The following is a 54699-nucleotide window of genomic DNA, read 5'->3' on the forward strand; positions in this document are numbered from 1 at the left end:
AGTCCAAGGCCGTGGGCGAGCCGCCCTTCATGCTGGGGATCTCGGCCTTCCTGGCGCTGTCGGATGCCGTGGCGGCCTGCGGCAGCGGCGCCTGGCCCGATCTGCAGGCCCCGGCCACGGCGGAACGGGTGCTGGCGGCGGTCAAGCGGGTGCGCGGCGATGTTTGACCGTGACGCGCTGGCAAGGGCGGTGGGGACCCATGGACGCGTGGCGCGGGTGGTGATCGCCTCGCATGCCGGCAGCGCCCCGCGCGAGACGGGCACGGCGATGCTGGTCTGGGAAGGCGGGCAATCGGGCACGATCGGCGGCGGCGCGCTGGAGCATCAGGCGGCGGCGCTGGCCCGGGAGGCGCTGGAAACGGGCGACCGGCTGGACAAGATGCCTTTGGGCCCGGCGCTGGGCCAATGCTGCGGCGGGGCCGTGGTGCTGTTGACCGAGGTCTGGACGGCGGCGCGGCTGGCAGGGGTGACGAGCGCGGCTTTGGTGCGGGCGATGCCGGGCACCACGGGCGAGATGCCGCTGAAAGTGGCGAACCGGCTGCGCCGCGCGCGCCATGGCGAGGTGCCGCTGCGCCCGGAAGCGGTTCAGGGCTGGATGATCGAGCCCCTGGCCCAGGCGGAGCGGCAGATCTGGATCTGGGGCGCGGGCCATGTGGGCCGGGCGCTGGTGGCGGTTCTGGCGCCCTTGCCGGGTCTGGCGATCACCTGGGTGGATATGGCGCGCGAGCGGTTTCCCGAAGAAGTGCCGGAAGGGCTGCGCGTGCTTTGCGCCGAGCGGCCCGAAACGCTGGTGGCGGGGGCGCCGCAGGGGGCCGAGCATCTGATTGTCACCTATTCTCATTCCCTTGACCTTGACCTGTGCCACAGGCTTCTGAACCATGGCTTTGCCCGCTGCGGGCTGATCGGCAGCGCGACCAAATGGGCGCGGTTCCGGGCGCGGCTGGGGGCTTTGGGCCATGCGCCAGGGGCGGTGGCACGGATCGATTGTCCGATCGGCGATCCCGCTTTGGGCAAACACCCGCAAGCGATTGCGGTGGGGGTGGCAGCGGCGCTGCTGCGGCAAAAGAAGAACAACGCGTCACGACAGGAGAACGCGGGATGACGGGGACGGAAAGGAAGGAACTGCTGCGCATCGAAGGCGTGACCAAGGCCTATCCGGGCGTCGTCGCCAATGCCGATGTGGGTTTCTCGATCGGCGAGGGCGAGGTTCATGCGCTTCTGGGTGAGAATGGTGCGGGCAAGTCGACACTGGTGAAGATGATCTACGGGCTGGTGAAGCCCGATTCAGGTGCCATGCATCTGCGGGGCGCGCCCTATGCGCCGGGCAAGCCCGCCGAGGCGCGGCGGCTGGGTGTCGCGATGGTGTTCCAGCATTTCAGCCTGTTCGAAGCGCTGACCGTGGCCGAGAATGTGGCACTGGGCATGGAAACGCCGCCGCCGATGCGGGAATTGGCGACGCGGATCCGAGCGGTGAGCGAGGAATATGGCCTGCCGCTGGACCCGGCGCGGCTGGTGGGCGATCTGTCGGCAGGGGAACGCCAGCGGGTCGAGATCATCCGCTGCCTGCTGCAAGACCCGAAGCTCTTGATCATGGACGAGCCGACCTCGGTCCTGACGCCGCAGGAGGTGGAGATCCTGTTCCGCACCCTGCGGCAATTGTCGGCCGAGGGGACCGCGATCCTGTATATCTCGCACAAGCTGGAAGAGATCCGGGCGCTGTGCGATGCCGCGACGATCCTGCGCCGGGGCCGCGTGGTGGCGACCTGCACCCCGCGCGAGAAGACGGCGCGCGAGATGGCGGAGCTGATGGTCGGCGCGAGCCTGACCCCGCCGGAACGGAAGCCCGGCCAGAAGGGTGAGGTGGGCCTGGGCGTCAGCGATCTGTCGCTGCCCTCGCCCATTCCCTTCGGCACGTCGCTGAAAGAGGTGAGCTTCACCGTCGCCAAGGGCGAGGTTCTGGGCATCGCGGGCGTTGCGGGCAATGGACAGGACGAATTGCTGCTGGCGCTGTCGGGCGAATTGCCCAGCGCAGCCGACAAGGTGCGGGTGAACAGCCGCCCGGTGGGCGATCTGGGGCCGGTCGGGCGGCGTCGCGCCGGCCTGGTGGCCGCCCCCGAGGACCGCTATGGCCATGCGGCTGCGCCGGATATGAGCCTTGTCGAAAATGCCTTCCTGACCGCCGGGTTGCGGCGGGAGCTGATGTCCGGTGGCTTCATCGACTGGAGGAAGACCAGAGCATTCGCCGAAGAGATCATCGCCGATTACGACGTGCGCACACCGGGGCCAGATGTGGCCGCCCGCGCGCTGTCGGGCGGCAATCTGCAGAAATTCCTCATGGGGCGCGAGCTGATGCAGGGCGCGGGCGTCATCGTCATCAACCAGCCGACCTGGGGGGTGGATGCGGCGGCGGCGGCGGCGATCCGGCAGAAGATCCTGGATCAGGCGGCGCAGGGCGCGGCTGTGGTGGTGATCAGCCAGGATCTCGACGAGCTTCTGGAAGTGGCAGACAGCTTTGCCGTGCTGAACGAAGGGCGATTGACCAAGCCCCGGCCGACGGCCGGGCTGACCATGGACGAGATCGGGCTGATGATGGGCGGGGCGCATGGCATGGAGGTGGCGCATCATGTGGAATGAGGCGCAATTTTCTTCGAAGAGAATGGCGGATTCCCTCCTGGGAATCTGCGTCGCCCTGCCGATGGGACATGGCGCATGATCCGGCTTGAGAAACGGCCGACACCGTCGAAATTCTGGCTTTATGCCACGCCCATAGCAGCGGTTCTGCTGACGATGGTCGCGGGCGGGCTTTTGTTTGCTGCCATGGGCAAGAACCCCTTTGCGGTGATTAAGACCATTTTCTGGGACCCGGTCTTCGGCGAGTTTGCCTGGTATCTGCGCGGGCAGTTGCTGATCAAGGCGGGACCGCTGATCCTGATCGCCATCGGCCTTGCCCTGGGCTTTCGCGCCGGCATCTGGAACATCGGCGCCGAGGGGCAGTATATCATCGGTGCGATTGTCGGGGCCGGGGTGGGACTGGCCTTCTATCCAACGGAAAACCGGCTGATCTTTCCGGCGATGATCCTGGCCGGGGCCTTTGGCGGCTGGCTCTGGGGCATGATCCCGGCGATCCTGAAAACCTATTTCAATACAAGCGAGATCCTGGTCTCCTTGATGCTGGTCTATGTGGCCGAGACGATCCTCGCCAAAGCGGCGACCGGGTTTCTGCGCAACCCCGATGGCGCGGGCTTCCCCGGCAGCCGCAACTTCCGCAATTTCGAGGCGGCGAGCAATCCCGAGCTGATCGCCGGTTCGGGCCTGCATTGGGGCGGCGTCGCGGCCTTGGGCGTGGCGGTTCTGGCCTATATCCTGCTGACGCGCCATCTGCTGGGCTTCCAGATCAAGCTGGCGGGCCAGGCGCCGCGGGCGGCGCGGTTCCATGGCGTCAGCCCGGTGCGGCTGGTGCTGCTGTGCATGGGCATTTCCGGTGCCCTTGCCGGCATGGCGGGGCTGTTCGAGGTGACGGGCCCCGCAGGCCAGATCACCATCGATTTCAACACCGGCTATGGATTCACCGCGATCATCGTGGCCTTCCTGGGCCGGCTGAACCCTCTGGGCATCGTGCTGGCGGGGCTTTTGATGGCGCTGACCTATGTGGGCGGCGAAATGGCGAGCACCAATCTGGGCCTGCCGGCCGCGGCGATCCAGGTCTTCCAGGGGATGCTGCTGTTCTTCCTTCTGGCCGTCGATGTGCTGACAAATTACCGCCTCCGCCTTGGTGCGGGCGCGCCTGCGAAACTGGGGGCGAAATGATGGAGATCGGTGGCATCAATCTGGTCATTCTGGTTGCAAGCCTGATGGTCGCGGCCGTGCCGATCCTTCTGGCCGCCATCGGAGAACTGGTGGTCGAGCGGGCGGGGGTTCTGAACCTTGGCGTCGAGGGCATGATGATCATCGGCGCGATCGGTGGCTTCATCACCGCCGTCGGCACGGGCAGCCCGTTTCTGGGCTTTGTCGGCGGGGCGCTGGCGGGGGCGGGGCTTTCCGCGATCTTCGCGCTCTTGACCCAGGTCTTCCTGGCCAATCAGGTGGCGACGGGGCTGGCGCTGACCCTGTTCGGCCTGGGTGTCTCCTCGCTGGCCGGCCAGGGGTACAATGGCATCAAGCCGCCGCATACGCCGGATGTACCCTTCGGTCCGCTGGCGGATATTCCGGTTCTGGGGCCCATCCTTTTCTCGCATGACTGGGTGGTCTATTTCTCGATCGCGATGGTCGCGGCGGTGTGGTGGGTGCTGCGGTCGACCCGGATGGGGCTGATCTTGCGCGCGGTGGGCGAAAGCCATGATGCGGCCCATGCCCTGGGCTACAAGGTCAACCGCATTCGCCTGATGGCGATCCTGTTCGGCGGCGCGATGGCGGGGATGGGCGGAGCCTATGTCAGCTTGGTGCGTGTGCCGCAATGGGTGGACGGGATCACCGCGGGCGCGGGCTGGATCGCGCTGGCCATCGTGGTCTTTGCCAGCTGGAAACCCTGGCGCGCGCTGATCGGGGCCTATCTTTTCGGCGGCATCACCCAGCTTCAGCTGAGCCTTCAGGCTGCGGGAACGGCAATTCCTGTCGAGTACTTGTCGATGGCCCCCTATCTGATAACCATCCTCGTGCTGGTCATCATGTCCTCGGGTCGGGGACGGGCGGCGACGGGTGCACCTGCCGCTCTGGGACAGAATTTTCACGCTGCGCGCTAGGCGGGCATAACATGCAGGGTCGGCAAGACCCTGCCTCAACCGGGAGAACCTGAATGAAACGCAGAAACCTGCTGGCAAGTGCGGCCATGGGCCTGACCTTTGCGATGGCCGGCGGTGCCTTCGCGGCGGGCATGGACCATGTGAAAGCCTGCTTCATCTATGTCGGCCCGATCGGCGATGGCGGCTGGACCTTCCAGCACCATCAGGGCGCGCTGGCGGTGCAAGAGGCCTATGGCGACAAGGTCGAGATCCAGTATCAGGAAAGCGTGCCGGAAGGCGCCGACGCCGAACGGGTGCTGACCCAGATGGCGCTTGGCGGCTGCAACATCATCTTCTCCACCTCCTTCGGCTATATGGACCCGACCAATGCGGTCGCCGCCAAGTTCCCCGATGTGAAGTTCGAGCACGCCACCGGCTTCAAGCGCGAAAGCCCCAATGTCTCGACCTACAATGCCCGCTTCTATGAGGGCCGCGCTGTCGAGGGCGTGATCGCGGGCCGGATGACCAAGACCAACAAGATCGGCTATATCGGCTCTTTCCCGATCCCCGAAGTGATCATGGGCATCAACGCCTATTACCTGGCGGCGAAGAAGGTGAACCCGGATGTCGAATTGTCCGTGGTCTGGGCCTTCACTTGGTTCGACCCGGCGAAAGAGGCCGATGCCGCCAAGGCGCTGATCGATGCGGGCGTCGACGTGATCGCCAGCCATACCGATTCCACCGCGCCTCTGGCCGAAGCCGCCAAGACCAATGGCAAGGTGATCGGTTTTGGCCAGGCCTCGGACATGGAAGCCTACAAGCCCGCGCCGCGCGTGACCTCGATCATCGACAATTGGGGCCCCTATTACGTCAAGCGCGTGGGTGCGTTGCTGGACGGCACCTATGAGCAGGCCGATGCCTGGGAAGGCATAAAGGGCGGCGAAGTGCTGATCGGCGAGATCACCGATGCGGTGCCGGCCGACGTGAAGGCCGAGGCCGAGAAGCTGCGCGACGATATCGCGGCGGGCACGGTTCACCCCTTCACCGGGCCGATCAAGAAGCAGGATGGCAGCGACTGGCTGGCCGATGGCGCGACCGCGCCGGATGGCGACCTGCTGGGGATGAACTTCTATGTCGAAGGCATCTCGGGCGACATTCCGCAGTAAACCTGACGGAAAAGAACTGGGAAAGGCCCGCTCTGGCGGGCCTTTTTCCTTATGCCCCTGCGCCCGGCACGCGGCGCCTTGCCAAGCTGCGGCGGCTTTGATTGGTTGGCCCGCGCAGAGCGGAGGGGAAGATGCACGATTTCATCATCATCGGCGGGGGCATCGCCGGGATCTCGGCGGCAGCGCGACTGGCGCCCTTGGGATCGGTGCTGGTGCTTGAGGCCGAGGATGCCCTGGCCCACCATGCCTCGGGCCGGTCGGCCGCGCTTTATGAGCCGCATTACGGCAAGGCGCCGGTGGTGGCGCTGTCGCTGGCTTCGGGCGATTTCTTCCGTGGAATCGAGAATCTGCTGACGCCGCGCGGATTGATGCTTGTGGCGCGCGACGATCAGAAAGCCGCCTTCGACGCGGATGTGGCTGGCATGAAGTTCACGCCGATCCCGGTCGCGCAGGCCCGCGAAATCATTCCGATCCTGAACCCCGAGGTGGTGAGCATGGCGGCCCATGCCGCCCATGCCGAGGATATCGACACCGATCTTCTCATCCAGCATTTCGCGCGGATCGCCCGCAGCCATGGCGCCGAGATTGTGCTGAAGGCGCGGGTCTCGGGCATTGCCCGCACGGCGACGGGCTGGAGCGTCACCTGGCCGGGCGGCAGTGCCGAAGCCAAGCTGCTGGTCAATGCCGCCGGGGCCTGGGTGGATCAGGTGGCGCAGATGGCCGGGATCGCGCCCCTGGGCTTCACGCCGCTGCGCCGGTCGATGGCGCGCATCCCGGCACCGGTGGGCCTTGACGTATCCCGCTGGCCGATGCTGTTCGGGCCGGGCGAGGATTGGTATGCCAAGCCGGATGCAGGCGCGCTGATCGTCTCACCCGCCGAGGAAGACCCGCAGGAACCGCATGACGCCTGGGCCGATGACATGGTGCTGGCCGAGGGGCTGGCGCGCTATGAGGGCTTTGTAACCGAGCCGGTGACCCGGCTGATCGCCTCTTGGGCGGGCCTGCGCACCTTCGCGCCCGACCGGGTGCCGGTGATCGGCTTTGCGCCGCAGGACAAGGCGTTCTTCTGGTGCGCGGGCCAGGGCGGGTATGGCTTTCAATCCAGCGCCGGGGCCTCGCAGCTGGTCGCGGATCTGGTGGGCGGCACGACGCCGCAGATCGACGCGGCCACGGTGGCGGCGCTGTCGCCTGCGCGGTTTGCGTGATCCCGGGCGGGGCCTTCCGCCGAGCGGGAATTTGCAGGGGGTGACAGGGGCTTGGCCTTCGGCCAGCATGCGCGCATGACTCGCGCACTCCTCCTCCTTCTTCTTGCCCTGACGCTCTCTGCCTGCGGCGGCGCGCGTTCTCCTGCCACCCATGCCCCGGCGGCCCGGCCCGCCGTGCAGGTGCCGCCCGACATGGTGGTACCGCCGAACTTTGCCGATGCTGATCCGGTTGACAGCTGGGGCGGCGCGCCGCCGCAGGCCTATGCGGTGCACGGGATCGACGTGGCCAAGTATCAGCGCAATATCGACTGGGCCACGGCCCGGGCCAATGGCGTGAACTTCGCCTTCATCAAGGCGACCGAAGGCGGTGACCGCGTCGACGAGATGTTCAGGGAACATTGGCGCGAGGCGGGTCGCGCGGGCGTGCGGCGCGGGGCCTATCACTTCTACTACCATTGCCGCCCCGCCATCGAGCAGGCACGCTGGTTCATCCAGCATGTGCCGCGCACGGCGGGCGCCCTGCCCCCGGTTCTGGACATGGAATGGACGCCCTTCTCGCCCACCTGCACAATCCGCCGCGACGGGGCGACGATCCGGGCCGATGCCAAGATCTTCATCGCGGCCTTGACCCGGCATTACGGGCAGCGGCCGATCCTCTACACCTCGATCGACTTCTTCGAGGACAATGAGATGTGGAAGATCGAAGGGGCCGATTTCTGGCTGCGTGCCGTGGCGAAGCATCCGAAGGACCTTTACGCCGGTCACCCCTGGAGCTTCTGGCAATATACCTCGACCGGGCTGATCCCCGGCATCGCCGGCAAGGTCGACATCAACGTCTTTGCCGGAACTGCAGCGCAATGGGGGGCGTGGCTGGCCGCGCGGGGCCTGTGACCTGACGGAAGGCTTGCCGCGCCACCCGGCCCGGCCCTAGCCTTGGGCAGAGCGCCAAGGCGAGGGAGGGAGCCATGATTTCAGGGCGAAGCTGGGACGACTGGATCGCGCAATATGCGCAGAACCACCGCAACCGATGGAATCAGCTGACCCATGCAATCGGAATTCCATTGATCGTTCTGTCGATCGGGCTGGCCATTCTGTCGGTCTTTGTGACCGGTCTCTGGCCCTGGGCCCTGGCGCTGTTCGTGCTGGGCTGGATGCTGCAATTCATCGGCCATGCCATCGAAGGCAAGCCGCCTGAATTCTTCAAGGACTGGCGGTTTCTTCTGGTCGGCACGCGCTGGTGGTGGGCCAAGGTTTCCGGGCGGCTGAAATAGGAAGGGCCGCGCTTCAGGCGCGGCCCAAGTGACTGGCAGGATTCTGTTAACCGTCGATGCGGATGCGGGCGTTGGACGGGTCGAAAGGGCTGTCCTCGGTCACCACGGCATCCCATTCCTTCAGCAGCATCTTGACCTTCAGCTTGGTCCCCACCTCGGCCAGATCGCTGCGGACATAGCCCATGCCGATCTGCTTGCCGAAGGCCACCGAATAGCCGCCCGAGGTCAGGCGCCCCACCTTCTCGCCGCCGGACAGAAGCGCCTCTTTGCCCCAGGGATCGGTGTCGTCCGGCCCGTCGATCAGCACGGTCACGCATTTCGACCGGATGCCGATGGCGAGCATCGCCTCCTTGCCCTGGAAGTCCTTATTCAGGTCGACGAAACGGTCGAGCCCGGCTTCCAGCGGGGTCGCGTCGCGGCCCAGCTCGTTGCCGAAGGCGCGATAGCTTTTCTCCTGCCGCAGCCAGTTCTGGGCACGGGCGCCGACCAGCTTCATGCCATGCTTTTCGCCCGCCTTCAGCAGCTGCTCCCAAAGGTAGCGCTGCATCTCGATCGGGTGATGCAGTTCCCAGCCCAATTCGCCGGTATAGGCGACGCGGATCGCGTTGACCGGGCACATGCCCAGCTCGATCTTGCGGGCTGAAAGCCAGGGGAAGCGCTTGTTCGACAGCGCGGTGGCCGGGTCGGCATCCTTGATCAGTTCGGCCAGGATCTTGCGGCTGTTCGGACCGGCAAGGGCGAAGACGCCCCATTGGCTTGTGACATCATGGATCTCGATGGCGCCGAATTTGGGCGCCATGTCCTCGGCGCATTTCTTCAGGTAATCGGCGTCATAGGCCGTCCAGGCGCCCGCCGAGACGAGGTAATAGTCGTTCTCGCCGTTGCGCACGATGGTGTATTCGGTCCGCGTCGTGCCCTGGGGGGTCAGCGCATAGGTCAGGTTGATCCGCCCGACCTTGGGCAGCGCATTGCAGGTGAACCAGTCAAGGAAAGCCGTCGCCCCCGCGCCGCGCACGATATGCTTGGTGAAGGCGGTTGCGTCGATCAGACCGGCGGTCTCGCGGATCGCCTTGGCTTCCTCGACCGCATATTGCCACCAGCCGCCACGGCGGAAGCTGCGGGAATTGTGGTCGAAATCCTCGGGCGCGTTCAGCGGGCCGTAATAGATCGGGCGCTCCCAGCCATTGACCTGGCCGAATTGCGCGCCCAGCGCCTTCTGCCGGTCATAAACCGGGGCGGTGCGCAGCGGGCGGCAGGCTTCGCGTTCCTCATCCGGGTGGTGCAGGACGAAGACGTGATCGTAGCATTCCTCGTTCTTGCGCGCGGCATATTCGGTGGTCATCCAATTGCCGTAGCGCTTGGGGTCCAGCGAGGCCATGTCGATCTCGGCCTCGCCATTGACCATCATCTGCGCGAGATAATAGCCGGTGCCGCCCGCAGCGGTGATGCCGAAGGAGAAGCCTTCCGCCAGCCACATGTTGCGCAGGCCCGGCGCCGGTCCGACCAGCGGGTTGCCATCGGGCGTGTAGCAGATCGGGCCGTTGAAATCGTCCTTGAGTCCCACGGTCTCCGAGGAGGGAATCCGGTGGATCATCGACATGTATTCCGCTTCGATCCGTTCCAGATCCAGCGGGAACAGGTCGGCGCGGAAGGATTCCGGCACATCATACAGGAACCGGGCCGGAGCGCCCTTCTCGTAGGGTCCAAGGATCCAGCCGCCGCGCTCCTCGCGCACATACCATTTCGCGTCAGCATCGCGCAGGACGGGGTGCTGCGGATTGGTTTTGCGATACTCGACCAGCATCGGGTCGGGTTCGGTGACGATATACTGATGCTCGACCGGGATCGCCGGGATCTTGATGCCCAGCAGCTTGGCCGTCCGCTGTGCGTGGTTGCCGGTCGCGGTGACGACATGCTCGGCCACGATCTCGAACTTATCGTCCGAGGGCACCAGCCGCCCGCCCTGTTCCACCATCCGCGTGCAGGACACGACCCATTCACTGCCCGTCCAGCGATAGGCATCAACCTGGATGCGGCGTTCAATCGTCGCGCCCAACTGCCGCGCGCCCTTGGCCATGGCCTGGGTCACGTCGGCCGGATTGATATAGCCGTCCTGCGGGTGATAGAGCGCGCCGATCAGGTCATCGGTCCGCACCAGCGGCCAGCGCTCCTTGATCTCTTTGGGCGAGAGGAATTCGTGATAGACCCCGGCGGTTTCGGCCACCGAGGAATAAAGCATGTATTCGTCCATGCGTTCCTGGCGCTGCGCCATGCGCAGGTTGCCGACGACATAGAAGCCGGGATTGAGGCCGGTTTCCGCCTCGAGCCCCTTGTAGAAATCCACCGAGTATTTGTGGATATGGGTCGTGGCATAGGACATGTTGAACAAGGGCAGAAGGCCCGCCGCGTGCCAGGTCGAGCCCGAGGTCAACTCGTCCCGTTCCACCAGCATCGTGTCCCAGCCGGCCTTGGCAAGATGATAGGCGATGCCCGTCCCCACTGCCCCGCCGCCGACGACCAGCGCTTTCACATGCGTCTTCATGGACCCCGAGTCTCCTGCAAGATGGCTTGCTGCATATGTGCCAGAGTGCCGCCAAACCGGACAAGCCGGCCCGACAATCCGCGTCCGAAAACGACATGCGAAAACGACATGCGCGGATCGGCAGGCCCAGACCTATCGCCGAATTCCTGCCGCAAAGGGCGGGCAGTCTGCGGGAATGGCGAGCAGGCAAGGTCGGCCGCATCAGAGGTGCAGCGTGGTGACGAGTGAAGATCTGAAATCCTTGGGCAAAGTGCGACCGACGCTTCTTGCGATGGCCGCAATCGCGGCCTTCTGGGGCGGAGATGCATTGAGCCAATGGGTCTATTACGGGCCAGAGGCCGAATTCTCGGTCTGGGGTTTGCAGAGTCTCTTGGCGCGAACGCTGGTCCTGATGGCCGGGGTTCTGGCGGGTTGCCTGCTTCTGCGCCGGGTCTGGCTGTTGCCGATGGCGATCAGCGCGATTTTCGGCATGGCCGCCATCGTGAGCCCGTTGATCTGGGCCTGGTACGGCAGCCTGGACCATAGCCTCAGCCAGCGCGCCTTGCTGATGGTCTTCCTTGCGCAGTTCTTGCCGGGGGCCTTGTTGCTGCCCTGGTTGCTGCGGCGTCGCGGCCTGTCTCCCGCGCTGAGCATCCTGCCGATGTTCGGGCTTATCATCGCCCATGCCACGGTGGAACGGCGCCTTCCCTCAGAAGCGCTCTTCTATGTCGATAACGGGGACAGCGATTATGTCGAGATCGATCTAGAGGCGCTTTATGCCGCGCAGGACGGGCTGATGCAGGGCCAGATCGATGCGCTTGCCCCCCAAGAAGCGGGCGTGCCCGAGACCTATGCGCTGCTGCTGGGTGGAACCGCCTATCAATCGGTCTTTCGCTCGGAGGTCGAGAAGGTGGGCCCGATCCTGGATGCGGCATTGGGCACGGGCGGGCGGCAGATTGCGCTGGTGAACAGCGAGACTGCCGCCTTCGACTATCCGATGGCGAACCGCGCCAATCTGCGGCGCGGGCTCAAGGCGCTTGCCGAAAGGATGGGTCCCGAGGATATGGCTTTCCTGTTCTTGACGTCGCATGGCGGGAAAGATCTGTTTTCCTTGAGCTTCTGGCAGGCGCAGACCGGAAATCTGAGCGCACCCGAATTTGCCGAGATGCTGGACGACAGCGGGATCGGCCCGGCGGTGATCGTGCTTTCCGCGTGCTATTCGGGGTCGTTCATCGATGAAATCGCGCGGCCCGACCGGCTGATCATCACCGCAGCCGCAGCGGACCGCACCTCCTTCGGCTGCGCCGACGGGCGCGACTGGACCGAATTCGGGCAATCCTTCTTTGATCTTGCCTTGCGGCAAGAAGCCGACCCCCGACATGCCTTTCAAATCGCGGCGAAGGACGTCGCCAGCAAGGAATTCTGGCGCTTCTCAAAACGCAGCCTGCCGCAGATGGCCGAAGGCGAAAGTATTGGTCCGGTGATCGACGCCGTGATTGCAGCGCGGCCGCCACAAGAGCAAGAGGTCTCGACCCGCATGGATTGACCTGCGCCCGCGGCCCATCCTAGGCAGGCGGGATGGGTATGGGTCATCTCGCGAAGGCTCGGAACGTGGCGGGGTGGGTGCTTCTCCTCCCCTTCCTTCTGCTGTCCCTGATTGCTCCCGGCGTGATGCCTGACCGGGCCGCGGATGGCACGATGCTCTTGGTGCTGTGCACCGGCGACGGACCGGTCGAAATGCTGGTCGATCTGGCGACGGGCCAGCCGGTCGGGAAAACCCCGGACGGTAGCGACGACAAGAGCAACCATTGCGCCTGGGCCTGTGGCCAGATGACCATGGCAGGCCTATCCGCGCCCGCCCAGCCTCTGGCAGGACAGTCTCCTCGGCGTGCCGATGCGCCCCCTCCCCTGCTTTTGCTAGCGCTGGCCCATGCCACCGGCCTGCCCCCGGCCACGGGTCCGCCCATCACCGTGTGACGTTTCCGCAAGTTTCCGAAACTTCAGTCACGGATTTTACCGATGGATCAAACATCTTCCCGGGCAAACGCCCCGGCGGCCCCTGTTGCCGCGAACAAACTCTACTTCGCTGTCTGGCGCTGGCATTTCTATGCCGGGCTTTACGTCATCCCCTTTCTGATCATGCTGGCCGTGACCGGGCTGACAATGCTCTGGATCGCCGTCCTGGCGGGCATTGGCGCTGAACGGATGACCGTCACCCCCGGCGCGGCGCCACTGGCAGTTTCGGCCCTGCAGGCGGCAGCCGAGGCGGCCGTGCCCGGCGGTACCGCCACGCAATATGTGGCGCCGCTGGGCCCCGACCATGTCGCCGCCTTCGCCGTGGCAGCAGGCGACGCCACGACCGGCGTGGCGCTGAACCCCTATACCGGCGAGGTCTTGAAGGCCTTTCCCTGGCGGGCCGGTTGGTACGATCTGGCCAATGATATCCATGGCACGCTGCTGATCGGCACGACCGGAGACCGGCTGATCGAGGCGGCGGCAAGCCTTGGACTGCTGCTGGTCGTCTCGGGCCTCTATCTGCATTGGCCGCGCAGTGGCTCGGGATGGCGCCGGGCGCTTCTGCCCGGCGCGGCGCGCGGCCGGGCGCTGTGGAAAGGGCTGCATGGTGCCGTGGGAATGTGGATGTCGCTGGTCATGGTGCTGTTCCTGATCTCGGGCCTGAGCTGGTCAGGCGTCTGGGGTGAGAAGATCGTGCAGGCCTGGTCGACCTTTCCGGCCGAGAAATGGGATGCCCTGCCGCTGTCGGACGACAGCCATGCGGCGATGAACCATGGCAATGCCAAGGAAGTGCCCTGGGGTCTGGAGCAGACGCCGCTGCCCGCCTCGGGCTCGCTCGCCGGAACGCAGGCGATCTTCGGAACTGTCGATATCGACAGCGTCGCGGCCTATGCCGACGGGCTGGGTTTTGACCGTCGCTACCAGATCAATTTGCCGCGCAGCGACACCGGCATCTGGACGATCAGCCATGACAGCATGTCAAATGACGGGCCGGACCCGGCGGCGGATCGCACGATCCACATCGACCGCCATACCGGCAATGTGCTGGCCGATCTGCGCTATGCGGATTACTCGGCCTATGCCAAGGCGATGGCCTGGGGTGTTGCCTTTCATGAGGGCGATCTGGGGCTGTGGAACCTGATGCTCAACACCGCCTTCTGCCTGGCGATGATCTTCCTGCCGGTTTCGGGTCTGATCCTGTGGTGGAAACGCCGCCCGGCCGGCGTGGCGCGTCTGGCGGCCCCGCCACAGCCGGGCGACGTGCCCTTGGCAAAGGGGGCGATCCTGGCGGTGCTTGGCCTGTCCCTCGCCTTCCCGATGCTGGGCGTCGCGCTGCTGGTGGTGCTGGGGTTGGACCTTCTGGTCATTGCCCCCCTGCCCGTCTTGCGGCGACTTGTTTCCTGACAAGCGACAATCGGGCAGCAGCGTGTCACAGGACATTTTCTGTTGCACCCAACGCGAAGGCGGCGGGCCGGTTCCCCGGCCCGCCACAGAACCCGTTGAAAATATTGTTATCTCAACCCAAGAAACCCATTGCCTCCGCGAAGGTTGTCTCTCCGTAACAGGTGCCGCCCTGAAAAGGGCAGGCGCCGCTGTCAACGGAGAGATCCCATGAAGAAGCTGATCGTTTCCACCGCGCTGTCGTCGGTCCTTGCTCTTTCGGCCCTGCCGGTGCTGGCCCAGACCGCAGCCGACCCCGCCGCCTCGGCGCCCGAAGCGACCGCGCCGGCCGATACCGCCACCACCGCTGCCTCGCCATATCTGCCGGGTGTTCAGGATGGCGTCCGCGCTTCGGATTTCATTGGCAAGCGCGTCTATGTGACCGAGGCCGATACCTCGGGCCTGTCGGACACCGCGATCGCCCAGGCGAATGCCGATTGGGAAGATGCCGGCGAGATCAGTGATCTGATCATCTCGATGTCGGGCGATACCGAAGCCGTTCTGGTCGACTTCGGTGGCTTCCTGGGCATTGGCGAAAAGACCGTCGCCCTGTCGCTGAACGATCTGACCATGGTGCCGGATTCGAACAGCCCCGACGATTACTTCATCGTCTTCCACGGCTCGAAGGCAGAACTTGAAGCCGCGCCCACCTTTGACCCGGAAATGGTGTTCAGCGCTGCCGAACCGGCCGCTCCGGCCGAGGGCACCGTGACGGCGGATACCGATCCGGCCAGCCCCGAAACGGCCGTCGTGCCCGACATGACGGCCGATCCGGCCGCGACGGCGGCGACCGAAACCGAAGCGGCGCCGGCCGGTGAAATGGCGGCGGGCGAGGCGGTGGACCTTGCCGCCTGGGCCGAAGCTGACCTGATCGGCAAGCGCGTCTATGGCCCGGGCGACGAGGATGTCGGCGAAATTTCTTCGGTGTCGCTGGACGCGAACGGCAAGGTTGCCGCCGCCGTGGTCGATGTCGGTGGCTTCCTGGGGATGGGCGAAAAGCCCGTCGCTCTGGACAGCTCGATGCTGACGCTGGTCAAGGAAGCCGATGGCGACGTCTTCTTCCGCGTTGCGGCGACCCAGGAGCAGCTTGAGCAGATGCAGCCCTATGCGGGTTAAATCTGGCAGGTCCCAAGGGATCGCAAGGGGGCGCTTCGGCGCCCCCTTTTGCCGTCAATTGCCGATGCCGCCGCAGACCTTGCGGCCTCCCTCGGTCCGGCAATTCCCGTCAAAGCCGAAGCCGCTTCCCGTGCCGGGCAGTGAGGACTTGCCCGACTTGCCGGTCTCGAGACCCTTGCGCACCGCGATGACGGGCTCTTCCGGCGCAGCCCCGCCGGCGACCGCCTCGGCATCCGCCGCCTTGGCATCAAGCGCGGGCAGCCCTTCGGGTTCCGCTGCCTCTTGCATCGCCTTGCGTTCCGCCTCGCGCGCCTTGCGCGTCTCGCTGTCGATCACCGAAGCCAGCACGATCACCGGCACCTCGCCAAGCCCCGCGACCTTCTCCACCACATCGGCATTCATCGCGGGCACGTTCAGCGTTTCGAACAAAGTCAGCAGCTCTTGGTCGCTCATCGTGGCGGGGGCCAGGACGCGCAGGTGGATCTGCCCGCCTACATCGGCCAGAAAGACCCGTGCCGCCGCATCGGGCCCAAGCCGCGCCTCGCGCACTTCAAGCCCGCGCACCGCCATGAAATCCTTGCCCGCCACATCCAGGCTGGCCATCTGAAGCTGCATTTTCTGCGCCATCGCGGCCAGCGAAGTGAAGATGATGTCGGGATAGCGGACAAGCTCGACCACCACCTGGCGCGCGCCGTTCTGATAGGTCTGCGCCGCGCGTTCCACGCCCTTGCCCGCTTCCGGCAAGGCCGCCGACAGCACCAGTTCGCGCTCCTTCTCGCCCAGGCCCGGGGTCAGGAAGGGCTGGACATCGGCCTCTTCGGTCGGACGCAGGGTCCAGTCTTTCGGGGCTTTGGGCAGCATGGCAACCAGCGTCTCGGGCGGCGGGGCGACATCGCCTTCGGCCACATCGCCATCGCCCTGCACAAGAATCGCGACCATGCCGGTCCAGCCCTTCAAATAGCTGCCAAAGCCGATCGGCTCTGCCCCGGTCGCCACGATGCTGCGGTTCACCATCGTGTAATCAAAGGCCAGATAGCCCAGAAGCCCGATGGTCGAGAAGAAAAGCCCGAAGGCCAATCGCAGGGCTGCCATGCCGATGATCCGTTGCTCTGTTCCTTGTCTCTGCCCTGGGTTGTGGGCGAGAATTCGGGCAGGCTTCGGGCAAGGACGGGGCGCTTTGGTGCTTTCGCTGCGTCAGACCGCGCCGCGCAACCGCCCCAGCGTAGAAGAGGCGGCAAAGAAGGCGGCGGCGGCAACGATGATCGAGGGGCCGGCGGGCGTATCCTGCCAGAGCGAAAGCTGCAACCCGGCCAGCGATGACGCCGCGCCAATGCCGATCGCGCCCAGCGCCATCGCCTCGGGGCTGCGCGCAAGGCCGCGCGCCGCCGCCGCCGGGATGATCAGCATGGCCGCGATCAAAAGCGCGCCAACGATCTTCAGCGCCACCGCCACGGCCAGGGCCAGCGCCAGCACAAGGACCAGCCTTTCCCGTGCCGGGTTCAACCCGCTGGCATGCGCGAGGTCCTCGTTCAGCGTTGCGGTCAGCAGCGCCTGCCAGCGCCAGGCGATCAGCAGCAGCACCAGCGCCGCGCCACCCCAGATCAGGCCAAGATCGCTGCGCGAGACGGCCAGGATGTCCCCGAAGAGGTACGATGACAGGTCGTTCCGCACCGCCGGAAAGAAGCTGATGGCGACAAGGCCGAAGGCCAGCGCGGAATGGGCCAGCACGCCCAGCGTCGTGTCCATCGCCCAACCCCGCGCCGCCAGACCGGCCACGGTCAGCGCCATGGCCAGCGCCACGACCAGCGTGCCCAGCGTGATCGGCAGGTCCGCCGCCAGGGCCAGCGCGACACCCAGAATGGCGGCATGGGCGGTGGCATCGCCGAAATAGGCCATGCGCCGCCAGACCACGAAGGCCCCCAGGGGGCCCGTCGCCAGCGCCAGCCCCACCCCCGCCAATGCCGCGCGGACCAGGAAGTCGTCAAGCATGATGATGATGTCCGTGGTGGTGGGGATGGTCATGGCCGTGATGGTCATGGGCATGCGGATCTTCGGCGGGCCCGGCATGGTCATGGTCATGCTCGTGCCGATAGAGGGCCAGCGCGCCCTGCGTGCCCAACCCGAACAGCGCACGATATTCCGGCGCATCGGACACGACCTGCGGCGTGCCCTCGCAGCAGACATGGCCGTTCAGGCAGATCACCCGGTCGCTGGCCGCCATGACGACATGCAGATCATGGCTGACCATCAGGATGGCGCAGCCGGTTTCGGCCCGCACCTCCTCGATCAGCCGGTAGAAGGCGGCCTCGCCCGGCTGGTCCAGCCCTTGGGTCGGCTCGTCCAGCATCAGGACCTGCGGCTCGGCCAGAAGCGCGCGGGCCAGAAGCGCCCGCTGCATCTGCCCGCCCGACAGCGCCGCCATCTGCAAGCCGCTTTGCCCTTCCAGCCCGACCCGCTTCAGCACCGCCTGCGCCGCGGCGTCTGACACCCGCACCGGCAGCGACAGGAAGCGGCGCAGGGTGATCGGCAGGATGCGGTCGATCATCAGCCGCTGCGGCACATAACCGATGCGCAGACCCGGCGCGCGGGCGATGCGCCCCCCGGCCGCGGGAAGAATGCCCAGAAGCGCGCGCAGCAGCGTGGATTTGCCCGAACCGTTCGGCCCGACCACGGTGACGATCTCTCCCGGTTCCAGCGCCAGCGAGATGTCATGCAGCACCTCGGTCGCGCCATGGCGGACGCAAAGATGACTGGCGGCGATCAGGCTCATGCCTGCGCCTCCTTGCAACCGGGGCACAGGCCCAGCGCCTCGACCGTCGCACGTTCCACCACGAAGCCAAGCGTGGCGGCGGCGCTGTCCAGCGCGGCGCGGACCGGGGCGGCCGGCGCCTCGGCCACAGCATTGCAGGCGCGGCAGATCAGAAAGGCCGGGGCATGGGCTTCGCCCGGATGCATGCAGGCGGCAAAGGCGTTGAGACGCTGGATGCGATGAGCCAGGCCCTGCTCGACCAGAAAATCCAGCGCGCGATAGGCGACGGGCGGCTGGTTGCCAAAACCCTCGGCGGCCAGACGGTTCAAGACGTCATAGGCGCCCAGCGCCCGATGTTCTTCGAGCAGGATCTCGAGCACCCGCCGCCGCACCGGCGTCATCCGCACGCCCTGCGACGCAGCCAGCGCATCGGCGCGGTCCAGCACGTCCTGGGCGCAATGGGCGTGGTCGTGCGCCAGGAAGGCCGCGGCCGGATCGGCGCAGCCGGGGCAGTCATGGTCATGCGCGGGATCGGAGGACAGCGTCATGTCGCACCTCTTGACTTGTTATGGTATAACATAAATAGATGCTGTCCTGAGATTTGGAAAGACCCGGGACAGGACTCTCATGATGCGTTATATCATTGCACTTCTTCTGACCAGCACCACCTTTGGCGGAGCGGCACAGGCCGATGTGCCCCAGGTCGTGACCGATATTCTTCCGGTGCACTCTCTGGCGGCGGCGGTGATGGAGGGGCTGGGCGAGCCGCAGGTCCTGCTGGACAAGGGCGCCTCGCCGCACAGTTTCCAGATGCGACCCAGCCAGGCGGCGGCGGTGGCCGGGGCGGATCTGGTGATCTGGGTCGGGCCCGAGTTGACGCCCTGGCTCGACAAGGCGGTCGAGGCGCGCGGCGATCGCGCGGCGGTCCTTGGCCTTCTGGACGCACCGGGCACGGCGCTGCGCCAGTTCCAGGATGGCGAAGATCACGCCGATGAGGGGCATGAGGACCATGCCAGCGACGACCACGACCATGACCATGGCCACGATCATGGCGCCAATGCGAGCGGCGAAGACCACCCGCATGCCGGCACCGATCCCCATGCCTGGCTGGACCCTGCCAATGCCCGTGTCTGGGTTGCGGCGATCGCGGCAGAGCTGTCCCGCCTCGACCCCGACAATGCCGCCCGCTATGCCGAAAACGCAGCAAAGACCGTGCAAGCCATCAACGATGCGGATGCCGCGGCTAGGGCCGCGCTGGAGCCGGTGAAGGACCGGCCCTTCGTCGCCTTCCACGATGCCTATGGCTATTTCGCCGGAGCCTATGGCCTCACCATCGCAGGCACGATCGCCGCGGGCGATGCCGCCTCGCCCGGCGCGCGCCATCTGTCGGACCTTCGGGCCCAGATGCAGGCGGCAGGGCCGCTCTGCATCTTCCCGGAAGTGCAGCATGATCCGAAACTCGTGGCCCAGATGGCCGAGGCTGCAGGCACGAAACTCGGCGGCGCGCTCGATCCCGAGGGCGCGGGCATTGATCCCGGCCCCAAAGCCTGGGGCGCGATCCTGACCGGCATGGCCGACACAATCGCCACCTGCCTCAAGGACAACTGAGCGGCCTGCCTGCCTTCTTCTGTTCAAAAATATCCTGCGGGGAGGTCTGGAGGGGTGCAAAACCCCTCCAGGGCATCAACCCGCGCGCCGTCCTGCGGTCAGACCAGCCCTTCCTTCCGGAACAGCGCCAAAACATCCGCCTCTGGCCGCGCGCCGAAATGGCCGATCACCTCGGCCGCCGCCACACAGCCCATGCGGCCCGCAACGGCCAAGGGCGCGCCGGTCGCAAGGCCATAGATGAACCCGGCCGCGAACTGGTCGCCCGCGCCGGTAGCATCGACCGGGGTGACACGCCGCACCGGGACCACCGCTTTTTCCTCGCCCTGCACCAGCACGACGTCATGGCCGGACCTTGTGCAGACCACGGTGCCCGCATCGCGCGCCGCTTCTTCCAGCGCGGTGGACAGGTCCGCCTGATAGAGCGACGCCCATTCATGCTCGTTGCCGATGACGTAATCCAGGTCCCTCACCAGCCGGCGGAAACTGTCGCGGTGGCGGTCGACGCAGAACGGATCGGAGAGCGCGATCCCGGCCTTGCCGCCCGCGGCGCGGGTCAGGCGGGCAGCCTTCTCGAAGGCCTCTTTACCCTTGTCCTTGTCGTAGAGATAACCTTCCAGGAACAGGATCTCGGCCCGTCCCGCCACCGAATCCGACACGTCATCCGGCCCCAGTTCCGAAGAGATCCCGAGATAGGTGTTCATCGACCGCTCACCATCCGGCGCGACGAAGATCATGCTGCGCGAGGTGGGCAGCTCGCCCCCCGGCACGGGCGGATTGACGAAATCGGTGCCTTCCGCCGCCATCGACTGCGCATAGAACCGGCCCAACGCATCGTCATGGACCCGCCCGATAAAGGCCGTGCTCAGGCCCAACGCGCCGACGCCCGCCACCGTATTCGCGACCGAGCCGCCCGGCGCCTGGCGACGGTCTTTCATCGCGGCATAAAGCATCTCGCCCCGCTCGCGCTCGATGAGCTGCATGATGCCCTTCTGGATGCCCATAAGGTCGAGGAAACTGTCATCGGCGGTGGACAGCACATCGACGATGGCATTGCCGATGCCGATGACCTGATACTTCTTCATGTCTTGTCCTCGTAAAGGCACCAGTCCCGGATCGGGCAATCCGCGCAGCGGGGCTTGCGGGCGGTGCAGATATAGCGGCCGTGCAGGATCAGCCAGTGATGGGCGTGGCGCTGGAATTCGGCAGGGACATTGTCCTCAATGGCGCGCTCGACCGCCATTTCATCGCGGCCCGGCGCGATGCCGCTGCGGTTGCCGACGCGAAAGATATGGGTGTCGACCGCCTGGGCGGGTTGGCCGAACCACATGTTCAACACGACATTGGCTGTCTTGCGGCCCACGCCCGGCAGGGTCATCAGCGCGGCCCGGCTGGAGGGGACCTCGCCGCCATATACCTCGATCAGGCGCTGCGACAGCTTGATCACGTTCCTGGCCTTGTTACGGAAAAGGCCGATGGTCTTGATATGCTCGATCAGGGCCTCTTCGCCCAAGGCCAGCATCTTTTCGGGCGTATCAGCGATGGCGAACAACGCCCGCGTGGCCCGGTTCACCCCCTTGTCGGTTGCCTGGGCCGACAGGGCCACCGCAACCAGCAGGGTGAAGGCATTCACATGCTCCAGCTCGCCCTTCGGCTCGGGCTCGACCGCGTGAAAGGCGGCAAAGATGGATTGCATCGCGGGATAGTCAAGCTGACGGATCATGGCGACCATCTGCCATGGCGAGACGGCGCGCGACAAGGGATGAGCGGCGGATTAGCCGCAGGAATCGGGTCGAAAGTGCCACAGGATCGGCCTAACTCTTTCACGAGGCTCATCGAGCCCTTCAGGCCGTCTTCGCCACGCCGCGAAGCGGAACCCGGGGCTCGGCAAGCGACCCGATATAAGAGACCTGCCATGACCGACCAATCCTCCAGCTACCATTACGCCCTCATCGGCCGTGCGCTGAAGATCATCGATGCCGAACCCGGCCTCTCCCTGGATGGGTTGGCCGAACGGATGAACATGTCGCCCGCGCATTTCCAGCGCACCTTCAGCCAATGGGTCGGCGTCTCACCCAAGCGCTATCAGCAATATCTTTCGATCGGCCATGCCCGCCGCCTGCTGGCCGAACGCCACACCATGCTTTCGGCCAGCAACGAGCTTGGCCTCTCGGGCGCGGGCCGCCTGCATGACCTGTTCCTGACCTGGGAGGCGATGTCACCCGGCGATTATGCCCGCGGCGGCGCGGGGCTGACGATCCTGTGGGGCTGGTTTCCCAGCCCCTTCGGCCCGGCGCTGGTCATGAGCACCGACAAGGGTATCTGCGGCATCGGCTTTGCCGAGGAGATGGGCGCCGAGGCTGCGATGGAGGATCTGACCGCGCGCTGGCCCAAGGCCGAATATGTCGAGGATCCGATGGCGCTGGCGCCCTGGGTGCAATCGGCCTTTGGCGCAGAGCCGGGCAAGGTGACACCGCTGTATCTGATCGGCGCGCCCTTCCAGATCAAGGTCTGGGAGGCGCTTCTGGCCATTCCGACCGGCTATGTCACCACCTATGCCGAGATCGCGGGCGCCATCGGCCATCCCTCGGCGCATCGTGCCGTGGGCACCGCAGTCGGGCGCAATCCGATTTCCTTCCTGATCCCCTGCCATCGCGCCATCCGGCGTGACGGTGGCCTGGGTGGCTATCACTGGGGCCTGCCACGCAAGCGCGCCATCCTGGCCTGGGAAGCCGCGCGCACGGGGATGTGACGGCGAAAGCTTCGGCAGAAGATTGCCCAAGCATCGGCAAGGCTTTTCCCATCGTCATCGGCTGGTATAGGCTTGCCCCATCCCGGCCCCGGAGAAACCCGGTGCCGGCGCATCAAAAAGGGCAGTGATACCATGATGAAACTTCCTCTCGTGCTGGCCTTCGGCAGCGTCCTGATCACCACGGCCTGTGTCGACCCCAATGCCTATCCCGATGACCCCAATGCCCGCACCAAGAATGGCGCGATCATGGGCGGGATCCTGGGCGCGGCGGCCGGTGTCGCGATGTCGGATGGCGATGACAAGCTGAAGGGCGCGCTGCTGGGCGCGGCCGTGGGTGCCGGCACCGGCGCCTTGATCGGCCAGAACCTTGACCAGCAGGCGGCAGAGCTGCGCAGCCAGATGTCGCCCGGCGTGACCGTCACCAATCAAGGCGGCTATCTGGTCGTCAACATGCCGCAGGATCTGCTGTTTGCGACCGACAGCGCCACCCTGCGCCCTGACCTGAACGCCGATATCCGCGCCGTCGCCTCGAGCCTGCTGAAATACCCGAACAGCCGCATCGAGGTGGTCGGCCATACCGACAATACCGGCGCGGCCGCCTATAACCAGGACCTGTCGCAGCGCCGCGCCTCGTCGGTTGCCTCGGTTCTGCTGAATGCCGGCGTGCCCTCGGGCCGCGTCTCGGCCTATGGCCGCGGCGAGGATCAGCCGATTGCGTCGAACCTTACGGCCGAGGGCCGGGCGCAGAACCGCCGGGTCGAGATCATCATCCGCCCGATCAAGTAAGCGCGGCTCTGAACGGCCATACAGGGGTCTGCCTTCGGGCGGACCCCTTTTTCATATTGTGATCGCCTTTGGATTGGTCATTAATTCAAACCAATCCCCACAGGTCGGGGAGGGATGTGAAGATGCCGTTCCTCAAGGTCCAGCCCGAGAAGCTTTCCTCATCTGTCGTGCGCCAGATCGAGCAGTTGATCCTGCGCGGCATCCTGCGCCCCGGCGAACGCCTGCCCCCCGAGCGTGACCTTGCCGAGCGGCTGGGCGTGTCGCGCCCCAGCCTGCGCGATGCCATCGCCGAATTGTCGGATCATGGCCTGCTGACCAGCCGGGCCGGTTCGGGTGTGTTCGTGGCCGAAGTGCTTGGGTCGGCCTTCTCGCCCGCCCTGATCCAGTTGTTCGCCAGCCATGACGAGGCGGTCTTCGACTATATCGCCTTCCGCCGCGACATGGAGGCGCTGACTGCAGAACGAGCAGCGCGCTTTGGGTCGGACACCGATCTGAAAGTGGTGGATACGATCTATCGCAAGATGGAGGCGGCGCATCAGAAGCGCGATCCGACCGACGAGGCCGAGCTTGATGCCCAGTTCCACATGGCGATCATCGAAGCCAGCCACAACGTCATCATGCTGCACATGATGCGCTCGATGTTCGACCTGCTGCGTCAAGGCGTTTTCTACAACCGGCAGATGCTGTTCAAGAACCGCCTGACGCGCGATCACCTTCTGGACCAGCACCGGACGATGAATGCCGCGGTGCAGGCGCGCGATCCGGCGGCGGCGCGCGCGGCGGTCGAGGCGCATCTGGATTATGTGATCCAGTCGCTTCAGGACCAGTTGCGCGCCGAGCGGAACGAGGCCATCGCCCGCCAGAGGTTCGAGCACGAGCAAAGCCGTTAGGCCCGCGATTTTTCATCGAGCGTTTGAAATGGAAAACCCCCACGCCTCGCGGCGCGGGGGTGGTTCTTTCCCTAAGGACGCGATCAGTGCAGCTTGGCGCCGACCTGTTCGATGGCCGCATCGATCGAGGCGCTGGCGGCTTCGGCCGTCATTTGCTTCGACAGCACTTCCCCGGCCACGGAGACGGCAACACTGACCGCCCGTTCACGCACCTGGCGCAAGGCGGCGGCTTCGGCGCTGGCGATCTGCTCTTCGGCGGCCTGCAAGCGGCGCGCAATCGAATGCTGCAACTCCACCTTGGCCTTTTCGGCGGCGATCGACGCCTCTTCCTTGGCCGTGGCGATGATGCGATCGGTCTGCTCGGCCACGTCTTTCTGCTTCCGCTCATAGGAAGCCAGGACCGACTTGGCCTCTTCGCGCAGCGCGCGGGCCTCTTCAAGATCGGCCTTGATCTGCGCCGCACGGGCATCAAGCATCCCGGTCAGCTTGCCCGGCACGCCCATATAGACAAGGATGCCCAGGAAGACGAGGAAAGCGATCAGCACAACGAAGTTGGTGTTGTGCAGGCTGAAGAACGGACCCGAAGCCGCAAGGGCGGGGCTCGCCACCAGTGCGAAGAGAACGGAAAGCTTCTTCATCGCCTTATCCTTTCAGCCGCGCCGCGACGGCCGCATTGACCGTGCGGGCATCCGCCGAGCCGCCCAGCGCCGCGACGATTTCCTTGGCGGTGTCCTTAGCGACGGTTTCCACCGCCTCCAGGGCGCCGTCCCGGATCTCGGCCAGACGTTTCTCAGACTCGGTCGCCTTGGCCGAAATTTCGGCATCAGCCTTGGCGGTCGCCGCGTCGAGATCCTTCTGGATCTCGGCCCGGGCCGCCGCGATGATCTTGCCGGCTTCCGTCCGCGCCGTCGCCAGCGCGTCGTTGAACGCCTTCTCGGCGGCCACGGCCTTCTGCTTCAGCTCATCCGCCGCGGCGAGATCGTTGGTGATCGTGCCCTTGCGCTCGGCCAGGATCGCACCGATGCGCGGCAGCGCGACGCGCGACAGGATCAGGAACATCACGACCAGCGTGACGACCAGCCAGAACACCTGGTTCGGGATCCATTCGGCGCAAAGCTGCGGCATACCGATGGCACCGCCATGCGCATTGACGCAGGCGCCTGCGGCTTCTTCAAGGATTGGTTCTGTTGCCATCTTCGTCCCCCATGGACCCTTCGGACGCGGGAAGGCGCCGGTTACCCGGCGCCTGCCCTCTCAATGCGTCTTTTGCCGGATCAGACGGCGAACATCAGCAGAAGGGCGACCAGGAACGAGAAGATGCCCAGAGCTTCGGCGAAAGCGATGCCGACGAAGAGGTTGGCCATCTGCGACGGGGCCGCCGAAGGATTGCGCAGGGCACCGGCGAGGAAGTTGCCGGCAATGTGGCCCACGCCGATGCCGGCGCCGCCCAGACCCATCGTCGCCAGACCGGCGCCGATGAACTTGCCCATTTGTGCGAGTTCGCCTTCCATGATGAGTACTCCTGTTTTCTGGATATGGCTGAGGTTGAGGTTCGGACCTTAGTGGTGGGCTTCGCCCACCGCGTCACGCAGGTAGACGCAGGTCAGAATGGTGAAGACATAGGCCTGGACCGAGGCGACAAGCAGCTCCAGCCCATAGATGCCAACGATGGCCGCGATCGGCACGACAGAGGCGATGCCCATGGCGCCGGCGAAGCCTGCGAAAACCTTGATCACGGCATGGCCGGCCATCAGGTTGCCGCCAAGACGGATGGAATGCGACAGCGGGCGCACGAAGTAGGAGATCAGCTCGATCGCGGCAAGGATCGGGCGCAGCAGCAGCGGCGCCGAAGAGACCCAGAACATCGACAGAAAGCCGATGCCCTTGCGGTAGAAACCCACGAGCGTCACCGTCAGGAACACCGCCAGCGCCAGAACCGCAGTCACGGCAACATGGCTGGTGGTGGTGAAGCTCATCGGGATCAGGCCAAGGATATTGGCGAAGAAGATGAAGACGAACAGGGTCATCACATAGGGGAAGAACTTGGCACCTTCATGCCCGGTCACTTCCTCGACCATGTTGTGGATGAAGCCGTAGAACAGCTCGGCCACCGATTGCAGCCGCGACGGGATGATGCCGCGATGACGGGTTGCCAGCACGAAAAGGCCGAAGACGACCAGGATCGCAATGCCCATCCAAAGGGTCACGTTGGTGACGGTGTACCATTCCACCGGGCCAGTGCCGAACAGCGGCTTGACGATGAACTGGTCCATCGGATGGATGGCCAGACCGCTTGCCGCATGTTCCGCGCCTTCGACCACTTGCTCTTCGGTGCCCGTCGCCAAGGTTCAGCCCCCTTCACTCGTTCCGTCGCCCTGCGGCGCGGGTTTTTCCGCCATCTGCCGCGCGGTGCCCAGCATGGTGCGCACCCCCGCGGCGAACCCCACCAGCGAGAAGATCACCAGCAGAAGGGGCAGCGTGCCAAAGAGCACGTCCAGCCCGTAACCGATGGCCGTTCCCAGCACGATGCCGGTGGCCAGCTCGATCACCATCCGCCAGGCGACCTCGCCCTGCGAGAAGACCTTCGCCGTCGCGCTCCGTTCCGGCTTCGGCTTCCCCCTCAGCTTCGCGAGCCGGTTTTCCAGCGCGCGCAGCCGTTCAGGATCTGGTTCCGAAGCCATCTGGCCCCCTTCAGCGTTCCGGCGCATCTCTAGGGGTCACAGGCCTGTGAGTCAACCGGCGTTCTACACGGCGCCATTCGACATAAGCCATTGATCGGGCTGCACTTCGCACAAGCGCGACAAGTTGCGCACCGCGCAGGGTGCGCCTTTTCGGGCCGGCACCATATTCAACCCTTCGGTTGACAATTCCGCAGCGCTCTCGGATAGCTGCGCCATGGCCCCGCCCCTGCCCGACCGACTGACCCAAGTCTTTGCCGCCCTCGCCGATCCGACGCGGCGCTCGATCCTGTCGATGCTGCTGGAGGATGACATGGCGGTGACCGATGTGGCCGAGCCTTTTGCAATGAGCCTTGCCGCGATCTCGAAACACCTGGCGGTGCTGGCCGAGGCCGGGCTGATCAGCCGCGAAAAGCGCGGCCGCGTGATCTGGTGCAAGCTTGAACCCGATGCCCTGCGCGGCGCCAGCGTCTGGATGCAGGGCTTCGGCCAGTTCGATCCGGTCGACCTCGATGCCTTTGAGCGCTTTCTCGATCAGGAACTGTCCGGCGAAGGCCTGGACGATGACGCGGCCGAAACCTCAGGTCGGGAAATCTAGCGAACCGACGAAGCGCTTCTTTCCCTCCTCAAATATCGCGGGATCGCGGGCGGAATGCCGGGCGACCCACCGGCGATCAGCCCGGGGGTTTGGCGAACCAGTCGCCATAGGTCTTGCGCAGCTCGGCTTTCTGCACCTTGCCCATGGTGTTGCGCGGCAGCGCGTCCAGCACCACCGCCGCCTTGGGCTGCTTGAAGCGGGCGAGCCGATCCTTCAGCCCGGCCAGCACGGCTGCGGCTTCCAGCGTCACGCCCTTTTGCGGCACCAGAACCGCAAAGACCGCCTCGCCGAAATCGGGATGCGGCAGGCCGATCACCGCGCTTTCCAGCACGCCGGGCTGCGCGTCAAGCTCGGCCTCGACCTCGACCGGATAGACGTTGAAGCCACCCGAGATCACCAGATCCTTGGCGCGGCCGACGATCTGGACATAGCCTTCCGCGTCCCGCCGCCCGATATCGCCGGTGATGAACCAGCCATCGGGGCGCAGTTCTTCGGCGGTCTTTTCCGGCATCTGCCAATAGCCCTGAAAAACATTCGGCCCGCGCACTTCGATCACGCCCGCCTCTCCCGGGGGGACTTCGCGGCCCTCGCCATCAAGGATGCGCAATTCCACCCCCGGCAAGGGAAAGCCCACCGTGCCGGCACGGCGCTCACCCTGATACGGGTTCGAGGTGTTCATGTTGGTCTCGGTCATGCCATAGCGTTCAAGAATGCGGTGGCCGGTGCGGGCCTCGAAGGCGCGATGCGTCTCGGCCAGAAGCGGCGCGGAGCCCGAGATGAAGAGGCGCATGTCGCGGGTCAGCGCGCTGTCGAAACGCGGATCGTCGAGAAGGCGGGTGTAGAAGGTCGGCACCCCCATCATGGTGGTGGCCTGCGGCAGCAGCGCCAGCACCGCCTCAAGATCGAAGCCGGGCAGGAGGATCATCCTCCCGCCGGTCAGAAGCACCGTGTTCGAGGCGACGAAGAGGCCATGGGTGTGGAAGATCGGCAGGGCATGAAGAAGAACGTCGTCTTCGGTGAAGCGCCAGAGATCGGCCAAGGTTTCGGCATTGGACAGAAGGTTGCTATGGCTCAGCATGGCGCCCTTGGATCGTCCCGTGGTGCCAGACGTGTACAGGATGGCGGCAAGGTCGCCGGGCGCGCGGGGTGTGGGCGACAGCGTCCGGCTCTGTCCCTCCATCAGATGTGCGAAAGTGCCCTTCCCGGCCCCGTCAAGGGTCAGAAGCCGCGCGTCATGGGCGCCGGCGATGGGAGCCATCTCTGCCTCACGCGCGGGATCGCAGAGGAAGACGCGCGGGGTGGCATTGCCCAGGAAATAGTCCAGCTCGGCGGGCGTATAGGCGGTGTTCAGCGGCAGGAAGACCGCGCCGATGGCGATGCTTGCGCCATAGATTGCCAGGGCCTCTGGCGATTTGGCCAGTTGCACGGCGACGCGGTCGCCCGGCTGTACCCCGGCGTCGCGCAGCGCGTTTCCGGCCTGTGCGACCAGTGCAAGGAAATCGGCTCCGCCGATCTCGCGCCCACCCGGCAGGATCAGGAACGGCCCAGCACGGCCCGCCAAAGGCGCGAAAAGCGCGTCATAAAGCGTGTTGGTCATGGCCTTCCCCCTTGGCGCCCGAAGCTTGCCTCCGTCCTGCCATGCGAGTGACGCCATCTCAAGGCCGGGAAACAGTCTGTCGCACTTGACCCAGACATGGCCTCGGTTTCTGCCGCGGCTTGCCACAGTCCTGCCGCCGTTGATCGAGATAGTTCAAATACAGAATACGGAGGCCAACCATGGCAAAAGCAATGGAATTTCTGCGCAAAATGCGCCTCGTACCTGCGGCAAAGGCGCTGCCCGAAACCGCTTTCGATCAGCGCATGAATCGGCTGGATGCGATCCGCCGCGTCTCGGTCGCTCGGGCGGTCCTGTTCAGAACGCAACCTGCACGCCAGGAAGCCTGAGCGCGGCGATCAGGTCGCGCAATTCCTGCCGCGCGGCCACGTTCGAAAGATTGAGCTGTTCGACCCCGGTATCTTTGAGGTCGAGCAGCGTAAGGCCCCGCGGGAACAGCTCGCGGAAGATGACGCGCTCCGAGAAGCCGGGCGCCACGCGAAACCCGATCCGGCGCGACAGATCTTCCAGCGCCGAGCCGACCTTCTTCTTGTTGTGCATCTGCTGCGCGCCCAGGCGATTGCGCAGCACGATCCAGTCGATCGGCTTAAGCCCCGCCTGCGCCCGCAACTGACGCGCGCCCCAGACCATTTCGGAATAGATCGACGGCCCCTTGACCTTGCCCGTGTCGGGGTCGATCCGCGCCAGAAGGTCGAAATCGACGAAACTGTCGTTCAGCGGCGTGATCAGCGTGTCGGCCAGGGAATGGGCAACCTGGCTCAGCCTTGTATGGCTGCCGGGGCAATCGATGACGATGAAATCCTTCACCTGGTCCAGCGCCGAGACGGCCATGGTCAGGCGCTGGTCAAAGGCATTCTCGCCAGGGGCAAGGGTTGCCGCATCCGCTTCGGGCAGATCGCGGTAATCGGGGGTGGGCAGGTCGAGCCCGGCCTTGGCCAGCCAGGCGCGGCGGTTTTCGACATAGCGGCCAAAGCTGCGCTGGCGCAGGTCAAGGTCCAGCGCGCCGACCCGGTGGCCCATGCGCGCAAGGGCGGTGGCCACATGCATGCAGGTGGTGGACTTGCCCGAGCCGCCCTTCTCGTTGCCGACGACGATGATATGCGCCATGCGCTGCGGCCCCCCGGTTGCTGCCTGTTTGTTATTGGCAACCCCGCGCCGAAAGGTGAAGCCCCTTTCGGCAGGTTCGTGCCCGGATGCGGCACAGATGCGGCATCTCGGCCCGGCGCAAGATCATCCTGGCAACCAGGATCAGGGACCGGGCCTGCACCCCAGGCCAATGGGGCAGGCAACTGACACACGCCCCCGCGCGCCAGAGCGCTGCCCCGGGCGCAAACGCCCCAAGGCCCAAGTCGCGCCCCGCCCGACCAAAGAAAAAGGGCGCACCCTGCGGCACGCCCTTTCGCTGTCCCTCGTGGGTCTTTCGGGGTTCAGAACCCGAGGCCCGCGTATTTGTTCTTGAACTTCGACACGCGACCGCCGGTGTCCATCAGCTTGGCCGACTGGCCGGTCCAGGCCGGATGCGCCAGCGGGTCGATATCCAGCGACATGGTGTCGCCTTCCTTGCCCCAGGTCGACTTGGTCTTGTAGGTCGAGCCGTCGGTCATCTTCACTTCGATGAAGTGATAGTCGGGGTGAATGCCCTCTTTCATCTCTCCGGCTCCTCTTATTCGGATTTGGCTTTGTAGGTGCTGTCTTCCGCGATCCGGGCCGATTTGCCGCGGCGGGTGCGCAGATAATACAGCTTGGCGCGACGGACCTTGCCGCGACGCACGACTTCGATGGTCTCGATATTGGTCGAGTAAAGCGGGAACACACGCTCGACGCCTTCGCCGAACGAGATCTTGCGCACGGTGAAGGAGGCGGCGATGGTCGCGCCGCCCTTGCGGCCAATGCAGACGCCTTCATAGGCCTGCACGCGCGAGCGGTTGCCTTCCTTGACCTTGTAGCCAACGCGGATGGTGTCCCCGGCCTTGAAATCCGGGATGCTCTTGCCAAGCGAGGCGATCTGCTCGGCTTCGATCTGGGCGATGAGGTTCATGCGCCAGTCTCTCCATTGCTGCCTGCGGTGTGTTCCGCAGAGGTGATGCCGCGACAGAGCTTCTGGTCTTCGTCCGGGTCCCTTGCCGCTGCCGACAAAGCCCGCCAGAGATGGCGCCTGCTTTTCATCTTGGCCGCCCCCCTGCGATGGTCCCCGCGGAAGAAGGCGGGCAGGCATGGGGAATCGGGTCCGATAGCCTGAAGGCGACGGACTGGCGGCGTATAGGAGCGGATGGCGGGCAGGTCAAGGGGGATGGGACGGGCGTTTTGGTCGCTGGTGACGCCCCCGGCGCGCCTCGACTTGCCCCTGTGACGCGGGGCTATGTCAGTCTTGGGGAAAAGTCCAGGTGACGAGGCGGTTTTCCGACCGCCAGAGCGGGCCCTTGTCGATGAAGCCTTGGGCCTCGATGCCACCCGAACGTGCATAGAAGGCACGGGCGGCGTGGTTCTGCTCGACGACGGCAAGGGCAGCGCCGGGGTGGCCGGCGGCACGCAGGGCGTCCAGCGCCGCGTCCAGCAGGCGGCGGCCCTGGCCTTGGCCGCGATAGGCGGCCAGAAGGTAGAGATGGCGGATTTCGGGCAGAGGGGCGAAGACTGGATCACTGGCCGCGCCGAAGCAGACAAGACCGGCCGCGGTGTCGCCGTGCAGGGCGATCCTGGTCGTTAGGTCTTGCCGCGCCAGCATGGCAGTCCAGCTGGCAAGGCGGTGGGCTTCGGTAAGGGCGACGATTGCCTGCGGTGGCGCCAGGTCGGCATAGGTTTCGGTCCAGACCTGATGATGCAGCCGAGCCAGCGCGGCGGCATCCTGCGCGATGGCCGGGCGCAGGGTGAGGCCGGTCATGATTGAGCATCGGCGTCGGGTTTTGGCCGGGGCCTGCCTTTGGCCTTGGGCGCCGGCTGGCGGGCCTGATGCTTGGCCCACAGATCGGGGCGGCGGGCTTCGGTCAGCGCTTCGGATTGCGCGCGGCGCCATTTGGCGATTTCGCCATGGTTGCCGCCGGTCAATACCTCGGGAATCTCGCGGCCCTCCCAAACGGCGGGGCGGGTGTATTGCGGATGTTCCAGAAGCCCGTCCGAGAAGCTTTCCTCCTCGGTCGAGGCGGCATTGCCAAGGACGCCGGGCAAAAGCCGTACCACGGCGTCAAGCAGGGCCTGGGCCGCGATCTCGCCGCCTGTCAGGACGAAATCGCCAAGCGAGATTTCCTCGATCTGCCGGGCGTCCAGTACGCGCTCGTCCACGCCCTCGAAGCGGCCGCACAGAAGGGTGACGCCCTCGGCGGCGGCAAGGCGCCGCGCGGTGGCTTGATCAAAAGGCTTGCCGCGCGGCGACAGGTAGATCACGGGCCAGCGCTGGCGGTCATCGGGCGCGCCTTCCATGGCCGCGGCCAGCGCGCGATCCACCACGTCGGCGCGCAGGACCATGCCCGCCCCGCCGCCCGAAGGCGTGTCATCGACGGTGCGGTGCCTGCCCTCGCCAAAGTCGCGCAGGGCCGTGGTCGTCAGCCGCCACAGGCCAAGGTCCAGCGCCTTGCCGGTCAGCGACAGGCCCAGCGTGCCGGGAAAGGCTTCGGGAAACAGCGTTACCACCCGCGCCTCATAGGCGCCGCGCAGCAGGCGCGGTTCCCCCATCAGGTCGCGCGGCTGGAGACTGGCGCGCATCGACAGGCGGCCATGGCTGAGCCGCGGCGCGGGGATCGGATCGTCTTGAGGCGGGTCATCGGGCGGCGTCGTCATGGCCTGCCCATAGCCGCAAATCGCGCGGCGGGAAAGCCGGTCAGGCGCGTTGCAGCCCCGCTGCGGTTCCGGCACGACGCGATGCGCGGTCCACAGGGGCGGCGCTGCTGTGCCGCAGGTGCCCGGCAAGCCGGTTCAGGGCAACGGCAAGATCCGGCAGTCGGACGCGCCGGGCGATATCCTCGATCACCGCCGCGTCGGGGAACTGGTCGGCACGTTCCGGCACGGCGCTGGCCAGGGCCTGCGCCCGCGGCAGGAGAAGGCTCAGAAGCCCGGCATCCTGTCCCGCGGCAGCAAAGGCCGCGCGCAGCGCACCGGACGCGGTGCCGGCGGCAAAGGGCTCGGGCTCGGTCGCCCAAAGGATCAGCGCGCGACGCAGGGACAGATGGCGCGCGGGCGGCAGCACGGCCAGCGTCTCGACCAGGGCCGAAAGACGGGTGAATGTATCCGCATCTTCAAGCGCATCGGCGAGAAGCCCCTGCACTTCGAGCACGGGAGCATCGTCGGGAAGATCAAAAAGTTCGCCCAGCGCGGCCTCGGTGTTCAGGGCCGGAAGACGGGTCGGCGGATGGGCGGCGGGATAAAGCATCTCGTCGATCGAGAGGCCTTCGGCCAGCGCACGGTCCGGGTCCCAGCAGGCGCGGGCAAAGGCGAGCGCGGTGAAGGACAGAGCCACCGGCAGGATCGGATGCAGCATGGGCAAGGCGCCGGTCGCGCCGCCGATGCCGCGACCGATGCCAAAGCACAGCGCGACCAGCAGGGTCTGGGACAGGATCTGGCTCAGCGCCGCCAGCCAGGCGTCGCGGGTCATCCATTCGGCGGCACTTTGCGGCCATTGCTGCGGGCGGGTGATGACGAGCCAGAGGGTGAAGATCGACACGAAGGGCGGCAGCATCGCCCAGCCAAAGCCCGACAGCCCGGCCAGGAGCGGACCGAGATACAGGGCCGCCGTCGCCACCTGAAGAAGTCTCGCCCCGAAGCGCGCCATGACCATCCCTCACTCCGCTGCCGGAACAGGATCGGCGCTCGATCTGGGGGAGGGGTTATTCCAGGCCCTCGGGCAGATCGACGACGACGCAACCACCGGCAATATCCACGGTGGGCACGCTCGCAAGGGTAAAGGGCAGAAGTAGGGCCGATTTGCGGCCCGGCGCGGCGATTTCAAGGATGTCGCCGGCGCCATGATTGTGCACGGCGGCGATGCGACCGATCTCGGCGCCGCCGGTGTCGCGCACGGAAAGGCCGATCAGGTCGGTGTGGTAGAATTCGTCATCGGGCAGGCGCGGCAGCCGGGCGCGGTCGGCGTAAAGCTCGGTCCCGCGCAGGGCATCGGCCTGTTCCTTGGTGGTGACGCCCGAAAGCCGGGCGCCCAGGCCGCCCGCGACGGGGCGGGTGAGCCGCAGGGTGAAGCTGCGGCTGCCATCCTTGGTGGTCAGAGGGCCATAGGCGGCGATATCCGTGGCCTCGGCGCAGAAGCTTTTCAGCCGCACCTCGCCCGCGACGCCAAAGGCGCCGGCGATGGCGCCGACGCAAACCTTTGACTCGTCAACCTTTTCGCTCATGCCGCCTCTCCACTGCAAAAGCCGCGCGCATCCCAGGACCCGCCGGCATCAAGGCAGGCATCCGGCTGCCCCGCGCGCCCAAGCGCGAGACCTGCCCAGAAGGCGGCCCCGCACAAGGCAAGCGTGATGGTGCGGCGGATCAGGCCAAGGCCGGGGATCATGCGCGGGCCGTCCGATTACTCGGCGGCCGGCTCTTCGGTCTTGGCGGCCTTCTTGGCGGCGCGCTCGGCCATGGCCTTGCCGGGGACGGCCGACTTGGGATTGTTGCGCTCAGTCTTCGGGCGGGCGCCGGCAGCTTCCAGGAAACGTGCAACGCGATCAGTGGGTTGTGCGCCTTGCGACAGCCAGTGCTGGACGCGTTCCATGTTCATCACGACGCGCTTTTCGTCGTCTTTCGCCAGCAACGGGTTGTAGGTCCCGAGCTTCTCGATGAAGCGGCCGTCGCGCGGCATGCGGCTGTCGGACGCGACGATCGCATAGAACGGGCGCTTCTTGGAACCGCCGCGGGCGAGACGGATTTTCATAGCCATGGTGTTTCTCCTTTGGATGGCTTTGGGAGGACGGGAATACCCCCGCCCTATTTCTGGTAACTCTCGTGATGCCTGATGACTTCCGAGATGATGAAGTTCAGGAATTTCTTGGCAAATTCGGGGTCGAGATCGGCCTCGACCGCAAGCCTTTGCAGCCGGTCGATCTGGCGCGCCTCGCGCCCCGGATCCGAAGGCGGCAGGGCGTGTTCGGCCTTCAGCACGCCCACCGCCTGGGTGTGCTTGAAGCGTTCGGCCAGCGTGTAGACGAGGATCGCATCCAGCCGGTCGATCGACTGGCGGTGTTCTTTCAGCAGCGCCGCGGCTTTGGTTTCGGCGTCCATCAGCCCCCCCTTTTCGACGTCTTGCCAACGTCTTCCGATTGTCTTCCGAACGTCTTCCGCTGCGCGCGCCGGTCGGGCAGTTCGTGCAACCAGACCTGAGAGCCGTCGAACATGCCCGACAGCCGCGCCCCAAGGCGCTGCGCCAACCGGGCGGAGGCCGCATTCTCGGGCGCGACATAGCTGACAAGCCGGGTCATCCCCAAGGCGCCGAAGGCATGGTCCCGCAGGGCGGCGGCGGCCTCGGTCGCGTAACCCTGGCCGCGCGCAATGGCGCGGAACAGATAGCCAAGCTCCGGTTCCTGATCGCCCGGCTCGAAGCCGATCAGCACGAAGCCGAGCACTTCGCCGCCCTGCCGGGTCGTGACGGTGAAAGGGCCATGGCCGCGCAGCAGCCAGATCCCTGTCGCGGCGGCATAATCGGTGAAGGCCTCATCGCGGGTGAAGGGGCCGCCGAGATAGGCGCTTTCGGGGCCGCAGAAGATTTCAGCCCAAGCGTCGAAATCCGCCAGGTCCGGCGCGCGCAGCCGCAGACGCAGGGTCTCGATCACCGGCAGCTGCGCCGAAAGCGCGGTGGCGAAGGCGGCGGCGGCGCCGGGGATCGGGCGTTCATGCGGGGCGCCGGTCATTGCGCCCCCCTGGCAAGGCTGTTCGGGCCGGGATGGCGCCAAATCCGCGCCGTCTCGCCGCCGTCGAAGCGGTGGAAGCCCGCTTCCGGGGTGCAGCCCATGCGGCGGGCCAGCGCCTGCGAGCGGGGGTTGTCCTCGGAGATCAGGCTGATCGCCGTGGTCCAGCCCAGAGTCTCATAAGCCCAGGCCCGCGCCGCCTGGGCGCCTTCGAAGGCAAGTCCGGTGCCTTCCGCCGCCGGGTCCCACAGCGTCCAGCCGATTTCCGGCTCGGGCCAGGTTTCGGGGAACCAGGGGCCGGACATGCCCAGCGGACGGTCACTGGCGCGATCGGCCAGTATGAACATGGAATAGCCGCGCAGCACCCAATGGCCGGTCAGATGGCCAAAGGCCCGCCAAGCAACATGGGTGGAATAGGGACCGCCGACGCCCGCCGCCCGCTCGGACGCAAGAAAATCGCGCACAGCGGGAAAATCAGCGGCGCGCGGGCCGCGCAGGCGCAGGCGCGCGGTCTCGATCACCGGGATGCCTTCGATCCGCACGGTCATGCGCTGGCCCGTCGCAGATCATGGCGGATGACCACATCCGTCGGGTCGATGCCCGGCAGGGTCGGGTCGATCACGCCGCCCAGGCGCAGGCCCAGGGCAATGGAACGGGCATTTTCAGGCTCGATGATCGAAGTGATATGCGGCCAGTCGAAGCTTGCCCGCACCCAGGCCAACACCGCCTGGGCGGCGGCAAAGGCCACGCCCTTGCCCTCGGCCTCGGGCGTGACGAACCAGCCCAGTTCCGGGCCGGGATAGGTTTCGCCGTGATAGATGCCAACCTCGCCGAGATGCCGTCCGGTCGCGGCATCCTCGACGCCGAAGGGGCCATAGCCCTTGAGCGTCCAGAGTGCGACATCGGCGGCCCAATGCGACCAGGCCTCGGCGCGGCTTTTCCGGCCGCCTTCAAAAGCGGAGCGGGGACTGGCATAGAACCCGACCCAGGCGTCGAAATCCGACAGGCGCGGCGCACGCAGGATCAGCCCGCCGCTGCGCAGCACCGGGATGGCATCGCTGATCTGGCGGGCGACGGGCAGCATCATTTCTTCTTCATCAGCCCCGACAGGCCGCTGGGCAGGCCGGGCAGACCACCGCCCATGCCCGGCAGGCCCATGCCGCGCGGCAGGCCAGAGGCGCCGCCCATGCCCTCGCCGATGCCCTTGGCCAGTTCGGCCATCTGGTCGGGCGACATCTTGGAGGGATCGGGCATGCCGCCCTTGCCCATGAACTGCCGGGCGAGCTGCTTCATCATGCCGCCCTTGCCCATCTTCTTCATCATGTCCGCCATCTGCTTGTGCTGTTTCAGCAGGCGGTTGAGATCGGCCACATCAAGGCCCGCCCCGGCGGCGATGCGCTTTTTCCGGCTGGCGGCGAGAAGATCGGGATTGGCGCGTTCCTTCTTGGTCATCGACTGGATCAGCGCGATCTGGCGCTTGAGCATCTTGTCGTTCAGGCCCGCTTCCTCGGCCTTCTTGGCCATGCCCGACATGCCGGGCATCATGCCCATGAGGCCCTGCATCCCGCCCATCTTGAGCATCTGCTCAAGCTGCATGCGCAGGTCGTTCATGTTGAAGAGGCCTTTCTGGAAGCGCTTGGCCATGCGCTCGGCCTGTTCGGCCTCGAAGGTTTCCTGCGCCTTCTCGACCAGGGCGACGATATCGCCCATGCCCAGGATGCGGCCCGCGACGCGTTCGGCGTCGAAGGTTTCGATCGCGTCCATCTTTTCGCCCAGGCCGACGAAGCGGATCGGCTTGCCGGTGACGGCGCGCATCGACAGCGCGGCGCCGCCGCGGCCATCGCCATCCATCCGGGTCAGGACGACGCCGGAAATGCCGACCTTGCCGTCGAATTCGGTGGCGACGTTGACCGCGTCCTGACCGGTCAGCCCGTCGACGACCAGCAGGGTTTCGCGCGGCTGGGCGATGTCGCGGACGGATTGCACCTCGTCCATCAGCACCTGGTCGATATGCAGGCGGCCGGCCGTGTCGAGGAAGAGGACGTCATAGCCGCCCAGGCTGGCCTGGGTCTTGGCGCGTTTCGCGATCTGGACCGCGCTCTCGCCCTTGACGATGGGCAGGCTGTCAACACCGATCTGGGTGCCCAGGATGGCCAATTGCTCCATCGCCGCCGGGCGGTTGGTGTCGAGCGAGGCGAGGAGGACCTTCTTGTTCTGGCGGTCCTTGAGGCGCTTGGCGAGTTTCGCGGTGGTGGTGGTCTTGCCCGAGCCCTGAAGGCCGACCATCAGGATGGTGGCGGGCGGGTTGTCGATCTTCAAGGCATCGGCGGGGCCTTCGCCCGCCAGCACGCGGATCAGCTCGTCATGGACGATCTTGACGACCATCTGGCCGGGGGTGATCGATTTGGTGACAGCCGAGCCGGTGGCCTTTTCGGTGACGCGGCGGATGAAATCGCGGGCGACAGGAAGGCTGACATCCGCTTCGAGCAGGGCGGTGCGGACCTCGCGCAGCGCGGTGACGACATCGGCCTCGCTCAGCGCGCCCTGCTTGGTCAGGCGGTCGAAGACGCCGCCCAGGCGTTCTGACAGGCTTTCGAACATCTTCTCACCTCATCCAAGCGTTTTGCCCCATATGGGGCAGCGAAGCCTTGTCGCAATGCCGGGCGGCACCCGTGGGCGCAGACGCGCTGACGGATGGCGATCCCGGGCCAATGCCCAAGGGACCGGAAGCATGGGGCCTCCGGGGAATTGCCGGGCGGATACGCCGGGCGGGGGCCGGAGTCAAGCCTGCAGGGGTTTGGGGGCCTGCAAGGGGTCAGCGCGCCGCGTCGAGCCAGGCGTTGACGCGACGGGCCAGTGCGCCCGCTGCCGCTGCGCTGCCGGGACGGGCGAAGACAAGCGTGCTGTCATCGGTCAGGCGCAGGGCGGCGCAGTGCGAGAAGATGACCGTGCGGCGGCTGGGAAAGGGGCGGTCGTCATCCAGCGTTGACGAGCGATCCTGGCTTTTGCGGACAAGCACATCGGCACGGGAGACAAGGCCCAGCGCGCGGTATTCGCGCCGGCCTTTCAGGAGGCTGCGGGTCTCGAGCGTGACCTGCAATTCGGGCCGGTCGAGAGTGAGGCGCGTCCAGCCGATCTCGAAAAGGCCGATATAGGTCAGGAACGCCCCGGCCATGACGGCCAAACCTGCCGCCGCGCCGCCCAGGAAAGTGGCGGCGAGAAGGAAGCAAGCCAGCGCCCCGAAGCCCACGAACCAGCCTGTGGGCCAGGGGCTTTGTTCAAGAACCAAACGGTCGGGCGTTTCCTCGATCACCTTCATGCCTTACCTCTTTTGCGGCCCTGCGGCGCAAGCCAGGCGCGGATCACCTTGACCGCCGCATCGTCGGCCGGATCAACCGTATAGGCCCGGCGCAGGGGCAGGACGCGGCCCTCGGCAGTGACCAGAACGGGCCGGGCAAGGGGTTTGCCGGATTTGCTGCGGTCGCCATCGGGGTCGTTCTCCATCCGCGCGCTGCGGATCGAATCAAGCGGATGGCGGGTGCCGCGACGGCCCAGAAGGCCACGGCTGGTGATCAGGACATCGCCAGTGGCGCGGTCGAAAATCGCCTCTTCCCAGCGGACGAAAACGGCGAATGCCAAGGCCATGAGCGCGGCAACAAGGGTAGCCCGGCCCGCCTCTTCGGTCGCGCCCTGCGCCAGCTTGGCAAAGGCGATCAGCGCAAGGACAAGGCAGGGGCCGCCGATCAGCAGAAGCAGCAGGCCCGGACGGGCGCGCAGGACCAGGCGGGTGGAGGTCTTCTCGATCACCTGCATCGCCGCCCCCTGCCCTAACCCGCCTGGACCATCAGATCAGACCCGATCCAGCGGTTGATCGCGGCGGCGGCGGTTCCGGCGGCTTTCTCGCTGCCGTAAATCTGGGTCAGGGGCAGGTGATGACCGTTCTGATGCACCAGAACGGCGCGATAGGCGCGCGGCTCGGGCGGCGCTTTGCGGTGGCGGCGGTCCTTCATCTCGCCCGGTTTGCGCCTGATCACCTTGGCCTCGACCGAGGCGCCGCGAAACTGGCGCAGGACATGGGCCTGGCGCTTGCGGCCGAAAAGGCTGCGCTCGACCACCTCGATCACATTGCCGGGCCGGTCGAAGGTGATCAGGATCGGGCGCACGAAGCTGCCGAAGCAGCCGATCAGCAGGATCAGCGAGAGGACGGACAGGACGATCCCGCCCGACATTATGCCATTCCTGAAATAGCCCCAGGCCATCAGCGCGGGCAGCGCGACCACGGCGGCAAGCGCAAGTCCAAGGCCGAGATGCAGATCGCGCAGCACCAGGCGGTCCGGCCTGTCCAGAAGCACTTTCATTGCCGCCCCCACAGCTTCTTGCGGCCAAAGACTGCGCCTTGCGGTGATTCCCGGCAATCCCGCCCTTGCATCCGCCGCGCGAGCGGGCATGTTCTGTGCGACCCCGCACAGGAGACCTGCGATATGGAGAACTGGGACGAGATCCGCACCGCCTATCAAGTGGCGCGGCTGGGCACCGTGTCTGGCGCGGCGGACGTGCTGGGGGTGCACCATGCGACCGTGATCCGTCATATCGATGCGCTGGAGAAGCGGCTGGGAACGCGGCTCTTTCAGCGCCATGCGCGGGGCTATACGCCGACGGAATCGGGGCGCGACCTGCTGACGGTGGCACAGACCACGGATGAGCAATTCGTGCAGCTGGGCAACCGGATCAAGGGCCAGGGCGAGACGGTGGGGGGCGAGCTGGTCATCACCTCGATTTCCGGCCTCTCGTCGCTTCTGGTGCCGGTGCTGGCGAGTTTCCAGGCGCGCTACCCGGACGTCGTCGTGCGGTTCCTGACCGACATGCGGGTCTTCCGGCTGGATTACGGCGAGGCGCATGTGGCGATCCGGGCGGGCAGCGCCCCGGAAGAGCCGGACAATGTGGTGCAGCCGCTGGTGCGGATTAGGACCGGGCTTTACGCCTCGCAGGGCTATGCCGATGCGCATGGCCTGCCGCAGACCGAGGCGGAGCTGCCGCAGCACCGCTATATCCTGCCCGACAATGAGGCGAGCCGGGCCCCCTTTTACCGCTGGCTGCGCGAGCGGGTGGGCAATGACCGCTGCACCTTCCGCACCACCGAGCCGCAGGCCCTGGAGCAGGCCCTGCGCGAAGGGGTGGGGCTGGGCTTCCTGTCGGCGCATCGTGCCGCCGAGGCGGGCGGGCTGATCGAGGTGATGGCGCCGCGGACGGAATGGGAGTCTCCGCTGTGGATCGTCACCCATGTCGATCTGCACCGCACGCGCAAGGTTCAGGCCTTTGTCAGCCATCTGAAGGAGGTGGCAAAGGGCTGGAACCTGTGCGGCGGGGTGGAGTGAGGGCGGCGGTGGGCCGCCTCCGCTCTAGCTGAAGGCGCAACCGGTCTTGAAGCCCAGCTTCTTGAAGACGGTCGCCGCCGGGCAGAAGCCGGTGAAGGCGGATTGGATCAGGTTCACGCCGATGAAGACGGTGAACCAGATGAAAAGCGGCGAGACGAAGGCCGTCAGCAGGACGCTGAGCAGCACCATCGCCCCGGCAAAGGCCATCACGGCACGGTCGAGAGACATCTGAACGCCTATCCTTTCGAGGTTTGCTTGAGTTTGTCGATGCCCAGCACCTTGAGCGCGAGGCCTTCGTAGAACGGCTCTGAGCTGCCTTTGCGCAACTTGCGGAGAAAATACTTCTCGAACCCCGCCTTGGCGAGATGCACCCATTTGCCGCTGGACGACCAATTAACATTGCGTGGCGGGATCTGCGGCTGCGCGACAAAGGCGATGCCCCCATCGCCGAAATCGGCTAGGCAGACGGCATTCCAGGTGCCAACCTGGTCCGGCGCCTTGCCGCGGACGAGATTGCCGATGTTATGCGCCGTGGCGGTGACCATGGATTCGATCATGAAGCCGGTCTTTGGCACCCCGCAGGGCACGGGCGTCGGCCCCATGGGCGGGATGGCGACGCAGACGCCGACGGCAAAGATGTTGCGGTAGGCCGGGTTCTGCTGGTGCTTGTCGACGATGGTGAAACCGCGCGGGTTGCTGAGCCCCTCGATCCCCGAGACCGGCGCGATGCCACGGAAGGCGGGCAGCATCATCGAGAAGGCGAAGGGAAGGTCACGTGCGGCCTTGACCTGGCCATCCTCGGCCAATTCCTCGACCGACATCATGCCGTCCTCGACCCGCTTGATCCGGGTGTTCGTCATCCATTTGATGTGCTTCTCGCGCATCTGGGATTCCAGAAGACCCTTGGTATCGCCCACCCCGTCCAGCCCGAGATGGCCGATATAGGGTTCGGGGGTGACGAAGGTCATCGGCACCCGGTCGCGCACCTTGGCGCGGCGCAGGGCGGTTTCCAGGATGAAGAGAAATTCATAGGCCGGGCCAAAGCAGCTTGCGCCCTGCGCGGCGCCGATCACCACCGGGCCGGGATTGGCGACCAGTTTCTCGAAGACCGCGCGCGCCGCCTCGGCATGGTCGATATGGCAGATCGACTGGGTGTGCCCCTGAGGGCCAAGGCCGGGAATTTCGTCGAAGGCTAGGTCGGGGCCGGTGGCGATGACAAGATAATCGTAGCTGACAGAGCGGCCATCGACCAGCGAGATGCGGTTTTCGGCGGGATGCAGACGCTCGGCCGCGACGGGCAGGAAGTCGATGCCCTTCTTCGCCATGGTCGGCGCCAGATCGACGGTGATGTCCTCGCGCCCGCGCCAGCCGACGGCGATCCAGGGGTTGGAGGGGACAAAGTGATATTTCGGGTCTTTGGTGACGACCGTCACCCGGTCTTCGGGCCTGAGCTGGTCTTTCAGCTCATAGGCCATGATGGCGCCGCCAAGTCCGGCGCCCAATACGACGACATGTGCCATTTCAGTCTCCTCTTCCGATCAGGCATAGGCGTCCGCCCCGGTGCGGAACACGCGGTAGATGGCCGGGATAACGAGCACGGTCAGCAAGGTGGACGTGAGCAGACCGAACAGCAGCGAAATCGCCAGGCCCTGGAAGATCGGGTCGGCGAGGATGACCACCGCGCCGATCATGGCGGCAAGCGCGGTCAGCAGGATGGGCTTGAAGCGGATCGCCCCGGCCTCGATCAACACCTCGACGCCCGGGCGCTGACCGGGGGGCGTGGCGTGGCGGATGAAATCGACCAGCAGGATCGAGTTGCGCACGATGATGCCCGCAAGCGCGATGAAGCCGATCATCGAGGTCGCGCTGAAGGGGGCGTGGAACAGCCAGTGCCCGGCCATGATGCCCAGGAAGGTCAAGGGGATCGGCGTCAGGATCACCAGCGGCAGGCGGAAGCTGCCGAATTGCGCGACGACAAGGATATAGATGCCCAGAAGCGCCACGCCGAAGGCCGCGCCCATGTCGCGGAAGGTGACCCAGGTCACTTCCCATTCACCATCCCACAGAAGCGTGACCGCGCTTTCATCCTGCGGCTGGCCATGCAGGCTGACGACCGGCTTTTCGCCGGGGGCCCAGTCCATGCCGTCAAGCGCCTCGGACACGGCGAGCATGCCGTAAAGCGGCGCTTCGAAATCGCCTGCAAGCTCGCCCGTCACCATCTCGACCGCGCGGCCGTTGTGGCGGAAGACCGGGTAGCTGGCGCGTTCCTCGGTGACGGTGATCACGTCTCCCAGTTCGACCACGCCGCGCGCGCCGGGCAGGGTATTGGCGGGGATGGGCGTGGTGAGGAAGCTTTCATCCAGCAGCTTGCGGGATTTCGGCAGTTCCAGTTGCAGGGGGATGGGCAGGCGGCCCGCGCCGCGATGGCTGTAGCCGACGGTGGTGCCGGTGTTGAGCAAGGCCAGCGTATCGAAGACATCCTGCTCCTGCACGCCGAAGAATTCCAGCTCGTCCGGCAGGATCGTCGCCCGCAGCCGTCGGGCCTGGGTGCCGAAACCGTCATCGACATCTACGATGAAGGGCACGCTTTCAAAGGCCTGCCGGATCTTGGTCGCCGCCGCGCGGCGGGCCTCGGGCGTGGGGCCATAGACCTCGGCCAGCAGGGTTGCGATCACGGGCGGGCCGGGCGGCGGCTCGACCGTTTTCAGGACGGTGCCCTTCGGGGTGGCGATGGCGGCAAGCCGCTGGCGCAGATCGAGCGCGATGTCATGGCTGGTGCGGGCGCGGTCGCCCTTGGGCGATAGCAGGATTTCCACCTCGCCCAGTTGCGGCTGATTGCGCAGGAAATAGTGGCGGACGAGGCCGTTGAAGTTGAAGGGCGCGGCGGTGCCCGCATGGGTGCGGACCGAGAGTACCTCGGGCAAGGCCAGTGCCACGGCGCCCACATCCTGCGCGACGCGGTCGGTCGCCTCGACCGTGGCGCCTTCGGGGAGGTCGATCATCACCGAGAGTTCGGATTTGTTGTCGAAGGGCAGAAGCTTGACTGTCACGTCCTTGGTATAAAGCGCCGCGAGCGAGCCGAAGGACAGGACGACGGTGGCCAGAAGGAAGGTCAGGGCGCGCGTCCGGGAAGCAAGGATCGGACGGGCGACCGCGGCATAGGCGCGGCCCAGCACGCCCCCAGGCATGGGGCCGTGATCGGCGTGATCCGCCAGTTTCGCGCGGCCGGCGATCTTGATCATCAGCCAGGGGGTGACAATCACGGCGACGAAGAAGGAAAAGATCATCGCGGCGCTGGCATTGGCCGGGATGGGCGACATGTAGGGACCCATCAGGCCCGACACGAACAGCATGGGCAGAAGCGCGGCCACCACGGTCAGCGTGGCGACGATGGTGGGATTGCCGACCTCGGCCACCGCGTCCACCGCCGCCGCCGACCGGCTGCGGCCATCGGCCATGGCCCAGTGGCGGGCGATGTTCTCGATCACCACGATGGCGTCATCGACCAGGATGCCGATGGAGAAGATCAGGGCGAACAGGCTGACACGGTTCAGCGTATAGCCCATGGCCCAGGCCGCGAAGAGGGTGAGAAGGATGGTGACCGGGATGACGATGGCGACGACCAGCGCCTCGCGCCAGCCGATGGCCAGCCAGACCAGAAGAATGATCGAGACGGTGGCAAGGCCAAGGTGGAACAGGAGTTCATTCGCCTTTTCGTTCGCCGTCTCGCCATAGTCGCGGGTGACGGTGACGGTCACGCTGTCGGGGATGATGCTGCCCTTCAGCGCCTCGACGCGGTGCAACAGATCTTCGGCCACGGTGACGGCATTGGCCCCTGCCCGCTTGGCGATGGCGAGGGTGACGGCCGGGCTGCGCTGGACGGCGCCATCGGCGCCGCGCGTGAGCTGCGCGACGATATGGTCGGATGTGTCGGGGACATAAGAGACCTGCGCCACGTCCGAGACATAGACCGGGCGGTTGTCGCGGGTGGTGATCAGCAGCCCCGCCACTTCGGCCGGGGCCTGAAGGGTCTGGCCGGCCACAAGGTCGACCACCTGCCTGCCATCGCGCAGCTTGCCGGTCGAGAGCGTGCGGTTGGCCTGCGCCACCTTGGCGGCCAGCTGTTGTAGCGTGACGCCATAGAGGGCCAGCCGGTCGGGGTCGGGCGCGATGCGGATCGCATCTGGCGCCTCGCCCACCAGATAGGTCAGGCCGACCTCGTCGGTCTTGGCCAGATCGGTCTGCACCGCGCGCGCGATGCGGGTCAGGTCGCCAGCGGAGACCTCTTGCCCGGGCGCGGCGGAAAGGGTCAGCGCCAGGATCGCCACGTCGTCGATGCCGCGCCCGATGACCAGGGGTTCGGGGATGCCGACCGGCAGGTGGTCGATATTGGCGCGCAGCTTTTCATGCACGCGCAGGATGGCGTCTTCGGCGCGGGTGCCGACCTTGAAACGGGCGGTGACCATGACCGCGTCGTCCTGGGTCTGGCTGTAGACGTGATCGACGCCGTTCAGACCCTTGACGATGCCCTCGAGCGGCTCGGTGACCAGCTTGACCGCATCTTCGGCGCGCAGGCCCTGGGCCTGGACCTGGATGTCGACCAAGGGAACCGAGATCTGGGGTTCCTCCTCGCGCGGGAGGCTGACCAGCGCGACGAGACCCGCCGCCAGGGCCGCGAGGATGAAGAGCGGCGTCAGGGCCGAGGAGATGAAGCCCCGGGTCAGGCGACCGGCGATGCCAAGCGGGGCCTTGCGGGGTGCGTCAGTCATGGCCGACCACGGCCACGGGAAGGCTGGCGGGATCGGTGACAATCAGGTCGCCGGGCTGCAGGCCGGACAGGATTTCGACCTGGATCGCGCCCTTGTCTTCATGGCGTTCGCCGGGGACAACGGCGCGGAATGTGGTGGTCTCGCCGTCTTGCACGGCGACGAAATCAAGGCCCGCGCGGGCGACAAGGGCGGTTTCGGGGACCAGCAGCGTCTCGCGCCGGGCCAGGGGAAGACGCACCAGCACGCGGGCGTCGAAGAAGCGGTCGGGCAGGCCGTGAACCGCGACATCGGCGAGGACGCGGCCATTCTCGATCAGCGGATAGACTTTTTCCAGCCGCCCCTCGGCCGTGCCTGCGGTGGTCTCGATGCGGATGGCATCGCCTTCGTGCAGGGCATCGGCATGGCGTTCGGGAATCGAAAGGCGCAGGAAGATGCCGCCACCGCCCAGAAGCGCCACTTCCTCGCCAGGCTGGATCACGGCGCCCTGCGCCACGGGCACATCAAGGACGCGGCCGGCCGCCGGGGCAAGGACGGCGCCTTCGGCCTCTTGCTGGGTGATGACCTGGGCCTGGGCGTCCAGCGCGGCGATCTGGCCCTTCAGGACATCGACCTGGGTGCGTAGGGCATCGAGATGCTGGGCGGTGGTCACGCCGCGCGCGAGCAGTTCCTCGCCGCGTTTCAATTCGGTTTCGGCATTGGCAAGCTGGGCCTGAAGCGCCTCGGTCTGGGCGCGCAGGGCGGAAAGCTGGAAGGTCAGTTTCTGGTCCTCGATCTGGCCCAGCACCTGCCCCGCCGTGACGATATCGCCCTCGCTGACGGTCAGCTCGACCAGGGTGCCGCCCAGACGGGCCCGTGCGGGAAGACGGTCGCGCGCCTCGACCCGGCCGAAGACGGCCTTCCAGTCGGTGACGGGCTGGAGGGACAGGCGAAGGGTCTCCGCCTGCGACGCAAGGGGGGCGGCGGCAGCGAGAAGAAGGCAAAGGAAGGCGGTAGTGGCGCGCATGACGGCCCCGTTCGGTAATGGAAAGCGCGGGTGAGCCCGGTTGTGGCGGTTATATATTCAAACAATAGAATTTGTAAAGAGATGCTTGGAGGCGGAGAGGTTTGCCGCACGCAAGGCAGGCTTAGAAGAGATTTCCCTTATTCAATGTGCGGAAATTCATGGGCGGATCCGGGTATATCTGCGGCTTTGCCAGTTGACTGGCGCGTCACTCTCACGCAGGCAAGGAGCCAGCCGCCTTCGCGCCTGCGCGGGCCGCCGCTTTCTTGCCCCCTGCTGCCGGAGTAACCCCGATGTTCAAACGTCTTCTGATTGCCATTGTCCTTCTGGGGCTGATCGTCGGCGGCATCGTCTGGTTCAAGTTCTTCCGCGACGACATGATCGCGCAGTACCTGGGCAGCATGGAACCGCCTGCGGTGCCGGTGACCGCCCAGACGCTGGAGCCGGTGACCTGGGAGCCGGGGATCGACGCCATCGGCACCGCGCTGGCGACAAGCGGGGTGGACCTGTCCATCGCCTCGAGCGGGACCGTGCGCGAGATCCTGTTCAAGGCGAATGACATGGTCGAGCTGGGCCAGCCGCTGGTGCAGATCGACGATGACAGCGAAGTGGCCGCACTGGCCGCCGCCGAGGCGGGGATGAGCGTTGCGCAGGCCGAGACCAACCGGGCGCGCACCCTGACCGATCGCGGCGTCGGCGCGGCCAATACGCTGGAAGCGGCCGAGGCGCAGCTTGAAGCGGCACGGGCCCAGGTCGCTTCGGCCAAGACCATGGTCGACAACAAGAAACTGACCGCGCCCTTCGCGGGAACAGTGGGCATTCCGCAGATCGAGGTCGGGCAATATGTCACCCCCGGCACGGTCTTTGCCACGTTGCAGGACCTGTCGCATATGCGGGTGGATTTCAGCGTTCCCGAACAGCAGATCGCGGCGCTGACCATGGGCGGCACGGTCACCGTGACCTCGGAAGTGGGCGGCTTCAGCGCGACGGGCAAGATCATCGGCATCGAGCCGCGCGTCGATGCCAATTCGCGCCTGATCTCGGTCCGTGCTGAAGTGGAGAACCCTTCGGGCGAATTGTTCCCGGGACAGTTCCTGCGCGTGCGTATCGCCCTGCCCAAGGAGGAAGGCGTGATCGCCGTGCCGCAGACCGCCGTCACCTCCTCTCTTTACGGCGACAGCGTCTATGTGATCCGGCCGGGCGAGAAGGCGGATGAGCTGAAGGTCGAACAGGTCTTCGTCACGCTTGGCCGCCGCTCGGGCGGGATGATCGAGGTGACCAAGGGCCTGGCCGGGGGCGACCAGATCGTCACTTCGGGGCAGAACCGGCTGGCCTCGGGCGGCAAGGTGAAGATCGACAATTCCGTCGCGCTTGACGCGCCGGCGGAAGAATAAGGGACGCGCCTCATGGGATTTTCTGAAATCTTCATCCGCCGCCCGGTCCTGTCGACCGTGCTGGCCGCGCTGATCCTGTTCCTGGGCCTCGCCTCGGTGGTGAACCTGCCGGTGCGGCAATACCCGGAAGTCGAGGAGACGGTGATCACCGTCACCACCGTCTATCCCGGCGCGGCGCCGGATCTGATCCAGGGCTTCATCACCTCGCCCCTCGCCTCGGCCGTGTCGACGACCGAGCATATCGACTATGTCACAACCGCCTCGCGCCCCTCGGCAAGTGTCGTGACGGTACAGATGAAGCTGGGCGCCGACCCCGATATCGCGCTGACCGAGGTGATGTCGAAAGTGCAGCAGGTGCGCGGGCAATTGCCCCCGGACGCGGAAGACCCGGTGATCCAGAAGGGCACCGGCCAGACCTTCGCGCTGATGTATCTGGCGGTGCAGAACCCCAACATGACCTCGGAGCAGCTGACCGAATATCTGGAACGCGTGGTGAAACCGCGGGTGACGAATATCGACGGCGTGGCGCAGATGGAGATTCTGGGCGGGGCCGAATATGCGATGCGGATCTGGCTGGACCCGCTGCAACTGGCGGCGCGCGGGGTCACCGCCTCGGAAGTGCTGGGCGCGATCCGGGCGTCGAACTTCCTGTCGGCGCCCGGCAAGACCGAGAACGAGTATTTCGCCTATTCGCTGACGCTGGAATCCACGGTGCAATCGGCCGAAGCCTTTGGCGCGCTGCCGCTGGTGCAGGGCGCGAATGGCACGGTGCGGCTGCGCGATGTGGCGAAGATCGAACTGGCCTCGGGATCGACCGATGCGATCGTGACCTTCGGCGGCCAGCCGGGCACGTTCATCGGCATCGTGCCCGCGCCGGGCGAGAACCAGCTTGATGTTGCCGCGAACGTGCTGGCTGCGCTGCCCTCGCTGCGCGAGACGCTGCCCGCGGGCATGTCCGTGACCATGGTCTACGATTCCACCGAGACGATCTCGGCCTCGATCGACGAAGTGTTCAAGACCATTGCCGAGGCCGTGGCTATCGTCGTCGTGGTGATCCTGCTGTTCCTTGGCTCGTTCCGGTCGGTTCTGATGCCCATCGTCACCATTCCGCTGTCGCTGATCGGCGTCTGCGCGGTGATGCTGATGCTGGGCTATTCGATCAATCTTCTGACGCTTCTGGCCATGGTTCTGGCCATCGGGCTGGTGGTCGATGACGCCATCGTCGTGGTCGAGAACATCCACCGCCATATCGATGAGGGCCAGTCGCCGGCCCGCGCCGCGATCACGGGGATGAAGGAGATCACCGGCCCGGTCATCGCGATGACCATCACGCTGGCCGCCGTTCTGGCACCCTTGGCCTTTACCGGCGGCCTGACCGGGTCGCTCTTCACCGAATTCGCGCTGACGCTGGCCGGATCGGTGGTGATCTCGGGCCTTGTGGCGCTGACCATCACCCCGGCCATGTCGTCGCGGCTGCTGAGCCATGACGCGCCGGGCCGTTTCCAGCGCATCGTCGACCGCACGCTGAACGGGCTGTCGAACTGGTATGAGCGGCGGGTGTCTTCGTCGCTGGATTACCGCCCCGTGACGCTGTTGATGGTGGTCGCGCTTCTGGGCGGCACGGGGTTCATGTTCCTGAACACCTCGTCCGAACTGGCGCCGGAAGAGGATCAGGGCGCCCTGTTCGCGATCCTGAATGGGCCGCGCTATGCCACGCTTGACTATACCGATGCCTTCACCCGCGAAATCGGCAAGCGCACCGCCGATATTCCCGAGATGCAGACCTCGTTCTCGGTCGCGGGCATGGGCGGCGCCGCGAATACCGGCTTCTACATCTGGCCCTTGAAGGACTGGTCCGAGCGCACCCGCAGCCAGGCCGAGATCCAGACCGAGATCCAGGGCATTCTGGATGCTTCGCCGGGCCTTCAGGGCTATGTCTTCGCCCCGCCCAGCCTGCCGGGGGCCGGGGGTGGCCTGCCGATTTCGATGGTCCTCCAGTCGATCCATGGGCCCGAGCGCGTGGCCGAGGTGGCCGACGAGCTTACCGCCAAGGCCATGCAGTCGGGCAAGTTCATCGTGGTGCAGAACAGCCTGGCCTTCGACGCGCCGCAGATGCGCATCACCATCGACCGCGACCGCGCGGCGCAGCTTGGCGTCTCGGTCTCGGAGATTGGCAATACGCTGGGCCTTCTGGTCGGCGGCGGGGCCGTGGCGCAGTTCGACCGCGATTCCAACAGCTATGACGTCATCACCCAGGTGCCGAAAGAGTGGCGCGACAATCCCGAGAAGCTAGGGCAGTTCTTCGTCCGCTCTTCCTCGGGGCAGATGGTGCCCCTCTCCTCGGTGGTGACGCTGAATCCGGGCGTGAGCGCGGCGGCGATCGAGCAGTTCAACCAGCTCAATTCGGCCACGCTTTCGGCCATGCCGATGATCGGTCTGTCGACCGGCGTGGCGCTGGCCGAGCTGGAGCGGATCGCGGCCGAGACGCTGCCCGACGGGTTCTTCATCGACTATACCGGCCAGTCGCGGCTGGAGAAGACCGAGGGCAACACGATCCTTCTGGCCTTCGGCGCGGCGCTGATCGTGATCTACCTGGTGTTGGCGGCACAGTTCGAAAGCTTCCGCGACCCGTTCATCATCATGATGTCGGTGCCGCTGTCGATCTTCGGCGCGCTGCTGCCGTTGTATTTCGGTGTCTCGACCCTGAACATCTACACCCAGGTCGGATTGATCACGCTGATCGGCCTGATCACCAAGCACGGCATCCTGATGGTGGAATTCGCCAACCAGCAGCGCGAGGAGCACGGGCTGAACCGGCGCGCGGCCATCGTGGCGGCGGCAAAGACCCGCCTGCGGCCGATCCTGATGACCACAGCCGCCATGGCGCTGGCCGTGGTGCCCCTGATCATCGCCGAAGGCGCGGGGGCGGCGGCGCGGCAGGCCATGGGTCTGGTGATCTTCACCGGCCTGGTGATCGGCACCTTCTTCACGCTGTTCGTGGTGCCGATGTTCTACACGCTGATCTCGCGGTCTGACGCGTCCTACACGCTGCATCGCCGCGCGGTGGAAAAGCAGTTCGGCCCGGGCTGAGCCGGGGTCTCGGGGCCGGGGCGCGGCGATCTTGCCGCGCCCCAGCCCCGGTCCCGAAACCCGCCAAGCGTAGCATTGCCGTCGGGCGGCCCCGCTTGCGGCAGAACCGCTGATCCCCGCCCTGCCCCGCACTCTCCTCTCGCGAGAAAATGTGACCTCCGGCGCAGCCGCTGGCCACAATATGGCAAAATTGAGGCGGATATCGCGAATATTCTTTCGCTAAATACGTCATTTCAAAGGCGAAACGCCTTTCTTATACGCTTGAAACATCGTAAGGGAAAATCTTGTCAGTGGTTGACTTAGTTCACCCGATCGCCCGCGTCAGTGCGGCCGGGGGTGCCAACGTAGAAGGGTAACAGATGAAGCACTTGGGTATTTTCACGGCGGCCTTCAGCGCGGCTGCCACGTTCGCCGGGGCCTCGGCTTTCGCAGCCACGCTGTCGCTGACCAATGTCACCGGGACCTGGAGCGATGTGACCGGCACTCCTGTCGACCTGACGGGGCAGGGGACGAATTCGATCAGCTGGGGCACGCCCTTCTACAGCGCGAACGACCCCAAGAGCGGTTACGACTTCGAGGGCCAGTCGAACAACGCCATCGCCATCGACACGAATTTCATTCTGGGTGTCTTCACCCATAACAACAACCCGATCGCGTCGGGCGGCTCGATCACCGGTGCCAAGCTGACCTTGTCCTTCGCAATGGCGTTCGACAGCAACCCCAGCCAGATCATCAAGACCGTCTTCGACTTCTCGCATTGGGAGACGAACAACAACGAGTCGACCTGTGCCAATGGCGGTGCGAACCATCAGGGCGTGAATATCGATGGCTGCGCCGACCGCGTGACCGCGTCGGCGAATCCGGGCCTGTCGGAAGAATTCACCTACGGCGACATGATCTACACGCTGAACCTGTCGGGCTTCCTGTATAACGGCCAGATCTTCACCGAGTTCTGGACCCAGGAAGAAGCCGCGAACTCGGCCCTGCTCGTGGCGAATTTCTCGGTGCGTCAGGCGCCGCCGCCCTCGGCCGTTCCGCTGCCTGCCGCCGGCGGCCTGCTTGGCGCCGCGCTTGTCGGCATGGGTCTGGCCGCGCGCAAGCGCCGCAAGGCCTGATTGCCAGAAAGTCGGCCCGTCCGGGCCCTGGAACAAGAAGGTCCCGCGCAGTGCGCGGGCCTTTTCTATTTGGGGCCCGTCAACAAGGCCCGATCTGCCAGGGGCAATCCTGCCGGGTGAAGCGGGCGCGAATCGGCCCCGGGCCGGTCAGAGGAATCGCCCATACCGCCGGGGCCGCCACCAGAAAAAAGCCACAGTTGCGCCACCTCCCAGGGCCCCTCTGTCGCGCCAGCAGCAACATTCATCATGTTAACCCGGAACCTTTGACGTCGATCTCGATTTTGTGGCATTTAAGTGGCTACCTCTCGAGTTTGTGGAAAACTGGTGGCATAATTGCAGGTAGTTTGTGTCGCACCTCATTCCTCTGCCGCGTGTTTCGGGCGGCCCTGGGTGCAAGTGGAGCTTGGTACAGTGAAAATTTTTCAGGTTCTCGCAGTTTTCCTTGGCATAAGTGCCGCTGGTGCAGCCAGCGCGGCAAGCATCTCGCTTCAGGATGTGACAGGCACCTGGAGCGATGCTACAGGCACGCCCACGAACCTAACCGGCCTCGGCACGAGCTCGGTCAGCTGGGGCGTGCCCTTTTACAGCCCGAATGGCGACAAAAGCGGATATGACTTTGTCGGTCAGTCGAGCGACGCGATCGCAGCGGACACGGATTTCGTGCTCGGCACCTTCACGCATAACAACAACCCCATCGTCTCGGGCGGCTCGATCTCCGGGGTCAAACTGGCCGTCTCGTTCACCGTCTCCTTCGACGGCAGCCCGAAGCAAGCCTTCAACTCGTTGTTCGATTTCTCGCATTGGGAAACGAACAACTATGCCTCGCAATGCGCCAATGGCGGTGCGAATGGGCAAGGCGTCAATGCGAATGGCTGTGCCGACCGCGTGACGGCGACGATGAACCCCAGCATGACGCAGGAATTCACCTTCGGAAATCAGATCTACACGCTGACTCTGTCGGGCTTCCTGCGCGATGGCCTGCCCTTCACCGAATTCTGGACGATGGAAGACGCCTCGAATTCGGCACTGCTTATGGCCAGCTTCTCGGTGCGCGACCTGCCGCCCGTCCCCCTGCCCGCGACTGGTCTGCTGCTGGGCGGCGCGCTTGCGGCGATCGCGCTGGCTGCGCGCAGGCGCCAGCACGGCTGAGCGCCGCCCCTTGGGGCGACGACCCTGATCTGCCCATGACCGATCGGGGCACGGATCGGCGGCGCGGGCGCGACTGCGAAGGTCCTGCTAGCGCCGCCTCCTTTTTCGGCCCAGGGCGGTGCAAGCTCGCCTGCCATGATGCGGCCATAAGGGTCGATGCAATCGACCATATCGGCCAGCGCGGAATCGCGCATCTGGCCCATCACCGCCGTGGCGGATTTGCCGCTGGACGGCAATTCCGAGGCGTCGACCCGCCCGGCATGGAAGCGAATGTCGAGACCCTGCGTCTCGGCCGCCTGCATCTGTTCGGGGCTGGCCCCGCCCCTGCGACGGCGGTGCCCCGTGCGCGAGAAATTGCGGCCTGCGCCATGGGGCGCGAAGCCCAGAGCCTGGGGCGCATCAGACCCCCGCACCACCAGAACCGGCTCCGCCATGTTCAGCGGGATCAGGGTCAGCTCGCCGGCATCCTCGGCATATCCGTCCCAGGCGGGGGTCGCCCCCTTGCCGTGATAGAACTGATCGCCGCGACGGAAGACGAAGTTGTGCTCGTTCCAGAACCGCGCGGCCGGGTCAGCGCGCAGGGCTTCGACGACCGCCTGATGCAGTGCATTGTGATTGGCATTGGTCCAGCGGCGGATCGCTTGCAGGGCATCCCAATAGTCGCCCCCCTCATCGCTGTCGGCAGGGATCCAGGCATTCTGCTTCAGGGCCTACGGCATCCGGGAGCTGTGCAGGAAGGGATTGGCGCGGGCGAGAAGCCCAGGGAAGGCGGGGCCGGGGCGATGGCCCCAGGCGATCAGGTCAGCCCCGGTTACGGGGGGCTTGTCGGGCAGTAGAGCGTCTTCGGTCATCCTA

General features: G+C 65.9%; 58 protein-coding genes and 1 pseudogene (1 of these 59 running past the window's edge). 24 read left to right on the forward strand and 35 right to left on the reverse strand.

The window, feature by feature from the left end:
- The 9 genes from ACED67_RS11195 to ACED67_RS11235 all read left to right on the forward strand — a co-directional run.
- Positions 1-167: the 3' portion of a xanthine dehydrogenase molybdopterin binding subunit gene (locus ACED67_RS11195; RefSeq protein ID WP_395541699.1), read on the forward strand. Its footprint begins 2389 nt before the window's first position; 167 of the gene's 2556 nt are visible here — the last part of the coding sequence; its start codon lies beyond the left edge, outside the window; it ends in the stop codon at positions 165-167.
- Positions 160-1101 (forward strand): xanthine dehydrogenase accessory protein XdhC, encoded by a 942-nt coding sequence (gene xdhC / locus ACED67_RS11200; RefSeq protein WP_395541701.1) that lies wholly within the window; start codon positions 160-162, stop codon positions 1099-1101. Before ACED67_RS11195 ends, xdhC begins: the two co-directional genes overlap by 8 nt.
- Positions 1098-2633 carry an ABC transporter ATP-binding protein gene (locus tag ACED67_RS11205; protein WP_395541702.1) on the forward strand — a complete coding sequence of 512 codons (1536 nt, stop codon included), beginning with the start codon at positions 1098-1100 and terminating at the stop codon, positions 2631-2633. The genes xdhC and ACED67_RS11205 overlap by 4 nt, the downstream gene beginning before the upstream one ends.
- 75 nt (positions 2634-2708) lie before the next feature.
- Positions 2709-3806: an ABC transporter permease gene (locus ACED67_RS11210; RefSeq protein ID WP_395541703.1), complete on the forward strand. Its 1098-nt coding sequence runs from the start codon at positions 2709-2711 to the stop codon at positions 3804-3806.
- A complete protein-coding gene (locus ACED67_RS11215) occupies positions 3806-4738 on the forward strand; it encodes an ABC transporter permease (RefSeq protein WP_395541874.1) in 933 nt (310 codons plus the stop codon). Before ACED67_RS11210 ends, ACED67_RS11215 begins: the two co-directional genes overlap by 1 nt.
- A 53-nt stretch (positions 4739-4791) precedes the next feature.
- Positions 4792-5883 (forward strand): BMP family ABC transporter substrate-binding protein, encoded by a 1092-nt coding sequence (locus ACED67_RS11220; RefSeq protein ID WP_395541704.1) that lies wholly within the window; start codon positions 4792-4794, stop codon positions 5881-5883.
- 131 nt (positions 5884-6014) lie between these two features.
- Positions 6015-7088, forward strand: coding sequence for an NAD(P)/FAD-dependent oxidoreductase (locus ACED67_RS11225; protein WP_395541705.1), 1074 nt, complete (start codon positions 6015-6017; stop codon positions 7086-7088).
- Between the two features lie 75 nt (positions 7089-7163).
- Positions 7164-7979, forward strand: coding sequence for a glycoside hydrolase family 25 protein (locus tag ACED67_RS11230; RefSeq protein ID WP_395541706.1), 816 nt, complete (start codon positions 7164-7166; stop codon positions 7977-7979).
- A gap of 74 nt (positions 7980-8053) precedes the next feature.
- Positions 8054-8359: an Mpo1-like protein gene (locus tag ACED67_RS11235; RefSeq protein ID WP_395541707.1), complete on the forward strand. Its 306-nt coding sequence runs from the start codon at positions 8054-8056 to the stop codon at positions 8357-8359.
- Positions 8360-8405: 46 nt separating this feature from the next.
- On the opposite strand, the gene ACED67_RS11240 is transcribed toward ACED67_RS11235, so the two are convergent.
- A complete protein-coding gene (locus ACED67_RS11240; RefSeq protein WP_395541708.1) occupies positions 8406-10901 on the reverse strand; it encodes a GcvT family protein in 2496 nt (831 codons plus the stop codon).
- A gap of 217 nt (positions 10902-11118) precedes the next feature.
- Here ACED67_RS11240 and ACED67_RS11245 point away from each other — a divergent pair, with 217 nt between their 5' ends.
- From ACED67_RS11245 to ACED67_RS11260, 4 genes are all read left to right on the forward strand, one after another.
- A complete protein-coding gene (locus ACED67_RS11245) occupies positions 11119-12426 on the forward strand; it encodes a C13 family peptidase (RefSeq protein ID WP_395541709.1) in 1308 nt (435 codons plus the stop codon).
- A 65-nt stretch (positions 12427-12491) separates the two neighbouring features.
- Positions 12492-12857, forward strand: coding sequence for a DUF2946 family protein (locus ACED67_RS11250; protein ID WP_395541710.1), 366 nt, complete (start codon positions 12492-12494; stop codon positions 12855-12857).
- Positions 12858-12899: 42 nt separating this feature from the next.
- On the forward strand, positions 12900-14300 hold the full coding sequence (locus ACED67_RS11255) for a PepSY-associated TM helix domain-containing protein (RefSeq protein ID WP_395541711.1): 1401 nt from the start codon (positions 12900-12902) through the stop codon (positions 14298-14300).
- A gap of 207 nt (positions 14301-14507) precedes the next feature.
- Entirely contained in the window at positions 14508-15452 is a 945-nt protein-coding gene (locus ACED67_RS11260) for a PRC-barrel domain-containing protein (RefSeq protein ID WP_395541712.1), read from the forward strand.
- Between the two features lie 54 nt (positions 15453-15506).
- On the opposite strand, the gene ACED67_RS11265 is transcribed toward ACED67_RS11260, so the two are convergent.
- The 4 genes from ACED67_RS11265 to ACED67_RS11280 form a co-directional block, all read right to left on the reverse strand.
- Positions 15507-16544: a hypothetical protein gene (locus ACED67_RS11265; protein WP_395541713.1), complete on the reverse strand. Its 1038-nt coding sequence runs from the start codon at positions 16542-16544 to the stop codon at positions 15507-15509.
- 102 nt (positions 16545-16646) lie between these two features.
- Positions 16647-17441, reverse strand: coding sequence for a metal ABC transporter permease (locus ACED67_RS11270; protein WP_395541876.1), 795 nt, complete (start codon positions 17439-17441; stop codon positions 16647-16649).
- A complete protein-coding gene (locus ACED67_RS11275; RefSeq protein WP_395541714.1) occupies positions 17434-18222 on the reverse strand; it encodes an ATP-binding cassette domain-containing protein in 789 nt (262 codons plus the stop codon). The genes ACED67_RS11270 and ACED67_RS11275 overlap by 8 nt, the downstream gene beginning before the upstream one ends.
- Positions 18219-18749: a transcriptional repressor gene (locus ACED67_RS11280; RefSeq protein ID WP_395541715.1), complete on the reverse strand. Its 531-nt coding sequence runs from the start codon at positions 18747-18749 to the stop codon at positions 18219-18221. The genes ACED67_RS11275 and ACED67_RS11280 overlap by 4 nt, the downstream gene beginning before the upstream one ends.
- An 82-nt stretch (positions 18750-18831) precedes the next feature.
- On the opposite strand from ACED67_RS11280, the gene ACED67_RS11285 reads away from it, so the two are divergent.
- On the forward strand, positions 18832-19809 hold the full coding sequence (locus tag ACED67_RS11285) for a zinc ABC transporter substrate-binding protein (protein ID WP_395541716.1): 978 nt from the start codon (positions 18832-18834) through the stop codon (positions 19807-19809).
- A gap of 98 nt (positions 19810-19907) precedes the next feature.
- Here the strand turns inward: ACED67_RS11285 and ACED67_RS11290 are convergent, their stop codons facing one another.
- Both ACED67_RS11290 and nth read right to left on the reverse strand, forming a co-directional pair.
- Entirely contained in the window at positions 19908-20891 is a 984-nt protein-coding gene (locus tag ACED67_RS11290) for an adenosine kinase (RefSeq protein WP_395541717.1), read from the reverse strand.
- Complete coding sequence (nth, locus tag ACED67_RS11295) at positions 20888-21529, reverse strand: endonuclease III (protein WP_395541718.1); 642 nt, start codon at positions 21527-21529, stop codon at positions 20888-20890. The genes ACED67_RS11290 and nth overlap by 4 nt, the downstream gene beginning before the upstream one ends.
- A gap of 192 nt (positions 21530-21721) precedes the next feature.
- Between nth and ACED67_RS11300 the strand changes: the two genes are divergently transcribed.
- The 3 genes from ACED67_RS11300 (at position 21722) to ACED67_RS11310 (ending at position 24234) form a co-directional block, all read left to right on the forward strand.
- Positions 21722-22558 carry a methylated-DNA--[protein]-cysteine S-methyltransferase gene (locus ACED67_RS11300; protein ID WP_395541719.1) on the forward strand — a complete coding sequence of 279 codons (837 nt, stop codon included), beginning with the start codon at positions 21722-21724 and terminating at the stop codon, positions 22556-22558.
- Positions 22559-22690: 132 nt separating this feature from the next.
- The gene (locus ACED67_RS11305; protein WP_395541720.1) at positions 22691-23344 is read left to right on the forward strand and encodes a YiaD family glycine zipper/OmpA-like lipoprotein; all 654 of its coding nucleotides are present in this window, start codon (positions 22691-22693) and stop codon (positions 23342-23344) included.
- 122 nt (positions 23345-23466) lie between these two features.
- Complete coding sequence (locus tag ACED67_RS11310; RefSeq protein ID WP_395541721.1) at positions 23467-24234, forward strand: FadR/GntR family transcriptional regulator; 768 nt, start codon at positions 23467-23469, stop codon at positions 24232-24234.
- 83 nt (positions 24235-24317) lie between these two features.
- Here the strand turns inward: ACED67_RS11310 and ACED67_RS11315 are convergent, their stop codons facing one another.
- From ACED67_RS11315 to ACED67_RS11335, 5 genes are all read right to left on the reverse strand, one after another.
- A complete protein-coding gene (locus ACED67_RS11315; protein ID WP_395541722.1) occupies positions 24318-24872 on the reverse strand; it encodes a F0F1 ATP synthase subunit B in 555 nt (184 codons plus the stop codon).
- 4 nt (positions 24873-24876) lie between these two features.
- Positions 24877-25428 carry a F0F1 ATP synthase subunit B' gene (locus ACED67_RS11320; RefSeq protein WP_395541723.1) on the reverse strand — a complete coding sequence of 184 codons (552 nt, stop codon included), beginning with the start codon at positions 25426-25428 and terminating at the stop codon, positions 24877-24879.
- 80 nt (positions 25429-25508) lie between these two features.
- Positions 25509-25745, reverse strand: coding sequence for a F0F1 ATP synthase subunit C (locus tag ACED67_RS11325; protein ID WP_225026802.1), 237 nt, complete (start codon positions 25743-25745; stop codon positions 25509-25511).
- A gap of 48 nt (positions 25746-25793) precedes the next feature.
- Positions 25794-26555: a F0F1 ATP synthase subunit A gene (locus tag ACED67_RS11330; protein WP_395541877.1), complete on the reverse strand. Its 762-nt coding sequence runs from the start codon at positions 26553-26555 to the stop codon at positions 25794-25796.
- Between the two features lie 27 nt (positions 26556-26582).
- A complete protein-coding gene (locus ACED67_RS11335; protein ID WP_395541725.1) occupies positions 26583-26915 on the reverse strand; it encodes an AtpZ/AtpI family protein in 333 nt (110 codons plus the stop codon).
- A 214-nt stretch (positions 26916-27129) separates the two neighbouring features.
- On the opposite strand from ACED67_RS11335, the gene ACED67_RS11340 reads away from it, so the two are divergent.
- The gene (locus ACED67_RS11340; RefSeq protein WP_395541726.1) at positions 27130-27510 is read left to right on the forward strand and encodes an ArsR/SmtB family transcription factor; all 381 of its coding nucleotides are present in this window, start codon (positions 27130-27132) and stop codon (positions 27508-27510) included.
- 76 nt (positions 27511-27586) lie between these two features.
- Here the strand turns inward: ACED67_RS11340 and ACED67_RS11345 are convergent, their stop codons facing one another.
- A complete protein-coding gene (locus tag ACED67_RS11345) occupies positions 27587-29107 on the reverse strand; it encodes a malonate--CoA ligase (protein ID WP_395541727.1) in 1521 nt (506 codons plus the stop codon).
- Positions 29108-29286: 179 nt separating this feature from the next.
- Here ACED67_RS11345 and ACED67_RS11350 point away from each other — a divergent pair, with 179 nt between their 5' ends.
- Positions 29287-29454 carry a hypothetical protein gene (locus ACED67_RS11350; protein ID WP_395541729.1) on the forward strand — a complete coding sequence of 56 codons (168 nt, stop codon included), beginning with the start codon at positions 29287-29289 and terminating at the stop codon, positions 29452-29454.
- Here ACED67_RS11350 and ACED67_RS11355 read toward each other — a convergent pair.
- From ACED67_RS11355 to ACED67_RS11430, 16 genes are all read right to left on the reverse strand, one after another.
- Positions 29423-30232, reverse strand: coding sequence for a division plane positioning ATPase MipZ (locus ACED67_RS11355; protein ID WP_395541730.1), 810 nt, complete (start codon positions 30230-30232; stop codon positions 29423-29425). The genes ACED67_RS11350 and ACED67_RS11355 overlap by 32 nt on opposite strands.
- 320 nt (positions 30233-30552) lie before the next feature.
- Positions 30553-30774 carry a 50S ribosomal protein L31 gene (rpmE, locus tag ACED67_RS11360; protein ID WP_395541731.1) on the reverse strand — a complete coding sequence of 74 codons (222 nt, stop codon included), beginning with the start codon at positions 30772-30774 and terminating at the stop codon, positions 30553-30555.
- A 14-nt stretch (positions 30775-30788) separates the two neighbouring features.
- On the reverse strand, positions 30789-31163 hold the full coding sequence (gene rplS, locus ACED67_RS11365; protein ID WP_395541732.1) for a 50S ribosomal protein L19: 375 nt from the start codon (positions 31161-31163) through the stop codon (positions 30789-30791).
- Positions 31164-31487: 324 nt separating this feature from the next.
- Positions 31488-32003 carry a GNAT family N-acetyltransferase gene (locus tag ACED67_RS11370; RefSeq protein ID WP_395541733.1) on the reverse strand — a complete coding sequence of 172 codons (516 nt, stop codon included), beginning with the start codon at positions 32001-32003 and terminating at the stop codon, positions 31488-31490.
- Complete coding sequence (gene trmD / locus ACED67_RS11375; RefSeq protein WP_395541734.1) at positions 32000-32896, reverse strand: tRNA (guanosine(37)-N1)-methyltransferase TrmD; 897 nt, start codon at positions 32894-32896, stop codon at positions 32000-32002. The genes ACED67_RS11370 and trmD overlap by 4 nt, the downstream gene beginning before the upstream one ends.
- Before the next feature lie 40 nt (positions 32897-32936).
- Entirely contained in the window at positions 32937-33884 is a 948-nt protein-coding gene (locus tag ACED67_RS11380; protein WP_395541735.1) for a hypothetical protein, read from the reverse strand.
- A gap of 55 nt (positions 33885-33939) precedes the next feature.
- Positions 33940-34458, reverse strand: a complete 519-nt coding sequence (gene rimM / locus ACED67_RS11385) for a ribosome maturation factor RimM (protein WP_395541736.1) — start codon at positions 34456-34458, stop codon at positions 33940-33942.
- Positions 34459-34634: 176 nt separating this feature from the next.
- Positions 34635-34988: a 30S ribosomal protein S16 gene (gene rpsP / locus ACED67_RS11390; RefSeq protein WP_395541737.1), complete on the reverse strand. Its 354-nt coding sequence runs from the start codon at positions 34986-34988 to the stop codon at positions 34635-34637.
- Positions 34989-35035: 47 nt separating this feature from the next.
- The gene (locus tag ACED67_RS11395) at positions 35036-35329 is read right to left on the reverse strand and encodes a chorismate mutase (protein WP_395541738.1); all 294 of its coding nucleotides are present in this window, start codon (positions 35327-35329) and stop codon (positions 35036-35038) included.
- Positions 35329-35955, reverse strand: coding sequence for a GNAT family N-acetyltransferase (locus ACED67_RS11400; protein WP_395541740.1), 627 nt, complete (start codon positions 35953-35955; stop codon positions 35329-35331). Before ACED67_RS11400 ends, ACED67_RS11395 begins: the two co-directional genes overlap by 1 nt.
- The gene (locus ACED67_RS11405; RefSeq protein ID WP_395541741.1) at positions 35952-36500 is read right to left on the reverse strand and encodes a GNAT family N-acetyltransferase; all 549 of its coding nucleotides are present in this window, start codon (positions 36498-36500) and stop codon (positions 35952-35954) included. The genes ACED67_RS11400 and ACED67_RS11405 overlap by 4 nt, the downstream gene beginning before the upstream one ends.
- Positions 36497-37039 (reverse strand): GNAT family N-acetyltransferase, encoded by a 543-nt coding sequence (locus tag ACED67_RS11410; RefSeq protein WP_395541742.1) that lies wholly within the window; start codon positions 37037-37039, stop codon positions 36497-36499. Before ACED67_RS11410 ends, ACED67_RS11405 begins: the two co-directional genes overlap by 4 nt.
- Positions 37036-38553, reverse strand: coding sequence for a signal recognition particle protein (gene ffh / locus ACED67_RS11415; protein ID WP_395541743.1), 1518 nt, complete (start codon positions 38551-38553; stop codon positions 37036-37038). Before ffh ends, ACED67_RS11410 begins: the two co-directional genes overlap by 4 nt.
- Before the next feature lie 214 nt (positions 38554-38767).
- On the reverse strand, positions 38768-39271 hold the full coding sequence (locus ACED67_RS11420) for a hypothetical protein (RefSeq protein ID WP_395541744.1): 504 nt from the start codon (positions 39269-39271) through the stop codon (positions 38768-38770).
- The gene (locus ACED67_RS11425; RefSeq protein WP_395541745.1) at positions 39268-39765 is read right to left on the reverse strand and encodes a hypothetical protein; all 498 of its coding nucleotides are present in this window, start codon (positions 39763-39765) and stop codon (positions 39268-39270) included. The genes ACED67_RS11420 and ACED67_RS11425 overlap by 4 nt, the downstream gene beginning before the upstream one ends.
- A 14-nt stretch (positions 39766-39779) precedes the next feature.
- A complete protein-coding gene (locus ACED67_RS11430) occupies positions 39780-40310 on the reverse strand; it encodes a hypothetical protein (protein WP_395541746.1) in 531 nt (176 codons plus the stop codon).
- A gap of 123 nt (positions 40311-40433) precedes the next feature.
- Between ACED67_RS11430 and ACED67_RS11435 the strand changes: the two genes are divergently transcribed.
- Positions 40434-41327, forward strand: coding sequence for a LysR family transcriptional regulator (locus ACED67_RS11435; RefSeq protein ID WP_395541747.1), 894 nt, complete (start codon positions 40434-40436; stop codon positions 41325-41327).
- Positions 41328-41351: 24 nt separating this feature from the next.
- Here ACED67_RS11435 and ACED67_RS11440 read toward each other — a convergent pair whose 3' ends face one another.
- Genes ACED67_RS11440 through ACED67_RS11455 form a run of 4 tightly spaced genes read right to left on the reverse strand, consistent with a single transcriptional unit; the run spans position 41352 to position 47099 of the window.
- Complete coding sequence (locus ACED67_RS11440; protein ID WP_395541748.1) at positions 41352-41555, reverse strand: YgaP family membrane protein; 204 nt, start codon at positions 41553-41555, stop codon at positions 41352-41354.
- Positions 41556-41563: 8 nt separating this feature from the next.
- Positions 41564-42847, reverse strand: a complete 1284-nt coding sequence (locus ACED67_RS11445) for an NAD(P)/FAD-dependent oxidoreductase (RefSeq protein ID WP_395541749.1) — start codon at positions 42845-42847, stop codon at positions 41564-41566.
- Positions 42848-42865: 18 nt separating this feature from the next.
- Positions 42866-46096, reverse strand: coding sequence for an efflux RND transporter permease subunit (locus ACED67_RS11450; protein WP_395541750.1), 3231 nt, complete (start codon positions 46094-46096; stop codon positions 42866-42868).
- The gene (locus ACED67_RS11455; protein WP_395541751.1) at positions 46089-47099 is read right to left on the reverse strand and encodes an efflux RND transporter periplasmic adaptor subunit; all 1011 of its coding nucleotides are present in this window, start codon (positions 47097-47099) and stop codon (positions 46089-46091) included. The genes ACED67_RS11450 and ACED67_RS11455 overlap by 8 nt, the downstream gene beginning before the upstream one ends.
- Before the next feature lie 290 nt (positions 47100-47389).
- Here ACED67_RS11455 and ACED67_RS11460 point away from each other — a divergent pair, with 290 nt between their 5' ends.
- The 4 genes from ACED67_RS11460 (at position 47390) to ACED67_RS11475 (ending at position 53844) form a co-directional block, all read left to right on the forward strand.
- Complete coding sequence (locus tag ACED67_RS11460; RefSeq protein ID WP_395541752.1) at positions 47390-48490, forward strand: efflux RND transporter periplasmic adaptor subunit; 1101 nt, start codon at positions 47390-47392, stop codon at positions 48488-48490.
- A 12-nt stretch (positions 48491-48502) separates the two neighbouring features.
- Positions 48503-51580, forward strand: a complete 3078-nt coding sequence (locus ACED67_RS11465) for an efflux RND transporter permease subunit (protein ID WP_395541753.1) — start codon at positions 48503-48505, stop codon at positions 51578-51580.
- Between the two features lie 359 nt (positions 51581-51939).
- Positions 51940-52695, forward strand: a complete 756-nt coding sequence (locus tag ACED67_RS11470; RefSeq protein WP_395541755.1) for a THxN family PEP-CTERM protein — start codon at positions 51940-51942, stop codon at positions 52693-52695.
- A gap of 411 nt (positions 52696-53106) precedes the next feature.
- Positions 53107-53844: a THxN family PEP-CTERM protein gene (locus tag ACED67_RS11475; protein ID WP_395541756.1), complete on the forward strand. Its 738-nt coding sequence runs from the start codon at positions 53107-53109 to the stop codon at positions 53842-53844.
- Positions 53845-53999: 155 nt separating this feature from the next.
- Here ACED67_RS11475 and ACED67_RS11480 read toward each other — a convergent pair.
- Positions 54000-54551, reverse strand: a pseudogene (locus ACED67_RS11480) (RtcB family protein); the annotation flags it as partial.
- 3 nt (positions 54552-54554) lie between these two features.
- Complete coding sequence (locus ACED67_RS11485; protein WP_395541757.1) at positions 54555-54695, reverse strand: hypothetical protein; 141 nt, start codon at positions 54693-54695, stop codon at positions 54555-54557.
- Between the last annotated feature and the right edge of the window lie 4 nt (positions 54696-54699).

The sequence above is a fragment of the Neotabrizicola paludis genome, from assembly GCF_044142105.1.
GTDB lineage: Bacteria > Pseudomonadota > Alphaproteobacteria > Rhodobacterales > Rhodobacteraceae > Pseudogemmobacter.

Coding starts and splice junctions, on each gene's coding strand:
- xdhC (WP_395541701.1), top strand. CDS start 160: ATGTTTGACCGTGACGCGCTGGCAAGGGCGGTGGGGACCCATGGACGC.
- ACED67_RS11205 (WP_395541702.1), top strand. CDS start 1,098: ATGACGGGGACGGAAAGGAAGGAACTGCTGCGCATCGAAGGCGTGACC.
- ACED67_RS11210 (WP_395541703.1), top strand. CDS start 2,709: ATGATCCGGCTTGAGAAACGGCCGACACCGTCGAAATTCTGGCTTTAT.
- ACED67_RS11215 (WP_395541874.1), top strand. CDS start 3,806: ATGGAGATCGGTGGCATCAATCTGGTCATTCTGGTTGCAAGCCTGATG.
- ACED67_RS11220 (WP_395541704.1), top strand. CDS start 4,792: ATGAAACGCAGAAACCTGCTGGCAAGTGCGGCCATGGGCCTGACCTTT.
- ACED67_RS11225 (WP_395541705.1), top strand. CDS start 6,015: ATGCACGATTTCATCATCATCGGCGGGGGCATCGCCGGGATCTCGGCG.
- ACED67_RS11230 (WP_395541706.1), top strand. CDS start 7,164: ATGACTCGCGCACTCCTCCTCCTTCTTCTTGCCCTGACGCTCTCTGCC.
- ACED67_RS11235 (WP_395541707.1), top strand. CDS start 8,054: ATGATTTCAGGGCGAAGCTGGGACGACTGGATCGCGCAATATGCGCAG.
- ACED67_RS11240 (WP_395541708.1), bottom strand. CDS start 10,901: ATGAAGACGCATGTGAAAGCGCTGGTCGTCGGCGGCGGGGCAGTGGGG.
- ACED67_RS11255 (WP_395541711.1), top strand. CDS start 12,900: ATGGATCAAACATCTTCCCGGGCAAACGCCCCGGCGGCCCCTGTTGCC.
- ACED67_RS11260 (WP_395541712.1), top strand. CDS start 14,508: ATGAAGAAGCTGATCGTTTCCACCGCGCTGTCGTCGGTCCTTGCTCTT.
- ACED67_RS11265 (WP_395541713.1), bottom strand. CDS start 16,544: ATGGCAGCCCTGCGATTGGCCTTCGGGCTTTTCTTCTCGACCATCGGG.
- ACED67_RS11270 (WP_395541876.1), bottom strand. CDS start 17,441: ATGCTTGACGACTTCCTGGTCCGCGCGGCATTGGCGGGGGTGGGGCTG.
- ACED67_RS11275 (WP_395541714.1), bottom strand. CDS start 18,222: ATGAGCCTGATCGCCGCCAGTCATCTTTGCGTCCGCCATGGCGCGACC.
- ACED67_RS11280 (WP_395541715.1), bottom strand. CDS start 18,749: ATGACGCTGTCCTCCGATCCCGCGCATGACCATGACTGCCCCGGCTGC.
- ACED67_RS11285 (WP_395541716.1), top strand. CDS start 18,832: ATGCGTTATATCATTGCACTTCTTCTGACCAGCACCACCTTTGGCGGA.
- ACED67_RS11290 (WP_395541717.1), bottom strand. CDS start 20,891: ATGAAGAAGTATCAGGTCATCGGCATCGGCAATGCCATCGTCGATGTG.
- nth (WP_395541718.1), bottom strand. CDS start 21,529: ATGATCCGTCAGCTTGACTATCCCGCGATGCAATCCATCTTTGCCGCC.
- ACED67_RS11300 (WP_395541719.1), top strand. CDS start 21,722: ATGACCGACCAATCCTCCAGCTACCATTACGCCCTCATCGGCCGTGCG.
- ACED67_RS11305 (WP_395541720.1), top strand. CDS start 22,691: ATGATGAAACTTCCTCTCGTGCTGGCCTTCGGCAGCGTCCTGATCACC.
- ACED67_RS11310 (WP_395541721.1), top strand. CDS start 23,467: ATGCCGTTCCTCAAGGTCCAGCCCGAGAAGCTTTCCTCATCTGTCGTG.
- ACED67_RS11315 (WP_395541722.1), bottom strand. CDS start 24,872: ATGAAGAAGCTTTCCGTTCTCTTCGCACTGGTGGCGAGCCCCGCCCTT.
- ACED67_RS11320 (WP_395541723.1), bottom strand. CDS start 25,428: ATGGCAACAGAACCAATCCTTGAAGAAGCCGCAGGCGCCTGCGTCAAT.
- ACED67_RS11325 (WP_225026802.1), bottom strand. CDS start 25,745: ATGGAAGGCGAACTCGCACAAATGGGCAAGTTCATCGGCGCCGGTCTG.
- ACED67_RS11335 (WP_395541725.1), bottom strand. CDS start 26,915: ATGGCTTCGGAACCAGATCCTGAACGGCTGCGCGCGCTGGAAAACCGG.
- ACED67_RS11340 (WP_395541726.1), top strand. CDS start 27,130: ATGGCCCCGCCCCTGCCCGACCGACTGACCCAAGTCTTTGCCGCCCTC.
- ACED67_RS11345 (WP_395541727.1), bottom strand. CDS start 29,107: ATGACCAACACGCTTTATGACGCGCTTTTCGCGCCTTTGGCGGGCCGT.
- ACED67_RS11350 (WP_395541729.1), top strand. CDS start 29,287: ATGGCAAAAGCAATGGAATTTCTGCGCAAAATGCGCCTCGTACCTGCG.
- ACED67_RS11355 (WP_395541730.1), bottom strand. CDS start 30,232: ATGGCGCATATCATCGTCGTCGGCAACGAGAAGGGCGGCTCGGGCAAG.
- rpmE (WP_395541731.1), bottom strand. CDS start 30,774: ATGAAAGAGGGCATTCACCCCGACTATCACTTCATCGAAGTGAAGATG.
- rplS (WP_395541732.1), bottom strand. CDS start 31,163: ATGAACCTCATCGCCCAGATCGAAGCCGAGCAGATCGCCTCGCTTGGC.
- ACED67_RS11370 (WP_395541733.1), bottom strand. CDS start 32,003: ATGACCGGCCTCACCCTGCGCCCGGCCATCGCGCAGGATGCCGCCGCG.
- trmD (WP_395541734.1), bottom strand. CDS start 32,896: ATGACGACGCCGCCCGATGACCCGCCTCAAGACGATCCGATCCCCGCG.
- ACED67_RS11380 (WP_395541735.1), bottom strand. CDS start 33,884: ATGGCGCGCTTCGGGGCGAGACTTCTTCAGGTGGCGACGGCGGCCCTG.
- rimM (WP_395541736.1), bottom strand. CDS start 34,458: ATGAGCGAAAAGGTTGACGAGTCAAAGGTTTGCGTCGGCGCCATCGCC.
- rpsP (WP_395541737.1), bottom strand. CDS start 34,988: ATGGCTATGAAAATCCGTCTCGCCCGCGGCGGTTCCAAGAAGCGCCCG.
- ACED67_RS11395 (WP_395541738.1), bottom strand. CDS start 35,329: ATGGACGCCGAAACCAAAGCCGCGGCGCTGCTGAAAGAACACCGCCAG.
- ACED67_RS11400 (WP_395541740.1), bottom strand. CDS start 35,955: ATGACCGGCGCCCCGCATGAACGCCCGATCCCCGGCGCCGCCGCCGCC.
- ACED67_RS11405 (WP_395541741.1), bottom strand. CDS start 36,500: ATGACCGTGCGGATCGAAGGCATCCCGGTGATCGAGACCGCGCGCCTG.
- ACED67_RS11410 (WP_395541742.1), bottom strand. CDS start 37,039: ATGATGCTGCCCGTCGCCCGCCAGATCAGCGATGCCATCCCGGTGCTG.
- ffh (WP_395541743.1), bottom strand. CDS start 38,553: ATGTTCGAAAGCCTGTCAGAACGCCTGGGCGGCGTCTTCGACCGCCTG.
- ACED67_RS11420 (WP_395541744.1), bottom strand. CDS start 39,271: ATGAAGGTGATCGAGGAAACGCCCGACCGTTTGGTTCTTGAACAAAGC.
- ACED67_RS11425 (WP_395541745.1), bottom strand. CDS start 39,765: ATGCAGGTGATCGAGAAGACCTCCACCCGCCTGGTCCTGCGCGCCCGT.
- ACED67_RS11430 (WP_395541746.1), bottom strand. CDS start 40,310: ATGAAAGTGCTTCTGGACAGGCCGGACCGCCTGGTGCTGCGCGATCTG.
- ACED67_RS11435 (WP_395541747.1), top strand. CDS start 40,434: ATGGAGAACTGGGACGAGATCCGCACCGCCTATCAAGTGGCGCGGCTG.
- ACED67_RS11440 (WP_395541748.1), bottom strand. CDS start 41,555: ATGTCTCTCGACCGTGCCGTGATGGCCTTTGCCGGGGCGATGGTGCTG.
- ACED67_RS11445 (WP_395541749.1), bottom strand. CDS start 42,847: ATGGCACATGTCGTCGTATTGGGCGCCGGACTTGGCGGCGCCATCATG.
- ACED67_RS11450 (WP_395541750.1), bottom strand. CDS start 46,096: ATGACTGACGCACCCCGCAAGGCCCCGCTTGGCATCGCCGGTCGCCTG.
- ACED67_RS11455 (WP_395541751.1), bottom strand. CDS start 47,099: ATGCGCGCCACTACCGCCTTCCTTTGCCTTCTTCTCGCTGCCGCCGCC.
- ACED67_RS11460 (WP_395541752.1), top strand. CDS start 47,390: ATGTTCAAACGTCTTCTGATTGCCATTGTCCTTCTGGGGCTGATCGTC.
- ACED67_RS11465 (WP_395541753.1), top strand. CDS start 48,503: ATGGGATTTTCTGAAATCTTCATCCGCCGCCCGGTCCTGTCGACCGTG.
- ACED67_RS11470 (WP_395541755.1), top strand. CDS start 51,940: ATGAAGCACTTGGGTATTTTCACGGCGGCCTTCAGCGCGGCTGCCACG.
- ACED67_RS11485 (WP_395541757.1), bottom strand. CDS start 54,695: ATGACCGAAGACGCTCTACTGCCCGACAAGCCCCCCGTAACCGGGGCT.